Source organism: Marinifilum sp. D714, assembly GCF_030851345.1.
GTDB lineage: Bacteria > Bacteroidota > Bacteroidia > Bacteroidales > Marinifilaceae > Marinifilum.
Window position 1 is genome coordinate 1 of sequence record NZ_JALPNU010000027.1, and the last position, 51,155, is coordinate 51,155.

44 protein-coding genes are annotated in these 51,155 nt (G+C 34.4%); 20 read left to right on the forward strand and 24 right to left on the reverse strand.

The genetic code is table 11. The annotated features are described in order from the left end of the window. Window positions 1-98 precede the first annotated feature (98 nt). From M0051_RS17075 to map, 3 genes are all read right to left on the reverse strand, one after another. Window positions 99-896, reverse strand: coding sequence for a glycosyltransferase family 2 protein (locus M0051_RS17075; RefSeq protein ID WP_306742748.1), 798 nt, complete (start codon window positions 894-896; stop codon window positions 99-101). A 197-nt stretch (window positions 897-1,093) separates the two neighbouring features. After that, window positions 1,094-1,789: a 2-C-methyl-D-erythritol 4-phosphate cytidylyltransferase gene (gene ispD / locus M0051_RS17080; RefSeq protein WP_306742749.1), complete on the reverse strand. Its 696-nt coding sequence runs from the start codon at window positions 1,787-1,789 to the stop codon at window positions 1,094-1,096. Window positions 1,790-1,910: 121 nt separating this feature from the next. Beyond that, window positions 1,911-2,690 carry a type I methionyl aminopeptidase gene (map, locus tag M0051_RS17085; protein WP_306742750.1) on the reverse strand — a complete coding sequence of 260 codons (780 nt, stop codon included), beginning with the start codon at window positions 2,688-2,690 and terminating at the stop codon, window positions 1,911-1,913. 186 nt (window positions 2,691-2,876) lie between these two features. Here map and M0051_RS17090 point away from each other — a divergent pair, with 186 nt between their 5' ends. After that, complete coding sequence (locus tag M0051_RS17090; RefSeq protein ID WP_306742751.1) at window positions 2,877-5,891, forward strand: hypothetical protein; 3,015 nt, start codon at window positions 2,877-2,879, stop codon at window positions 5,889-5,891. A gap of 179 nt (window positions 5,892-6,070) precedes the next feature. Here the strand turns inward: M0051_RS17090 and M0051_RS17095 are convergent, their stop codons facing one another. The 7 genes from M0051_RS17095 to M0051_RS17125 form a co-directional block, all read right to left on the reverse strand. Further along, window positions 6,071-6,604, reverse strand: a complete 534-nt coding sequence (locus M0051_RS17095) for a lipocalin family protein (protein ID WP_306742752.1) — start codon at window positions 6,602-6,604, stop codon at window positions 6,071-6,073. Then, the gene (locus M0051_RS17100) at window positions 6,605-7,114 is read right to left on the reverse strand and encodes a ClbS/DfsB family four-helix bundle protein (protein ID WP_306742753.1); all 510 of its coding nucleotides are present in this window, start codon (window positions 7,112-7,114) and stop codon (window positions 6,605-6,607) included. It abuts the gene before it with no gap. Between the two features lie 21 nt (window positions 7,115-7,135). Further along, window positions 7,136-8,158: a hypothetical protein gene (locus M0051_RS17105; protein ID WP_306742754.1), complete on the reverse strand. Its 1,023-nt coding sequence runs from the start codon at window positions 8,156-8,158 to the stop codon at window positions 7,136-7,138. A gap of 97 nt (window positions 8,159-8,255) precedes the next feature. Continuing rightward, window positions 8,256-8,660, reverse strand: coding sequence for a hypothetical protein (locus tag M0051_RS17110; RefSeq protein WP_306742755.1), 405 nt, complete (start codon window positions 8,658-8,660; stop codon window positions 8,256-8,258). A gap of 65 nt (window positions 8,661-8,725) precedes the next feature. Next, window positions 8,726-9,322 carry a hypothetical protein gene (locus M0051_RS17115; RefSeq protein WP_306742756.1) on the reverse strand — a complete coding sequence of 199 codons (597 nt, stop codon included), beginning with the start codon at window positions 9,320-9,322 and terminating at the stop codon, window positions 8,726-8,728. An 83-nt stretch (window positions 9,323-9,405) separates the two neighbouring features. After that, the gene (locus M0051_RS17120) at window positions 9,406-10,329 is read right to left on the reverse strand and encodes a carboxypeptidase-like regulatory domain-containing protein (protein ID WP_306742757.1); all 924 of its coding nucleotides are present in this window, start codon (window positions 10,327-10,329) and stop codon (window positions 9,406-9,408) included. Window positions 10,330-10,376: 47 nt separating this feature from the next. Further along, window positions 10,377-10,904 (reverse strand): toxin-antitoxin system YwqK family antitoxin, encoded by a 528-nt coding sequence (locus tag M0051_RS17125; protein ID WP_306742758.1) that lies wholly within the window; start codon window positions 10,902-10,904, stop codon window positions 10,377-10,379. Window positions 10,905-11,537: 633 nt separating this feature from the next. Here M0051_RS17125 and M0051_RS17130 point away from each other — a divergent pair. From M0051_RS17130 to M0051_RS17140, 3 genes are all read left to right on the forward strand, one after another. Then, window positions 11,538-12,305, forward strand: a complete 768-nt coding sequence (locus M0051_RS17130; protein WP_306742759.1) for a DUF6261 family protein — start codon at window positions 11,538-11,540, stop codon at window positions 12,303-12,305. A gap of 272 nt (window positions 12,306-12,577) precedes the next feature. Next, the gene (locus M0051_RS17135; protein ID WP_306742760.1) at window positions 12,578-13,018 is read left to right on the forward strand and encodes a bacteriohemerythrin; all 441 of its coding nucleotides are present in this window, start codon (window positions 12,578-12,580) and stop codon (window positions 13,016-13,018) included. Window position 13,019: 1 nt separating this feature from the next. Continuing rightward, a complete protein-coding gene (locus M0051_RS17140) occupies window positions 13,020-14,120 on the forward strand; it encodes a hybrid sensor histidine kinase/response regulator (protein WP_306742761.1) in 1,101 nt (366 codons plus the stop codon). 33 nt (window positions 14,121-14,153) lie between these two features. Here M0051_RS17140 and M0051_RS17145 read toward each other — a convergent pair whose 3' ends face one another. After that, window positions 14,154-15,422 (reverse strand): metallophosphoesterase, encoded by a 1,269-nt coding sequence (locus M0051_RS17145; RefSeq protein WP_306742762.1) that lies wholly within the window; start codon window positions 15,420-15,422, stop codon window positions 14,154-14,156. Window positions 15,423-15,718: 296 nt separating this feature from the next. Between M0051_RS17145 and M0051_RS17150 the strand changes: the two genes are divergently transcribed. The 3 genes from M0051_RS17150 (at window position 15,719) to M0051_RS17160 (ending at window position 18,442) form a co-directional block, all read left to right on the forward strand. Continuing rightward, window positions 15,719-16,288 (forward strand): nitroreductase family protein, encoded by a 570-nt coding sequence (locus tag M0051_RS17150; RefSeq protein ID WP_306742763.1) that lies wholly within the window; start codon window positions 15,719-15,721, stop codon window positions 16,286-16,288. Between the two features lie 339 nt (window positions 16,289-16,627). Continuing rightward, window positions 16,628-17,341: an SIMPL domain-containing protein gene (locus tag M0051_RS17155; RefSeq protein ID WP_306742764.1), complete on the forward strand. Its 714-nt coding sequence runs from the start codon at window positions 16,628-16,630 to the stop codon at window positions 17,339-17,341. A 153-nt stretch (window positions 17,342-17,494) separates the two neighbouring features. Continuing rightward, a complete protein-coding gene (locus tag M0051_RS17160) occupies window positions 17,495-18,442 on the forward strand; it encodes an NAD(P)-dependent alcohol dehydrogenase (RefSeq protein ID WP_306742765.1) in 948 nt (315 codons plus the stop codon). 93 nt (window positions 18,443-18,535) lie between these two features. On the opposite strand, the gene M0051_RS17165 is transcribed toward M0051_RS17160, so the two are convergent. The 5 genes from M0051_RS17165 to M0051_RS17185 all read right to left on the reverse strand — a co-directional run bounded on the left by M0051_RS17165 (window position 18,536) and on the right by M0051_RS17185 (window position 26,612). Continuing rightward, complete coding sequence (locus tag M0051_RS17165) at window positions 18,536-19,135, reverse strand: thioredoxin family protein (protein WP_306742766.1); 600 nt, start codon at window positions 19,133-19,135, stop codon at window positions 18,536-18,538. Window positions 19,136-19,166: 31 nt separating this feature from the next. Further along, complete coding sequence (locus M0051_RS17170) at window positions 19,167-19,643, reverse strand: TlpA family protein disulfide reductase (protein WP_306742767.1); 477 nt, start codon at window positions 19,641-19,643, stop codon at window positions 19,167-19,169. 381 nt (window positions 19,644-20,024) lie between these two features. Then, on the reverse strand, window positions 20,025-23,138 hold the full coding sequence (locus tag M0051_RS17175) for an efflux RND transporter permease subunit (protein ID WP_306742769.1): 3,114 nt from the start codon (window positions 23,136-23,138) through the stop codon (window positions 20,025-20,027). Window positions 23,139-23,162: 24 nt separating this feature from the next. Then, window positions 23,163-24,248: an efflux RND transporter periplasmic adaptor subunit gene (locus M0051_RS17180; RefSeq protein ID WP_306742770.1), complete on the reverse strand. Its 1,086-nt coding sequence runs from the start codon at window positions 24,246-24,248 to the stop codon at window positions 23,163-23,165. Between the two features lie 12 nt (window positions 24,249-24,260). Continuing rightward, window positions 24,261-26,612, reverse strand: coding sequence for a TolC family protein (locus M0051_RS17185; protein ID WP_306742771.1), 2,352 nt, complete (start codon window positions 26,610-26,612; stop codon window positions 24,261-24,263). Window positions 26,613-27,070: 458 nt separating this feature from the next. Between M0051_RS17185 and M0051_RS17190 the strand changes: the two genes are divergently transcribed. Further along, window positions 27,071-27,910 (forward strand): prephenate dehydratase, encoded by an 840-nt coding sequence (locus tag M0051_RS17190; RefSeq protein WP_306742772.1) that lies wholly within the window; start codon window positions 27,071-27,073, stop codon window positions 27,908-27,910. Window positions 27,911-27,912: 2 nt separating this feature from the next. On the opposite strand, the gene M0051_RS17195 is transcribed toward M0051_RS17190, so the two are convergent. Together M0051_RS17195 and M0051_RS17200 are read right to left on the reverse strand one after the other, a co-directional pair. Continuing rightward, a complete protein-coding gene (locus tag M0051_RS17195; RefSeq protein ID WP_306742773.1) occupies window positions 27,913-28,176 on the reverse strand; it encodes a 4a-hydroxytetrahydrobiopterin dehydratase in 264 nt (87 codons plus the stop codon). 114 nt (window positions 28,177-28,290) lie between these two features. After that, window positions 28,291-29,256 (reverse strand): hypothetical protein, encoded by a 966-nt coding sequence (locus M0051_RS17200; RefSeq protein WP_306742774.1) that lies wholly within the window; start codon window positions 29,254-29,256, stop codon window positions 28,291-28,293. A gap of 291 nt (window positions 29,257-29,547) precedes the next feature. Between M0051_RS17200 and M0051_RS17205 the strand changes: the two genes are divergently transcribed. Beyond that, entirely contained in the window at window positions 29,548-31,566 is a 2,019-nt protein-coding gene (locus M0051_RS17205) for a monovalent cation:proton antiporter family protein (RefSeq protein ID WP_306742775.1), read from the forward strand. Here the strand turns inward: M0051_RS17205 and M0051_RS17210 are convergent. Both M0051_RS17210 and M0051_RS17215 read right to left on the reverse strand, forming a co-directional pair. Further along, on the reverse strand, window positions 31,555-32,130 hold the full coding sequence (locus M0051_RS17210) for a hypothetical protein (protein ID WP_306742776.1): 576 nt from the start codon (window positions 32,128-32,130) through the stop codon (window positions 31,555-31,557). The genes M0051_RS17205 and M0051_RS17210 overlap by 12 nt on opposite strands. 120 nt (window positions 32,131-32,250) lie before the next feature. Then, entirely contained in the window at window positions 32,251-32,628 is a 378-nt protein-coding gene (locus tag M0051_RS17215) for a hypothetical protein (RefSeq protein WP_306742778.1), read from the reverse strand. A 180-nt stretch (window positions 32,629-32,808) separates the two neighbouring features. Between M0051_RS17215 and M0051_RS17220 the strand changes: the two genes are divergently transcribed. From M0051_RS17220 to M0051_RS17235, 4 genes are all read left to right on the forward strand, one after another. Next, on the forward strand, window positions 32,809-34,077 hold the full coding sequence (locus M0051_RS17220; protein WP_306742780.1) for a sensor histidine kinase KdpD: 1,269 nt from the start codon (window positions 32,809-32,811) through the stop codon (window positions 34,075-34,077). A 6-nt stretch (window positions 34,078-34,083) separates the two neighbouring features. Further along, entirely contained in the window at window positions 34,084-34,782 is a 699-nt protein-coding gene (locus M0051_RS17225) for a response regulator transcription factor (protein WP_306742781.1), read from the forward strand. 72 nt (window positions 34,783-34,854) lie between these two features. Further along, complete coding sequence (locus M0051_RS17230) at window positions 34,855-35,532, forward strand: YggS family pyridoxal phosphate-dependent enzyme (protein WP_306742782.1); 678 nt, start codon at window positions 34,855-34,857, stop codon at window positions 35,530-35,532. Between the two features lie 97 nt (window positions 35,533-35,629). Next, window positions 35,630-36,634, forward strand: a complete 1,005-nt coding sequence (locus tag M0051_RS17235) for a dihydroorotate dehydrogenase-like protein (RefSeq protein ID WP_306742783.1) — start codon at window positions 35,630-35,632, stop codon at window positions 36,632-36,634. A gap of 37 nt (window positions 36,635-36,671) precedes the next feature. Here M0051_RS17235 and M0051_RS17240 read toward each other — a convergent pair whose 3' ends face one another. Together M0051_RS17240 and uvrA are read right to left on the reverse strand one after the other, a co-directional pair. Then, window positions 36,672-37,193: a hypothetical protein gene (locus M0051_RS17240; RefSeq protein WP_306742784.1), complete on the reverse strand. Its 522-nt coding sequence runs from the start codon at window positions 37,191-37,193 to the stop codon at window positions 36,672-36,674. Window positions 37,194-37,776: 583 nt separating this feature from the next. Beyond that, complete coding sequence (gene uvrA, locus M0051_RS17245; protein WP_306742785.1) at window positions 37,777-40,560, reverse strand: excinuclease ABC subunit UvrA; 2,784 nt, start codon at window positions 40,558-40,560, stop codon at window positions 37,777-37,779. 192 nt (window positions 40,561-40,752) lie between these two features. Between uvrA and M0051_RS17250 the strand changes: the two genes are divergently transcribed. The 5 genes from M0051_RS17250 (at window position 40,753) to M0051_RS17270 (ending at window position 43,830) form a co-directional block, all read left to right on the forward strand. Next, the gene (locus M0051_RS17250) at window positions 40,753-41,349 is read left to right on the forward strand and encodes an RNA polymerase sigma factor (RefSeq protein ID WP_306742786.1); all 597 of its coding nucleotides are present in this window, start codon (window positions 40,753-40,755) and stop codon (window positions 41,347-41,349) included. A gap of 106 nt (window positions 41,350-41,455) precedes the next feature. Beyond that, on the forward strand, window positions 41,456-41,701 hold the full coding sequence (locus tag M0051_RS17255) for a hypothetical protein (protein ID WP_306742787.1): 246 nt from the start codon (window positions 41,456-41,458) through the stop codon (window positions 41,699-41,701). Between the two features lie 106 nt (window positions 41,702-41,807). After that, window positions 41,808-42,662, forward strand: a complete 855-nt coding sequence (locus M0051_RS17260) for an SPFH domain-containing protein (protein WP_306742788.1) — start codon at window positions 41,808-41,810, stop codon at window positions 42,660-42,662. A gap of 10 nt (window positions 42,663-42,672) precedes the next feature. After that, on the forward strand, window positions 42,673-42,852 hold the full coding sequence (locus M0051_RS17265; protein ID WP_306742789.1) for an Arc family DNA-binding protein: 180 nt from the start codon (window positions 42,673-42,675) through the stop codon (window positions 42,850-42,852). A gap of 174 nt (window positions 42,853-43,026) precedes the next feature. Then, a complete protein-coding gene (locus M0051_RS17270) occupies window positions 43,027-43,830 on the forward strand; it encodes a CHAD domain-containing protein (RefSeq protein WP_306742790.1) in 804 nt (267 codons plus the stop codon). On the opposite strand, the gene M0051_RS17275 is transcribed toward M0051_RS17270, so the two are convergent. Beyond that, on the reverse strand, window positions 43,827-46,226 hold the full coding sequence (locus M0051_RS17275; RefSeq protein ID WP_306742791.1) for a penicillin-binding protein 1A: 2,400 nt from the start codon (window positions 46,224-46,226) through the stop codon (window positions 43,827-43,829). The genes M0051_RS17270 and M0051_RS17275 overlap by 4 nt on opposite strands. 219 nt (window positions 46,227-46,445) lie before the next feature. Here M0051_RS17275 and M0051_RS17280 point away from each other — a divergent pair, with 219 nt between their 5' ends. Both M0051_RS17280 and M0051_RS17285 read left to right on the forward strand, forming a co-directional pair. Beyond that, window positions 46,446-47,582: an FIST signal transduction protein gene (locus M0051_RS17280; protein ID WP_306742792.1), complete on the forward strand. Its 1,137-nt coding sequence runs from the start codon at window positions 46,446-46,448 to the stop codon at window positions 47,580-47,582. 4 nt (window positions 47,583-47,586) lie between these two features. Then, entirely contained in the window at window positions 47,587-49,725 is a 2,139-nt protein-coding gene (locus tag M0051_RS17285; protein ID WP_306742793.1) for a PAS domain S-box protein, read from the forward strand. A gap of 204 nt (window positions 49,726-49,929) precedes the next feature. Here the strand turns inward: M0051_RS17285 and truA are convergent, their stop codons facing one another. Then, the gene (gene truA / locus M0051_RS17290; RefSeq protein ID WP_306742794.1) at window positions 49,930-50,736 is read right to left on the reverse strand and encodes a tRNA pseudouridine(38-40) synthase TruA; all 807 of its coding nucleotides are present in this window, start codon (window positions 50,734-50,736) and stop codon (window positions 49,930-49,932) included. Between the last annotated feature and the right edge of the window lie 419 nt (window positions 50,737-51,155).

Genomic DNA, 51,155 nt, shown 5'->3' on the forward strand with positions numbered 1-51,155 from the left:
GATCTTAAATCAGTTTTTAACTATATTTGAAGAAAGGGTCAGACTAAACATCTAACCCTCTAAATTTCATTTACACACTTTGTGGGACAGTGTCCTTTTTATAAATATTTGTTTAAACCATTTTCACAATGGGCAATATCCTTTTCAACACATTCGTAATACATATTTTTGTTGTGTTGTGATCTGGCTCTATCACTTTTGGGATGCCATAAGTGATATTGAATTGCCATATAAAGCAATGTTGTTTTCTTTAGACCTGAATTCATTAGTCTTTCTACCATTTCAATATCTTCATAGCCCCAACCTGTAAAATCCTCATTGTAACCGTTTACTTTGATGGCATCTTGCCTCCAGTAGGCAAAATTACAACCAATAGAACCCTTTCTAGATGTATCGCTTCTTTTGTTTCGGAATAATTTGGACATAAAAGGGATTCTAAAAAACCTTTTACGTTTAAATATATTTAGTGGATGTAAAGATCGATTTTCTGGATTCTCGAGAAGCCTTTTTGTTCTCCCTTTTAGAACAAAACTTCGATTTCCACATACAATCTGTCCTTTACTTGCTGCAGAAAGGTGATCTTCAATAAACCTAGGGTGCACCATCACATCTCCATCAATCTGAATGATGTAGTCTGATTCCATTTTCGCGATAGCTTTATTCAGGATTTTACATTTCTGAAATCCATTATCCTCGTGCCAAATGTGCTTAATCTCACAGTTAAACTTGGCTCTGTAGGAGTCAATCAAATTTTTAGTTTCCTCTGTCGAACCATCATCTCCAATAACTATTTCATTCGGTAGAATGGTTTGATTTAAAACACTTCTAAATATTAGATCTAAAAATTTGGGGTTGTTATAGGTAGTTATTAATAAAGCTACACTTATGTTGCTCATATTTATATTTGTTTCAGTTTATTAAAATTGTTTTTCAAGCAAGTATATCCTATTTACTATTATCTCTTTCATCTATATGAATGAATTATCAGATAAGTTTTAATACCTGTTTGTTGATTAATAGCCGTAAAGGTACATTATTTTAGCAAAAATCAACTTTTGTAATTACACAGAATAACAGCTTCTTCAGTTAACAATTATTTTTTATCTGCAATTTGTGCTCCTTGTAGCAAATCTTGCTCAAAGGTGATTTTGATATTGGATTCATCACCATCAATAATGTGAATGGCTTCATTTGGAAGATATTTTAGAACAACACCACAATCATCGGTTGCCACAAAATTTGAATCGTTCATAGCAATATCATAGGCTTTTTTTATGGTTTTGTACGAGAATGCCTGAGGTGTTTGAGCTCTTCTTAGCAGGCTGCGATTGGGAACAGATGCTATGGTTTCATCCTGATTCAAGCAGAAAATGGTATCGGTAGTTGGAATTGCAACGGCTACCGATTTTCCTGCTTTCAATGCATCAATTACATCGCTAATGATACGCGCAGAAACGAAAGGACGGACAGCATCATGAAAAATCAGATATATATTTTGCTCACGCTCATAAGCTTTAATTGCTGCTAGGCTTGAATCGCTTCTTTCTTTACCACCACTTAATACGTATTTTACTTTACTGTATTTGTTATCAGCTACCAAATCGTTGATTTCCTTGTGGTAGTCAGCATTAATAACAATACAGATTTCATCGATGTTGGGATGATTTTCAAATGCTTCAATAGAATGTTGAATAATTGGTTTATCGGCAATCTTTAAAAATTGTTTAGGGAGTGAAGTCCCCATTCTTTTACCGCTTCCGCCAGCCAATAGAACTGCCACGTTCTTCATAGTTTAAAGTTTAGTGATGAGCTAAATTAATACAAATTCTTTCATTGCGAAAGTGAAAAAAAATAACCGTCCCAAATTTTATTTAAGACGGCTTATATTTCAATTGGTGTGGGAAATTTCTTTATCTGAAGATTTCGTAATCACCTACATCAGTTAAAATCTCGTATCCATCTTTTGTAACCAAAATGGTATGTTCGAATTGAGCAGATAATTTTTTGTCTATTGTTCTTGCAGTCCATCCATCATTTTCATCAACAACAGCTCTTGCCTTACCCAAGTTGATCATTGGCTCGATGGTGAAAACCATTCCTTCTTTCATTTTAGGACCTGAATTTCTAGGAGCAATATGTTCTACTTGAGGTTCTTCATGGAAATCTAATCCAATACCATGTCCGCAGAATTCATACACTACACTGTATTTTTTTGCTTGAGCATAACGTCCAATCATAAAACCGATATTACCAAAATAGTTACCAGGTCTTACTTGTTCAATTCCTAAATATAGAGCATGTTCCGTATCTTCAACCAATCTTGCAGCCTGGTCGGTAATATCACCAATGGTAAACATTGTACTGGTATCGCCATAATAGCCATCAAGAATGGTTGTAACATCAATATTAAGAATATCTCCAGGCTTTAAAATGGTTTTTTCATCAGGAATACCATGACAGATTACATCATTAAGTGAGATACAACATGATTTTGGAAAACCATGATAGTTTAAAGGAGCTGGAATGGCTCCGTTATCACGGATGTACTCTTCAATTAATTTATCAAGATAGTGAGTTGATACACCTTCTTCAACGTAATTGCTAATATATTTTAATGTATTGCCGGCCAATTGTGAACTTTTTCTAATTCCTTCAATTTGCTCTGGTGTTTTAATTACAATTTTACCCATAATTTCGATCTATTCAGATACTGTTTTTCAATCCATAATTAAGGAGGCAAAGGTCTGCATTGAAATCGACTTTTGCAAATTGAAAACGAGATATCATTTAATGTTAATTAAAAACATCTGTAAATTAATTTTGTTTACAGTGTATTAGTTTGGTATTTTAAGGCTTTCAAAATAAAAAGGCTATTTATGATTAGAAAGTTGGCATTTCTAGTGTGTTTGGTTCTGGTATCTGTATCAGGATATTCGCAATATTTTATTACAGGGCAAGATCCTGCTTCGATTAAATGGAAGCAGATTAGTACTAAGGAATTTCAGATTATTTTTCCGCAAGAATCAGAAGGTAGGGCTCGATATGTGGCAGCTTTGTTTGAGGATTTGTTGCACAAAGGAGGGAAGAGTTTAAACCGAGTGCCGAAGAAATTTTCGGTGGTATTGCATACACATTCGGCTAACTCAAATGGATTAGTGGCCTGGGCTCCTAAACGGATGGAGCTTTATACCACTTCGGCTCAAAATAATGATGCACAAATCTGGTTAGACCATTTGGCAACGCATGAGTTTCGACATGTAGTGCAAATGGATAAAATAGAACAAGGATTTACGAGAGTATTGAATTATGTATTCGGTCAGCAGGCTACTGCCGTTGTGGTAGGCTTGTATTTGCCACCATGGTTTATGGAAGGAGATGCAGTTTGCCTGGAAACCAGCATGAGTGAGTCAGGAAGAGGTAGATCGCCAAAGTTTGAGCAGGAATTAAGAGCTCAATTGCTTGAAAAAGGTGAGTTTTCTTACGATAAAGCGGTTAATGGTTCGTATAACGATTATGTGACAGACAGATACAAGTTGGGTTACTATTTGGTGGGAAAAGCAAGAACCAACTATGGAGATAACATTTGGGACAATGCTCTAACGAATGTAGCTCGCTACCCGTTAGGAGTAGTTAGTTTTTCAAATGGAATAAAGAAAAATTTATCCGCCAATAGAGAACAAGTTAAACTTGAGCTTCAGAAGAAGTATGGGAAAGCAGAAGATGTGGATTGGGAGAAAGTTCAGGGAGCGAAAAAGTATTCTGATGGGAAGCTATTGCTGTATTTCGATACCATGCAAGAGTTGCTTTGGGAGTGGAAGAAACAAGATGCTGAAACGGATAAATCAGCTTATCAGTTAGTGAGTGATAGAGAAAAATACTTTACCAGCAAAAGAATTCCACATGTAACAGAGCAGGGTGATTTAATCTATTTAAAGCATGGTCTATCGGATGCTTTGTGTTTTGAAAAGTTGGATGCTAACGGAAAATCAGCTAAGGTTTTGGTGCCGGGATTTTTGTCAAATATCGACTATGATTATAGAAAGGGTTACCTGTTGTGGGCAGAATCGAAACAGAACATTCGTTGGGAACATGCAGACAAAAGTATTTTGGTGACTTACAATACCAAATCAAAAGTGAAAAAGTCACATCGCTTCAAGAACTCGTTGTTTGCTCCATCATTTAATATGGATGCAAGTGAAATCGTTGCTGTTTCGTCAGATCAGAAGGGAGATAATGGTCTTGTAATAATTGATCATGAAACAGGATTAATCAAACAACGAATTGCTGCGAGTAAGAACGAGTATTTTCAGACGCCTCAATATATCGATGGTGAGAATGTAGTTCTAATTGTTTTGAATAACGAAGGGAAGCAGATTGTGAAATTGAATCTGAAGTCGCATGAAAGAGAAGAGCTTTTTAGTTCTGGATACGCCGACATGTCGCGTCCTGTGCTTTACGATGATTACCTGTATTTTAATGCTTCATTTACAGGCATCGATAATATTTTTGCTCTTGATTTAAATACTAAGAAAGTATACCAGGTAACTTCTTCACGATTTGGAGCCAGAGATGCTTTTGTTGATTCCAATAAGAATTTGTACTATTCTGATTATACCTCAGATGGCTACCTTCTTGTAAAAACAGCTGTTGACAAAAGAAAATGGAAGGAATGGAAGGGCGACTTTCATCAATACCCATTGGCTGAACAATTATCCAATCAATTGGGCGAAAAGTTAGATGCCGATACTACCAATCTCGATCGGTTTGAAGTAAGGAATTACTCGAAATTGGCCAATTTGTTCAACTTTCATTCCTGGGCACCGATGTTTGTTGATGGCATTGATGGCAAAGCAGATGTAGGAGTTTCAGTTGCCAGTCAGAATAAGTTGAGTACCTTGCTGACTACGGTAGGCTACAAAAAGGAGGAAGGCTTTGATAACGGTCAGTTTTATGCCAATCTTTCATATAGAGGATGGTTTCCAATATTAGATTCTAAATTTACAATAGGAGATAGAAATACTACTTATGCTACCATAGCACAGCGCCTGCAACCAGAGCAGATGGATACATTACTGGTGAATACCGAGTGGAAACAATGGGAGTGGGAAAACAGCATCAGCTTGCCTTTTAATTTGTCTTCGGGGCAATATACAAGGAAACTGATTCCAAAATTCACATATAGTATTGTAAAATTTGGCGATTTAAGTACTCAAGCGTTGGCAACAACTCAAAATAATACACTTGGTATAGGTGAGTACAATTTTGGCAATGAGTCCTTCACACAGGAAATTATGGAATACCAATTGTTTGGATACAATATTGCTAAAACAGCACCAAGGGATGTGCAATACCAATGGGCTCAAATATGGGAGTTGAACTACCGTGATACTCCTTGGGGTGATCGAGATCTGGGCAATACCTGGTCTGCTGAGGGACATTTGTATTTTCCTGGATTGGTAAAACATCATGGAATCAAATTGTATGGTGGGTATCAATATCGTTCGTTAAATCATTCGCGATTTTCGAATATGGTAAAGAGTCCAAGAGGGATGAGCGATTTATATGGAAAACACATTGCAAGTGTAGGTATAGATTATGCAATGCCTCTTTTTTATCCGGATTGGAACTTGGGGCCTTTGGCCTATTTTAAGCGCATTAAAATGAATGCCTTTGCAGATTATGGATACGAGAAAAAATACCTGGAAAATGAGGAAGGAGATGTTTTCCAGTTTGAAAATGATTATTTCTCAGGTGGTATTGAACTAAGGACCGATCTGCATGTATTAAGATTTTCGGCTCCTCTTGATTTAGGGGTTCGATTGGGTTACGAAAATCAAACCAATAGCATGTTTGCCGATTTCCTGATTTCTTTCAATTTGGCAGCATATTAAACTTACATCACATCATTAATAAAAAGAGGGTGTCCAAAGAGTTCAGTCATTCTGATCCCGAAGCCTCGGGAGAAGAATCTGTCCCTTTGATTAACAGATGTTTCACTTCATTCAACATGACATTGTATTCGATTGAACTTGCTTTTTGGACACCCTCTTTTTTAGACTTAATCTGATTTTTACTTCTTTCGCTGTTCCACTTTTATCAATTTGCTGGTGTCGTAACCTCTTGCTTTTAATTTGTTCAGTAGTTCGAGGTACAATTCATCATCCATTTGTGGATTTCGGGAAAGGATCCACAGGTATTTATCGGTATTGCTGCCAACAATGGCCCACTGGTAATCTTCATCCAATTCCAGAACAAAATAATCGCCATAAAAAATCCAGAAGAAGGAAACTTTCAATTTGGAAGGAAGGTTTGGGTTGGGAATTTTCGCTTTGCCAATGGCTTCCGATCTCTCTCCATCCAAACTCCCTTTGTAACCCGAGTTCACTACCTTTATTTTCCCATCCTCACGCATGGAATAGTGGGCTGTAACACCCACCAAACCTCTTTCAAAACTGTGATCGAAGCGAGCAATTTCATACCACTTCCCCAGATAAAGATCAATATTTAAATCCTTCACTACACTATTGTCAATTACCGACTCCTGTCCTTTGCACGAGCATAACAGAACAAGAGAGGTGAGCAGTATGTTGAGTTGTTTCTTCATTTATGATCTTATCAATTTCTTGTGTTTCTTTATTTTTTTAATGGCCCAATCGTAATGACTCGAAGTTGAAGAGACACAGTAACTGCCTAAACTGGTTGAACCAGTCCAGGGAAAATGTTTTTTTGTAAACAGTTCTTCTTCAGTAAATGAGTCAATCAAATCCATGCATTTTTCATGTGTTTGATTCAAAAGGGAAACGGCTTTTTCATAATCTGTTTCCTGATGCTTTTCCCATATTTTTACATTCATGTCAGGATAGGTTTTCCAATTGTAATTATCGGGTAAAAACTTTGCTGTTGTTCCTGATCGATTGGATTGAACCCAGTTTAGCAACAAAATTTGCCATTCATACAGGTGCACCAATACATCCCTAACATTACGGTCTCTATCCTCGAACACAAACTCTTTTTGTTGTTCTTCATGGGTTAATAAATCTATTAAAGTAAACAATTTTGAATAGTTTTCGCAACTGGCATTTAGCAGTTCTTCTTTTGTTTTTGGTCTGGGCATGAAATTACATTTTTGCTGATTTTACCAATCTGTATGTTCGTAGTCGATACCTACAAAATACAAATCAAATCCTCCTTTTCCACCGGTTCTGTTCGATGAAAATACCATCATGGTTTGGGTGTAGCTAACTCCTTCATCTATCAATATTGGTCGATATTCGTCGAATTCAGAATTAATGCCTTCTCCAAAGTTGATCGGCTGACTCCATTTCCCGTTTTCATAATTACAGTAGTACAAATCGTATCCGCCAAAGCCACCTTCTCGGTTCGAGGCAAAAACCATTTTGTTACCAAAAATAAATGGACACTTGTCATCCGCTGTACTCGAGAGTGCCTCTTCTTTATTGACTTCGTGTAATGTATCATCAGATAAAAGAGTTTCCAAATCCATATCAGAATCTACATTAACGGAATAGAAATCGAAATTGTCCTCCTCGCGGTTCGAACAGAAAAAAATCTTGGTATTGTCGGAATTGAAACAAGGATAAAGATCGTCAAATTCAGAGTTCAGAAATGATACTTCTTTGGGATTGGTAAAGTTCGCTTCGCTGAGGTTAGAGATAAAATAGATCTGAAAATCGCCCGAAACATTGCTTGCATACAAAAGTGAGAAATAAGTATCATTAAAATCGCGTGTAATAATTAGGTTAGGCCCAAACTCATTGCCAACGCTTTTAATTTTATCGATTCCCGCTTCTATAATGTCATATTCTTCCTTGTAAATACCCCAATTGGAATATTCATTGCTCACTGTAAATTCACCTGTGGTTTTGTCGAAATTCACATTCATTGGTTGATAAATCACGTCAAAATCATTTCCCTGGCTATTTCTATTGGTGGAAAAGCAGAATGGAATCAGATAACCCAATGTAGGAGCAGTAGAGTTGTAATCATCGTACTCGGTATTAAAATCTTCCAAATTAACGGGAGTTTCAGGAAGACTACCAGTATTGTACTTGTATCCGCCTCCTCCGTAGCGAGTTTCATCGCAGGCTACAGATAGAATCAATAAGATAAGTAGGAACGATAGGTTTAGTGTTTTCATTTTTGTGTGATTGTTGTTAGAATATATTGGTAAGATGTGGTTGTTATCAGATGGTTGCGTGGTTTTGTTAATTGGATGATAGTGTTTTGAACGCAGTTTAATTTTGTGGGATAATATAATCCCATGCTATCCCATATTCTTGAACAATGAAAGTATGTCTTGAAAAAACGGTGTCTATAGCATTATTGTTCGAATCTGCTTCTATATCAAAAATTCTATATCCACATGAGTAACCCGCATTCTGTTTTTCTTTAATATCAGAGATCAAACCATCAAGCTCAATTTTTGTTTGTTCACTGTCAGCTTCAGCAAGGTCATAATTGTTTAGTAGTTGTAGAATTTTGGCATTGTCGTTAATGATTTCTATTAATTCAGATTTCTCCTTTTTGATTAAGTCAATTTCTGAATTGAGTTGATTCACTCCCCAAAAATGTTTTGTAATGGTAATACCGATTACAATGCCTATTAGAAGAATGGCTATGTTGATTAAGTATTTCATCATTTCATAAGTTTTTGGCTTACTATGTTTACCAGAGTTAATTATCCTAAGGTTGTGTTAGCAGGAGCTTATCTATTTTCAGATATCATTCTACTAAAATAAAAAATCAGAAGACTTTTATACAATCCAGGTCTTTTCAAATCATTGGTTTCATAATTTTTGCTAAAATCAAGCGTTGACAAGTCGAAACTAATTCTAATTGAATCAGGGTTTAATGTACCAAAAGCAATCAGCATATCTCTTGGAGAATTCGAAAGTTGTTCGAATTCTTTATACTCCTTAAGAATTGGACTAATCAAATCATACAGGAACTCATTAGCTGATTCATCATCTTGTTTAAAACCAATTTTTTGTAGGTTATTAATCAATGTTACATTTTGTGGATTTTTTAAATCCACATAAAATTCATCTGGATATCCCGTTGTTGTTACATAAGTCATCAAGTTCTTAAGAGCCTGCAGGCTATCACTTTTCGAATTCATCAAATTTAAGTTTTCTAAGCGCTGATAAAATTCAGTTTCTAAATCATCCCAGAGTTTAGAATCATAACTCGAGAATTTATCGATTATCTTTTGGTTAACTGCAAGATCTATTTGTTGAAGTTCTTTTGGTTCAGAACATGAGAACATGAAAAGTAATAAAATTGTAAAAGTGAAATATTTCATATTTTCTTTTGTTTTGGAAACGTTACATACATACTGGTTTACTAAAATTAGAACTCTCGATTTACTTTTTTGGCAAGAGGTACTTATTGTGTTGTGTATTTAAGTGCATCTTTTTGATATTTAAAAAAGTAAGTTAATTCAAATCCAACACCAAGCATTATCTCTTCATAGTCACCAATTTTATTATAAGTCATAAAAGTCTTAACTCTTTTAAATCGTTTATCCATTTGAAAAAAATATACAAATTTATCTTTGTAAAATCCCATCTTGTAGGTTAAGCTTAAGAAATCCAATTTCGGAATTTCTTTCTTGTAACCTGCTATTAATCCATATTCTGAATGCTTATCCAAATTTTCAGGAGAATATGAAATCTTACCCAAACCAAGAATAATATTGTGGTTATATAATCTTGCATGGTTTTCTACGGAATACGAAAGCATATCAATACAGTTTTGAATACGCAGCTTTCGATAATTAAAATCAACATAACCATATAGCCAAGTATTTGGTCCAATCTGAAATCGATATTGTGACAAACTAAAATTTACATCAATTTTTTTATTACGGTCAAAATCTGTCAAATAGTTTAATTGAAATTTAATGGCAAAAGGGCTAACTATTGGAGTTCTAAATTCAAATCGTGCTCCCAATGGAGTTTTTCTAATGCCCGAAAGGGCATATAATCCAATTTTTTGATCCCATGCCTCATAAATAGTATATGTTTTTAAGGACGTGTTAATTACAGTTTGTCCATTAATAGGTACTTTCCTTGTCAAAAAACCTATAAAACTAAATTCCAAAAAACTTGTAGTATCACTGACAATAATTTTGTAATCTCCGTTTAAATCAGCTGTTACAGTATTTGTCGTTCCGACTTCATTAATCCATACACCTGGCAAACCTTTCCAGTCTTCCTCATTTAAAACAGTACCGGTAATGGTAATCTGCCCAAATGACAATTTAACTAGAATTAATAAAATGAATAGAATTGTTAGTTTAGTTTTCAATACTTATACTTTTATTTATATCTCTGCTAGTGTTGGTTTGTGGTTCGTTATTTAAGTTTCTTACCATGTTCATATTTTTCAATCAAAATTGTATCACCCTCAATTGAAAATTCATATTGTTTTCCATGCTTTTTGTCATTTTCGAACCGAACTAATTTATGAATTTTCCCATTTTCATAGTAAGATTTTCCAATTCCATCCTTATGTCCTAATTTATATTCAATTTCATATGCTATTTTCCCTTGATTCATGTACACTGTTACAATTCCATGTTCAGCGTTGCATTTTACAGGCATAACTATTTTAGGATCACCATTACCATGAAAACTTTCGTATTTTATTATTTCGCCATTTTTATAGTATAATTTCCATTCAATTTGCTTATCATTATTATCAAAATAGCTAATTACTTCTCCTGAATAGTTTTCGTCGTAAAAATCTTTATTGTAGTTTGCAAGTGCTTCTAGTTGTTCATCTATGAGTACATTTTTACAATCAAATTTGGATGAAAGGCTTTTATCACAATTACAGCTAAATAGAAATAAGATAGATATTAATGTTAAAAATATTTTCATTTTCACTTGGGGCTTATGTATCACAATGTCTGAATATAGTGCAATGCACCTTATAATACTTATCTGTTGTGTAAGAGGTTAAAAATCAATTTCTGTTAGCACACTAAATTTAATCATAAATCACAAACAGCATTGTCTTGTACACTAATTCATTATCAATAAAAATAAGAAAGTTAGTTTTTGTATAAGTTAACTACCTCTCTTTGTACTGTTAGGAATACTTCTCAAATTACAAATGGTACACAGCAACTATTAATACAGCCACACTTCAATCTTTAATATTTCTTCAATTCAAGAGGAAAAATATCAATGCTATGTTGTTATTTCTTTCCTCCCCTGGGGAGCACGAAAATAACGACCATTATTTTGCTCCTCCCGTGGGGAGGAAGAAAATAACATACCATTATTTTGCTCTCGCCCGTGGGAGGAGATAAATAACGGTCCTTTATCCACTCATGTTTATCTGCTTTAAAGGAGTATTTAATTATGAAATACATGGCGCCAATGGAATGATGGTTTTATGGAAGAGTTATTCGTATTTTATTTTACGATTTGAAAAAATTATGAAATTAATTGGTTGTTATCTATAAATTAAATAACTTCATTGGTGAAAATAATAAAAACTAACACATTATGAATTTTAAATCCATACAATTAAGACAACTAAGACACAATGAATTTATCCAGTATAATAAGAATTTTCTTGAAATACTTACTGGTTATGATTTGGAAACTTTGAAAGTGAAAATGCAATCAGATTCTTTATCATCCTTATTATCAGATATGACGGCATTGTATATGCCTGATAGGGGAAGTGAGATTACCAAATTGTTAGAAGAGGATGATGCACGTCGTGATAAAGCCATAAATGGTATTCAAGCAGTGGTTGAAGGATTTTGTAATCACTTCGATACTGAATATGTAATGGCAGCTACTGTATTACTTAATTCTTTAAGTAAATATGGTTCACGTATTGCAAAGCAAAATTACCAGGGCGAAACGGCAATACTTGATTCTATTTTACAAGAATGGAAAAGTGAAAGTGTTTTGATAAATGCTTTAAGTAAATTATCTCTTACAGATTGGGCCAACGAGTTAGAGGCAGCTAACGCTAAATTTAATACGGATTATCTAGATCGTGTTAAGGAGGATGCTGAGCAATCGGATGTGAAAATTATTGATATTCGTAATCAAATGATAGAATCGTACAGAGCGTTGACAACGCGAATTGAAGCATTTGCCACAATTAGCGATGATGAGACATATGCTACCATTATTAATCAGGTAAATAGTGTGATTCCAAAGTACAATGCAGTTGTAGATGCTCGTAAACCCAAAAAAGAAGAGGAAGAAACTACTGAAGAAGAAGTTGTTAGCGAAGCTTCAAGCAACGAGTCGTAATTTTTACTTACAATCTATTATATTTTACCCCATGCAGACTTGTTTTGTATGGGGTGTTTTATGACTGAATGTATGGGTTCTAATTCTGATAAAGAGTGTGTTATGATGTTATCTCTAATAAATGTTAGAATATATAAGTAATTCTTACACATAATTTCATATATTAGACATAACGCCAATACCCAATGTGCGAACTGGCTGATTTTTGGGAGTTACCACAAGTTGCAAGGTGTTTGTTAGGCAACATTATACTAACATTAAAACATAAGTATATGGGAAGTAGAGGATTAGATGGGATAATAGAATGGAAGTCTGATTTTGAAACAGGTATTGCGAGAATAGACTTCGAACATAAAATCTTTATAGAATTGTTGAATTCTTTTAAGTATGAAATCAATTTAAAGCGTTCTGATGAAGAGTTGTTTAGAATTATGAATGAAATAGAAAAGTATGCAGAATTTCATTTTATTAGTGAGGAAAATGCTATGCGTAGAATGAATTACCCTGCTTTTAAAGAGCATCAAATTGAACATTTTGAATTGTTGGAAAAATTTAACCTGGCAAAGTTTAAAAATTGTAATTTTGAAGGATTTCATACATTTTTAAAAGAATGGTTTCTTAGGCATACTGTTGAATCAGATATAAAACTGAAACTGTACATGTTGGAAAATAATATAAATTTGGAAGACTATTTCTACGAACTAAAGATCTAAAATGAATACACTAAATGTTATCAAGCTCCTGGTAGTTGATGATAAACCTGAAAACCTACATCTGATTTCAAGCTTTTTTGAAGATTCAAACTATTACGTAAGAACATCAAGTTCATACGAGGAAACTTATGAACTGTGCAATGAAATTGAGTTTGACCTATTGTTAATTGATATCAGAATGCCACGTGATGGTTTTGCTTTTGCCGAAAAAATAAGAGTGAGTGATTTAAACAGTAATACTCCCGTTATTTTTATGGCCGAGAAAACCGATCAGGAAAATATCTCAAAAGCATTTAAATTAGGATGTAGGGATGTAATCACAAAACCATTTCAGTTGGAAGAGTTACTTTCAAAAATTTCTACTCATTCCATATTGCAAATTCAGCATAAGCAAATACATGAATTGATGCTTGCTAAGGATAAGATTTTCTCTATCATTGGTCATGATTTAAGAAGTCCTTTCCATTCGTTGATTGGTTTTTCGAGATTATTACTGGAGAATTTAGAAGCGAGTAAAGATGAATCATCCAAAAAATACGCAGAATTGATTTGTAATATTTCTACAAAAAACCTGGAGCTTTTGGATAATTTACTAGTGTATGCACGTGATCTTGAAAAACAAGCTGAATCTACATTGGAGAAAATAGATGTACACAGGCTAATTTCAGAAGTATTACAAATTGTACAACCTACTGCTGCATTAAAAAAGATACAGTTGGTGCAAATATTTGGAGAGGCCAAATCAACATTTGGTACCAAAGATTTAATTGCTACAATGATTCGAAATATTTTGGGAAATGCAATTAAGTTTTCGCGCCAGCAAGGTATCGTTACCGTACAAACAAGGGTAATCGGTAATATGATCGAAATTGATATTACAGATACAGGAGTAGGAATGGATGAAAATCAACTGAACAATTTGTTTGATAAAGAGCATCCTCAATCGAGTATGGGTACTTCAGGTGAAATGGGATCGGGATATGGTTTACTCCTTTCTAAAGAAATTGCTGATAAGCACAATGGTGAAATTAAGGTTGAAAGCCACGTGGGCAATGGTACAAGTTTTAAAATAAGGCTTCCAATTTACGATGAGTCGAAATAAAAAAAAGCTCCAATTAGTATTGGAGCTTTTGTTTTATGCCAATTCCACTACGGTAATTTCGGGTGGCATACCAATTCTACCAGGGAAACCAATGAATCCAAACCCGCGATTCACATACAGGTACTGATCGCCTTCGCGATACAATCCTCCCCAGCGAGGGTACTTGTATTGCACCGGACTCCATTTTATGCCTGCACGCTCAATTCCAAATTGCATGCCGTGGGTGTGTCCTGCAAAAGTAAGGTCGATATTCGAGTTTTTAATCACCTCCTCGTCCCAGTGCGAAGGATCGTGGCTCAACAATATTTTAAATGGAAGATGTTCGGTGCCTTGGGTAGCTTTGTTTAAATCGCCATGCTGAGGGAATGGAGGTTTGCCCCAATTTTCAACCCCTACCAAAGCAATTTCTTCTCCTTTCACATTAATGGTTTCGGTTTCGTTCAATAACAATCGAAATCCCATTTGCTTGTGGAAATATTTAATTGCAGCAAGGTTTTTGGCCTTGTCTTCTTCCGATCGCCAATAGGAGTAATCGCCATAATCGTGGTTGCCCAGTATGGAGTATTTGCCAATTTTAGCTTTCATTTTAGCCAGAACAGGAGCCCAACCATCGGTCTCTTCGGCAAAGTTGTTTACCAAATCGCCAGTAAAAACAATCAAATCTGGTTCTTGCTCATTAATCAGTTCTACGGCTTTTTCTACCTTCTCGAAGTTTTTGTTGAAACTTCCCAGGTGCATATCCGATATCTGAACAATTTTTAATCCCTTAAATGCTTTCGGAAGATTGCTGAAACGAATGCTCTCGCGCATTACTCGGTAGTTGAATTTTCCTTTGGTTACTCCGTAAAGGATAGATGCAAACGGAATGGCTGCCAATACCAATCCCATTTGGTACAAAAACTCGGATCTCTCCATTTTTCTCTTCGAATTAAATTGTGGTACACTTCTATTCCTTCTCTCTCTGAACCATGCTATGGTTCTCCTAATCGCCCCTTGTATGTCCTTTATTAAGACGAAAAATATGAATACAAACTTTGGAAAATAAAATAACGCAAATCCGGCCACCAAATAGCCAGAATAGATGTAGGCATCGGCTTTTTGCACGTGCTTAATACCAAACATGAATGTGGTAAAAGCAGCAAAAATAAAAACTGAAATGCTCCAGAATAAATACGTTAATGTGTGTCGTGCAATAGAATTGTTAATTCTTGCAATCAGAGGTTTAATGCCACGGTAGGTGTAAATGTCTACCAAAAGCATAAATAGTAACAGAGGTATCAGTAAATAAACGCTCGCTCTCATTCTTATTTCAAAGATTCTAAATGATTAAATCCGATATCTTTTTAAACATTCATTGCTTACGAATTGTTTTAAAAATTAGATACAATTCATATCGGAACAATATCTCTACAATTGATGTAATGATATTAAAATCAGCTCCAAATATATAGAATTTAATACTACCAAGTCCTTAATAATTGTTAAAAAAGAGTTATATTCAGATTCAAGCTTCAAAATCCAAACCCCAAACCCCACATTATTATTTGGAGCTTGGGATTTGATTTTTGAGGCTTGTGAAAAACTTTAAACCAATTTATATGGCACAGATACACGAATTAATAGATAAAAGATGGAGTCCGAGAGCTTTCGCCGATCAGGATATAGAGGAGGACAAGATTGAAAAATTGTTTGAGGCGGCCTCTTTTGCTGCTTCATGTTTTAACGAACAACCTTGGCGATTTGTATATGCTACCAAGGACTATCCTGAACGATATGAACAGTTGTTTTCTTGTTTGGGGGAGTTTAATCAGATGTGGGTAAAAACGGCTCCGATGATTATTTTAACCGTGGTATCCAAAAAATTTGCACGCAATCAAAATCCCAATGCCCATGCACGTCATGATTTGGGATTGGCCATTGGAAACATGTCCATGCAAGCCATGAGCATGAATTTGTACATGCATCAAATGGCTGGTTTCTCGACCGAAAAGGCTCGTGAGGTTTTTGATATCCCGGAAGATTTTGAGCCGGTTACCATGATTGCTCTTGGCTACCTGGGAGATGCGGAACAGTTGCCCGAAAGTATGCGAGAAATGGAATCGCCTAAGCGCGAAAGAAAAAACTTGGCCCAATTGTTGTTTGATGGCGATTGGGATAAAATGAGATAAAATTATGCATGCTAAAAAGGCTCCCGTGAAGAGAGCCTTTTTTGTTGATAATTTACATTGATAACTTAGACCATTTAAATTTCAAAGTGAGCTTTTAGCGAAACTGTGAAATATTAAATAGAAATGCCGATATATAATTGGTTAGACATTTGGAGTTATTCGGACAAATGACTTATACGAATTAATAATCGGTATTATTGCAAGTAATCGTTCCTAAATCAAACGTGTTTTGAATTTAGTGGACGCAAGGTAGTTAAAAAAGACCAAACTGTCTTTTAATTGGGTGTGAATTTTTTCTTTAGAGAATATAAGAGGTAAAAAATCAATAAATTAAAAATTATGAAGAAGTTAATTCTATTAGTAGCGATCGTTATAACTAGCATAAGTGTAAATGCTCAAAATACTTATCCTACTCTAGATGTAAGAGGAGAGAGTAAAATATTTCAAGAGCCTGATATTGTTGAGATATCGGTAAATTTGAGCACTAAGGCAGACGAATATGAAGCTTGTTTGGACAAAAATTTTTCTGATGTTGATCGATTAAAGAAATCTTTGAAATTGGCAAAGATTGAGAGTTTGAAAATATTTGATGTTGGCCAGCGAATTAATGAAGAGAAAACCTATTCATCGGGCCGACAAATTCCTGATGGTTACCGTGCCAATTACAGTATCAAGCTAAAGTTGGAAGCTAAACCAAAATTAATTCACTCTTGTCTTGAAGTGTTAAAATCATCAGATGTTGAACTGAATTATAATGCCAACTATGGTTTGAGTCCTGAATTGATTAAATCTACCGAGGCCAAATTAATTGCTATGGCTGTTACAGATGCAAAAACCAAAGCAAAGGTATTGGCAGAGTCGGCAGAGGTTCAGCTTAAAAGCATTCAGAATATTAACTATGGAACAGTTAAAACCATATACGGACCAAAGCTACATATGGCCGAAATGAGAGTGAGTAAGGCTGGATATTCGGGGGCACAATCATTCACCAATCCAGATCCAATAGTATTGACTGATCATGTTGAGATTACTTTCCTTTTGGCTGATAGGTAGTCAGAAGAGGCTACCATCTAATGGCTTGAAATTGAGCTAAACTTGTCGTAAATTGATTAGTGAGTTTTGTACTCAGGACAATTAATGCCAAATTTATTAAAGATCAACCTTTAGTTAATTTGGCATAAGACCTTAACCGAAAAGAAAACAACGATGAAAGCTATTGTAATGAGAAAATATGGTTCTCCTGATGTGTTGGAAATTACCAACTTGGATCGACCGAAGATAAAAGATAATCAAGTATTGGTGGAGGTGTATGCCTCCTCTGTTAATCCAGTGGACTGGAAGATTAGAAAAGGTTTGCTAAAACTATTTATGCGAAAGAAATTGCCTTGTATTTTAGGTGGAGATATCGCTGGTCGTATATTGGAGGTAGGGAATAAGGTGCAGTTTTACCGTGCTGGTGATGAGGTGTTTGGCAAGGTGGATATTATCAAGAATGGAGCATATGCTGAATATGTGGCTACAACTCCCGATCATTTGGCTCTAAAGCCTCAGACCATGAGTTTTGAAGAGGCAGCTACTATTCCTTTGGCTGGATTAACTGCTTTGCAGGCTTTGCGCAATATGGGGGGAATAAAAACAGGAATGAGTGTGTTGATCAATGGTTGTTCAGGCGGCGTTGGTTCGTTTGCTTTACAATTGGCCAAGGCATTTAAATGTAAAGCAACAGGCGTTTGCAGTACACGAAATGTTGAATTTGCAAAAGAACTGGGAGCTGATCGAGTGATCGATTACCAAAATGAAAATTTATTGGAACTTCAGGAAGAGTACGATATCTTCTTTGATGTGGTTGGTAATCTGGAATATTCAAAAGTGAAACACTTGTTGCAGCGAGGTGGAGTTTATGTAACTACTTTACCTTCTTTCAATATACTTCTCTTGGGATCAATCCACAATTTGGTAAGCTCTAAGAAAATGAAAAAGATCTTTGTACAGGAAAGTAAAAAAGATCTTGAGTTGTTGGCCGACTTTGTTGATGCTGGATTACTTAAAACGCACATCGACAAGTCATACGAATTGGATGATATTGCAGAAGCACATCAATACAGCGAAACGGGAAGAGTTGTAGGAAAGTTGTCGTTAAAAATTACAGAATAATTTTTCAATTATGAATTAATAGAAACAGCTAATTAACTCAGTTAATTAGCTGTGTTCATTTATAATTTATCACTTATAATTCATAATTAAAATCTATCCTTTTGTTTTAATTGAGCAACCAATGGCTTTTGTATAAGTTACTGCTGGTTTTTTATTCATTAAAAGAGAATTAATGGCATCCTCAACATATTTGGTACTTACTTTCGAGGCATCTTTATAATTGTTGTCGATAGTACCAATATATTCTACTTTAAGATTTTTACCATTTTTGCTTAAAATGTAAACATGTGGCGTTTTGGTAGCCCCAAAATTCTTGTACACTTCTTGCTTTGCATCAAAAAGATAAGGGAAAGTAAAACCTTTTTCTTTTGCTCTTTTTTGCATTCCTTCAAAAGAATCGCCAGGAACCACCGCAGGATCGTTCGGATTAATAGCAATTACAGGAAAACCTTTCTTCTTGTATTTTTTATCGATATCAATGATTCTGTCTTCATAAGCCACGGCATATGGGCAATGGTTACAGGTAAAGATCACCACAAATCCTTTTGCATCTTTATAATCGGCCAATGAGATGTGTTTGCCATCAATATTTTTCAGCTTGAAATCTGTAGCTGAATCGCCTACCTTATAACCTTGAGCATGAATTGCTACCGCTGATAGTAGCAGGAAACTTAGGAATAATATTTTTTTCATCATCTAAATAAATTGGTTAATACTAGTACTTCTATCTATTCAAATTATCAATTGTCTCTGCTAGTTCAGAATAAGTTACTTTCCTGGCAAAGAATTTTCTTTTGTCCTTTTTATATACCACTGTTGCTGGCAATGCACCATCCCATTCGTCATCCACTTTACCAATCCAGGAGTTTGCATCCGGATCATCTAGAATTACAACTTCAGCATTTATATTTTTCTTCATAAGAAATCTGCTAAGGCGTTCCTCTACTTTGGATCCAAAGTCCAGGCTTACCAATAAGACCTTTACTTTTGTATTTTCATATGATTTTCGGATGTGTTCAAATTCCGGGAGTTCCTCAACACAGGGTTTGCACCACATGGCCCAGAAATTGATAACATATGTGGTATCATTCTGAAGGTGGAATATAGGTTTTAGTTCCTTAAAATTTAAGGTTTCAAAGTCCTGAGATTGAACTGTTGTATTGATTGCAAATAGTAAGGCAATCGAGAATAGAATCTTCATGATATAGCATAAATAAGACTTGTAAGTATTAAATATACCATTAATCATTGAAACAGAATAATCTGGCTTGTTATTGATTTGTTAATATGTACAAAAAAGCCTGTCAATGAAAATTGACAGGCTTGCTTGAGTTTTATTTGTTTGGTCCTATATGATTTTTGGTGGGTGAGTTACTAAATAGTACTTAAAATACTTAAAGTGCCTTAAGTACTTAAAATTAAAATGTATGGTATAAACATTACATTCACTCATTTAAACTTGTATTGAATAAACTGATTAAAAAAACATTATCGTACTAATACTTTAAGTACTCCAAGTATTCTAAGTACTTTAGTCACTTCTTTAGAGTTACTCATTATAAATCATACAGCACCATTTGTTTTAGTCTTGTAGCAGTGACTCGTTAAATTGATAATCTTTATAATTCACTTTATAGAATACACTATATAGTGCAGGCATAAAAATCAAGGTAATTACTGTACCAAAAAGTAATCCTATCATAATTGAAGCTGCCATTGGTTCCCACATTAATCCTCCTCCCAGATACAATGGAATTAATCCCAGGGAAGTTGTAAATGTGGTCAACAAAATCGGTCTGAATCTTTGCAGGCAGGCTGCAATTACGGCATCTTGTGGCGTTCGTTTCAATTCGGCGAGCTCAATTTCTATTCTGTCAATTAGAACAATGGCATTATTAATCACAATTCCAGCAAGTGATATTACACCCAGGAAGGCCATAAAACCAAAATAGGAGCGAAGTGCAATTAAACCTATTACTACTCCAATAACTCCCAATGGAATGGTACTTACCACCATTGCTGTTTTTCTAAATGAATTGAATTGAATAACCAGTAATAACAGAATTAGAAATGCTGATAATGGCAGATATGCAATTACAGCCCCCATATTTTCAGCAGTGTTTTTACTATCACCACCAAGTTCGTAATCGTAACCCATTGGCCAGGTTTTTATATCTTCATCCAACCACGGTAGTACCTCATTCATAATTTCAGATGCATTTCCGTCTTCTGTGATTTCGCTCGAAACATTAATGCTTCGAATCAAATCGAGGCGTTTAATTTTTGCATATTGCCATTGTGGAATAATGCTGGCTACCTGAGAAAGAGGAACACTTCTTCCTGAACTTTGCGAGAAAACATTCATGGTTTCTATCTTCTCATAGCTTTGATTTTGACTTGAGAACCCTCTTAATAGTATCGGAATATTTTTATCATCCTCGCGATATTCACCAGTTTGAAAACCATCCAATACAGTTTTTAACGAAGTAGCGATGTCCTGATTGGTAATGCCTGCAATTTGTGCATTGTTCTGATCGATATTGATCACAAATTTTTTGGTTTTTGGGCCCCAGTCATCCTTAACGTTTTTGGTTCCTTGTATTTGTGATAATTTTGATTTGATCTTTTCCGAAAGGTCAGCCAATATATCTGGGTTGTTTCCTTTTACTTTTATCTCAATAGGTGTACCACCACCTCCTGAACCCAAAGCTGAGACTTTCACATCGGCATTTGGAAAATGTTTAAAACTGAATTCATCTAATCGACGAATCATTTCTGCATTTTCTTCAAAGGAGCTGGTATTTACAAGGATGTGAGCATAGCTTGAGTTTGCTTCATCCTGAGAATATCCCAAGTCATATGATTCCGGTCCTTGTCCAATAAAGGATGACCAGTCTATGATTCCCTTTTCTCTCTCATCATTTACTTGTAATTCATCTGCAATGTGTTTTTCGATTGCTTTTACCACCTTTTCGGTTTGTTCAATTTTGGTTCCCAGTGGCAGGTTAATGTCAACGGTAATCATATTTCTATCACTATCAGGGAAGAAAATAAATGGCACCAAACTAAATCCTTTCAAGGATAGGAAGAATAGCAAAACAATTCCGCCAATTACAATGCCTTTGCGATTTAAAGCTGATAAAATGATGGATTTGTAATATACTTTTAATGTATCGAAAATTCGATCCATGAAGTTTGGTTTAGCTTCTTCTTTTGGTTTTACTTTTAAGAAGTAGAAACACAACATGGTAATAATGGTAAGAGATACGATCCAGGAAGATATTAAGGCCAATGTGATAACCACGAAAATTGGTCCCATAATATCGCCCATGGTTGATTCTGCCAAATAGAATGATAGGAAGGCAACAGAGGTGGTTAAGGTTGAAATTAACAAAGGAATAATTAACTCGGAGCAAGATGAAACTGCAGCATCCTTCACAGTCATTCCTTTCTCCATTTTAACCATTATCGATTCTGATACAACAATGGCGTTATCAACCATCATTCCCAGTGCCATGATTAAGGCAGCTAATGTAACCTGGTTCAATCCCATGTTTATAAGTCCCATTAACATTAGTGTCATGATGGTTACAATAGGAATCAAGCTGGAAATAATCAAACCTGTTCTCAATCCCAGGAAGATTAGCATTACTATCAGTACAATTACGATAGATTGAACCAAATTGCCAATAAAATTATTGATACTTTTATCCACATAGTGATCTAAAGAAGTTAAACGTTGAACATTTAAACCAATTGGTAATCGTTCATTCCAATCGGCTAAAACCTTATCTACGTCTTCACCCAACTTAATAATATTAGCACCATCCATTAAAGAGATGGAAAGTGAAATTGCTGGTTTGCCATTTACATGAACAATGGTACTGGCAGGCTCAACATATGCTTTACGAATGCTGGTAATGTCTCTTAATTGTACCACTTGACTTCCATCACCTATTGGTATAAGTGTGTTTTCAATACTTTCCAAAGATTCATAGTTACCTGTTGGTTCAAGTACTATTCTTTCCGATTCAAGGTTAATTTCTCCTCCAGAATCCAAAATATTGGTAGATGCAATAATACTTTGAAGTTTAGAAGAGCTTAATCCATATTCTTTCAATTGTGATTCGTCAAACTCAATAAAAACTCTTTCATCTTGTACACCTCCCAGTTCAACTTTGGCTGCGTCTTCAAGCTTAATTAAGACATCTTTTAGATCATCGGCTGCCTCTTTCATTTCTACATAGGAGTACCCATCACTTATTAAACCTACCATAATACCATACACCACTCCAACGTCATCATCATTAAGGCTTGGATTTACATTCTGAGGTAATTCTTTAAGACTATTTATTTTTCTTCTAAGCTTATCCCAAATTGCCTGAAGTTCTTCGGGAGCAACTTCATCTTTAAGACTTACTGTTACTACAGATAATCCAGTTCTGGATGTACTTTTTATCTCTTTCACTTCAGGGATTTCTTGCGCTTTCTTTTCTATTTTGTCGGTAACCAAGAGTTCAACCCTTTCTGGTCCAGCTCCAGGAAATGAAGAAACAACAGTTGCCACTCTAACTGTGTATGGAGGCATACTATCTCTTGGTAAAGTTTCGTATAAGGCCAAGCCCAAAATCACCACCACGGCAAGCAGAGTAAAGGTTATTCGGCTTTTTTCAATAGCAAATTTTGTAAGATTCATAATTGCTTTGTTTGGAGGTGAATACTATTTTAAACTAACTTTCTGTCCGTCAAGAAGTGTTTGTAAACCAGCAGTAGCAACAATCTGACCTGCTTTTAACCCACTCTCTACTTCAAATCCAACGGGTGAAAGTACGCCTACTTTAAAATGTTGTTTTTTAATAACTCCAACACTCTCGCTTTCTTTCTCTATAACGAAAACAAAGTTGCCTTTGCTGTCTTCACCCACTGCCGAAATCGGAACAATTAAGCTTTCACCATTATTTGTTTCTGCAAATTTAAATTTGATATGTGCTGCCATTCCTGACTTTACTTTAGAAGTTTCGCCTAATAATTTTATTCTTACCGGATAGGTAGCTGATCCCTCGCTAATGGATGGAGATACCTCATTTACTACACCTTGATATTCTTTACCTTGTAGAGCAGGAAATGTTGCTGATACTTTCATGCCCTTTTGTACACTGTTGATTACGTTTTCAGGCAAACCAAGACTTACCTCCATAAAACTACCAGCGTTCAAAACTGCAATAATTTGTCCTGCACTTACATTCTCATTGTTCTCTACATTTTTAGCAGCAATAACCCCATTTGAAGGAGAGTAGATAATTCCATAACCAACTTGTTTCTGCTGAATTTCTACACTTCGTTTTGAGGATTCATAGTTTGCTTTAGCCGAAGCGTAAGAGGATTTTGCATTTTCATAATCACTTAATGAAGCACTTCCTTTCTCAAACAAGGTTCTTGTTCTATCCAATGTTGAGGTTGCTGTATTCAGATTAGCTTTAGAACTACTTAGTGCTGATATTGCTTGTTCCAAAGATAATTGAGCTTCTGAATTATCGATTCTTGCCAATAAATCATCTTTTTTTACCAATTGACCATTGGCAATGTTTAAAACCGTTAAAATGCCAGATGTTCTAAAACTTAAATTGATTTCTTTATCAGATCTTGCAGTTCCATTGAATGATCGTACTTGTCCAATTCCTGAATAACTAACTTCTTGATATTTTACTGGGCGATATCGTTCTTGTTTTTGCTTTTTGTTGCTATTGCCACAAGATCCAAATGTAAATAAGAATAAGCCTAACGCTAGAATGTATAATGGTTTCATAATTGTGCTGGTTTAATTATTGGTTAAAAGATAGGTTTGAAGATTTTGAATGAAGGTTTGATTTTCTTCATCTGGATTTAGGAAAAAATAATAGGATAGTATTCTTTCCATTTGTAACAGACTTAAATAAAAGTTGTAACCCGCACTTGCTTGTTGCTGTTGTGCTTGAAAGTATGCTTGTTGGGCATCAATTAAACTTGTAATTCCGATAGCTCCATTGGAGTAAGAAATTTGCATAAGTTCCAAACTCTCTTTTGCTGTTTTAGTGGTAAGTTTTGATAATTCGATATTGGTATATAAATTCAATATGGTATACACAATATCATTTACATTTTTCTTAATAAGTGTTTCTGTATTTTCTTTCTGAATATTTAATTGTTGCTGTTGAATTAAAAACTTTTGTCTGTTTAAACTTCTTTGATTTTGATTAAAAATAGGCAGGCTTAATTGTACACCAACATTATAATATCCATCGGGAGCTCCCACAATACCTGTTGGATATCTACTTCCTTTTCCATCTCTTGAAAAAGTATAATTGTATCCTCCTTGCAAGGCAATGCTTGGAATGAATTTACTTCTTTGATATAGTTTTGCACTTCTCTCTGATGCTTCAATATTAAACTGTAAAGATTTCAGTTCATGAGCATTTTCAATAGCAACTGTCTCCAAATATTTTAAAAGTTTACTTCTTAAAATTGGGTCATCAATCAGTGCGATTAAACCCTTGTAATTAAATTGATCTTCTGTATTCTCATCTACCAAAGAGTGTTTGATGTCAATTTTGTAGTTGATGGGATTATTTAGAAGTTGATTGATGGCATGCATTGCTTGAATAAAGTTGGTGTAAGCATTAACGATATTTTGAGTTGCGAGTGCCAATTCACTTTTCCAACGCAGAACATCACCTTTTCCGGTTTGTCCAGCCGAGTAATTTTGTTTTGCAATTTCAAAATTCTTTCTGGTTACCCTTAGGTTTTCATCATTAATTAGGTAATTGGCCTTTGCAATTAATGCATTGTAAAAAGTAATACCAGCATCTAATATTGCATCCTTTTCTACGGCGTTATAGTTCTCCTGGCTGGCAGCTGCTAGTGTTTTCTGAATTTTGATATTTCCGCTGGCTTGTTCCGAAAATAGCAGTTGTTCAATATTAACATTACCACTTGTGGTAAACTCGGGATTCGATCCGTTTGAAACCTTGGCTAAATCAGGATCAATGTGCGAACCAGTTACCGATGTTGTAAGGTTTGGCAGATATTGACTGTTTGCCAATTTTATCTCTTGTTTAGCCAAATTGATATCAAACTTACTAGCCTTTAAACTTAAATTCTTTTCAAGAAGCTGATAAACAAAATCATCTAGGTAATACTTCTTTTTGTAAGAGAGCTTATTGGCATTTCCAATAATATTTGTTTTAATTAAAAAACTGTATTTCAGTGGAAAATTAATTTTAAAAGATGTTTCGATGTTTAAAAGAAGTTTGGTTTCAACATCCAGGTAAATCGGTAAATCCGATAAATCACTTCCCAATACTGCAGCTTCAATGTTTAGAGCAATTCTCCTAAAAAATTGATCTAACTCATTTATAGGTTGTGTATTAAGGAGTACTCCTAGTGAAGAAAATTCTTCATCTAATGAAGTGAAGGATGGCAAGTTTCGATTGTTAATCATATCAATCATTCTTTGTCTTTCCTCCTTAGAGAAATATAGGCCTCCGGAAATATATACAGCATCAATATCTTCAAGCTGGCTGTCTAACTCATCAGCAGATGATATTGAGATAAGTTTGTACTCCGATTTGATCTCGCCAAGAATTTTGTCTAATGTTTCTTTTACAGGGTAGATTTCGGTTAAATACTCATCTAAAATAATCCCAACTTTCTTGTAGGGATACATTTCTTTGAATTCGGATAAATCTTCTTTGTAAGATTTTGGAGTTAAAATATAGGTCAAATTCTTAACCTGAGAAGTGTTTTGTCCTTCAGGAAACTCTATAAAATCATCATTAATAACACCAAATAAAATAACTGGTTTCGGAAATGTTTTGTTTTGAGCAATCACAAAATTGTTAAGGGAACCAAAGGATAATATCAAATCAACATCATCGGAGTTTACTACAGTTTGATAGTTTTCTTTTGCCTTTTCCTGGCTTAGTTGGTTCATTAAAAAATATTTCTCCTTAAATACAATTGTAGCTTCCTGAGATACAACAGATTTAATTTCAGCTTTCAACCGATTTAAGATGGAGTCTGTTTCGTGAATATAATCATCACCCAAAATGGCAACCGAGTATTCCTTGGTATTTTGAGCATTTATCCACGATGCATTCAATAAAATAAATGATAGCAGGATGAGTTGTTTCATGTGGTTTTCTCTTAAATAATAAAAATCAGATTAAAAGATATTAAAAAACATCGAGAAAACTTAGTTGTTTCTCTTATTGTTGCATTAAATTATGTTGTTGAAATTGAATTGATTTAATGTAAAACCATTATTTTTTAAATTATTTTTTTACCTTTGAACTGTACAAATGATTTACAAACTATGAATAGAGTTCACACAAACCGATTTTTTTTCTTTTTTAGCATATAGTGCTGAAGAGGTTTTGTGTGATATAAAATATTAACTGAGCCTTTTTTGAAAGGCTCTTTTTTTTACGATATAATGAGAACCATATTTTCCTTTAGCTTCTTTTTTAGCTTTTTCTTTTTTGGAGACGAGAAGGACAGGATTCTTATGGTTTAAATTACAAATGCATTAAAAGAGAGTCCTGATTATTCAGGACTTTTTTTTTGAAAAATATCTAATAAAACCAAAATAAAATGGACAAGAGAAGAATTGTTATTCAAGGAGTGGAAGGTTGTTTCCATCACATTGCGGCAAATGCATATTATGGTGAGGATGTAGAAATTATTCCAGCTGAAAATTTTGCCAAGCTTGTTGACCTTGTTAATGATGAAAGTGTTTGCGATGCAGGAATAATGGCCATTGAGAATTCAATAGCTGGAAGTATTTTGCAAAATTATGGATTGTTACAAGATTCAGGTCTTGTTGTGGAGGGAGAGATCTTTTTACGAGTTAAGCAAAACTTGATGGCATTGCCGGGACAGAAAATTGAGGATTTAAAAGAGGTTCATTCTCATCCAATGGCTATCAATCAGTGTAGAGCATTTTTTCGTCAATATCCACACATCAGATTGGTAGAGATGGAAGATACAGCATTAAGTGCTAAAAATATTCGTGATAAAGAACTACATGGGGTAGGTGCAATTGCTGGTGATTTACCTGCTAAGCTTTACGATTTAGAGATCTTGGAAGAGGAAATTGAAAGTATCAAGAATAACCAAACTCGATTTTTCTTGCTAAAACGACAAAATGATGTTGGTGTTAATGGAGGATTTACAAAGGCTTCGTTATACTTTAGTACGAGTCATGAGCCTGGTAGTTTGTCGTATATTTTAGATTGTATTGCTCAAGAGGGTATTAACCTTTCTAAAATCCAATCTCATCCAATTCCTGGAGAGAATTGGCAGTATTTCTTTCATGTTGATTTAGAATTTAAAGCTCCTATGCAATTTAAAAATGCCATGAATATGATTTCACAGAAGGTAAGGGGTATGCAAATTTTAGGGACTTACAATAAGGGTATTGAGATTCGCTAAAATCAATTAATTGAATCAAATATCTTATCAATCTGCTTGGCAAGCAAAATGTCTTTTTCTGTAATCCTTCGCTTAGAATGAGTTGTTAATGTTACTCTGACATTTTTGTATTTATACAATTTAATGTCAGGGTGATGATCAACTTTTTCCGCATCTTCGGCAATAAGATTGATAAATTTAATGGCATGGGTAAAATTAGATAATACGTAATTTTTAATCAACTTACTATCTATTTCACTCCAACCTTGGTCCAATAAAATATTCATGATTTTCTGCTTTTGATATATAAAGTTAAGGAAAGAAAATCGTAATGTAAATAAAAAGGATTGCAGTAAGCAATCCTTTATTTAACTAATTAATTTCAGATGAGCAAAAAAGGCTTACAGAGCAATTTCTCTATCCAGTTCTTCTCCCATAATTTTTGCTCCACTATACAAAACAGATCTTTCTTCAGCTTCCATGTAAACATCAAATGGTAAAGAAATGTTGTAAGCTGTTTGTACAAGTATTGAAATATCATCTTTGGAACCTAATTGGTTTCTCCAATTAATTTCGGTTTCATCCAATAAATAGGCATAAACAGGCCCGGTGAAATAAGCAAAGCAATCAACATACGATTTATTTTCCCATAAGCATTCAAGTTTCGACTGTAAGAATGATTTAAACTCTGGTTTCGATCGGCAGATTTTTTGAGCGGTATATTCAGCCATACCTTCGTGAATTTCAAATCTGTTCTCACATCCATCACAATCAGAATATAAAGCCCTGCGATATTTTCTAAAGCAAATAGCATCGATGATAGCCTGCTTTCGATCTTCTCCTTCGCTATGCAATGCATAATCTAGAGCCTTCCATTCAAGTTTTAACCATACTCTTGCTTCCATTTCTTCCATATGACTGTTGTTATATGGCAAAGGTTTTAGGTCTATTTGTGGTTGTAAACAATGGAAGGCTTCATGTAAGATGATACACTGTTGTTCAACTTTGCTTTCAGGCAAAGGAAGAGGAATAACAGCCCAATTGCGTTTGTCTATCTTTTGTGGACCTTTTTTCACTTTTACAAAATCAGGAAGTTTTCCTATGTAAATGCTATTTTTTTCTTCCAGATTTAATTTTGAGCTATTCTTATTCGAGTACACTAGTTCATTCTCTTCATCAATAAAGAGAATTGGAACATCCAGGCTATGTCCCCATAGCAATCCATTATCTTTTGAGCAAAGTTCTTGGGTTTCATCAAGAACTGCTTTGATAATTTCAGGAGAATAATTTTGATTATTTGCTTTTGTATTCACAACGAAAATCATCAAAAAAATGACTCCAATGGTTAAAATTCTTTTGATCTTCATTTTAAGTTTGGTTAATAGGTTCGATAGAATAGCATCAGTATTTGTACCACTTTGGTTAATGATCAGTAAGTCAAGCTATAATGACTTCTTGAGGTGTGGATGGAAGTGGGGATGATGTTACATTTCGTACAGTAAGTGTTCGTATTTGTGCAGACTTTACAATCATTTAACCATGTTTGATCGAATTGGAACTAATAAGAGAATTCTGTATCTTAAATATTAATACCTATACAAATTGCTATGATATGATTTATAATCAATCATTTTGGGCAAACATTAAAATTGAATTGAATGAATGAGTATCTTGAAATATTAATGTTCTTAATTGGTTTTCTGATTATTGCAGTTGGAGCAAATAGAATATCACTGTATTTCCCAAAAATTAAGTTACCCATAATTACTGGTCTTTTATTTATAGGAATGTTATCTGGCCCTTATGTATTGAATCTTTTGCCTAAAACTTCAATTGAGAAACTGGGGTTCATAAATGAAATATCATTGGCGTTCATTGCTTTTGCCGCAGGAGCCGAATTATTTCTGAAAGAGTTAAAAGGAAGAATGAGAAGTATTAAATGGATGACCTTTGGACAACTCGTATTTACTTTTGGGATTAGTGTCTCTTTTGTTCTGTTAGTTTCTGAGAGAATTCAATTCTTATCGGAAATGTCATTTGAATATAAGTTGGCAGTTGCCTTGCTAATTGGGACTGTATTCGTTACTAGATCACCAGTTTCGGCCATTGCTGTAATTAATGAAATGCGTGCAAAAGGCCCTTTTACACAAATGGCAATTGGTGTAACAGTTATTAAGGATGTATTAGTAATTGTTCTTTTTACCATTTGTTTTGCTGTTGCAAACGCATTGATATCAAAAATACCATTCGATTTTTGGTTAGTGATCATTTTGTTTGGCGAGTTGTGTTTATCTGTATTTTTGGGTTTTGTATTAGGAAATTTATTAAATCTAATATTAGCCATTCGCATATACACGCAGCTTAAGGCTTTTGTTATTGTGCTTACCGGATACAGTGTGTATCTTTTCGCAAGTTTGGTTCACCATCAAAGTTTAGAATGGTTTGGATTCGAATTATATATTGAACCACTACTGATCTGTATTCTTGGAAGTTTTGTTGTCGTTAATTTTGGTAAAAACCGAAGAGAGTTTAATCGTATCATCGAATTGGTTGTTCCATCTATTTATGTATTGTTCTATACATTAACCGGGGCATCAGTAAAAATTGATATTTTACATGATGTGTGGTCCATTGCCTTGATATTTTTTGTTGTCCGGTTAATCAGTATGGCGATTGGAGCATTTATAGGTGGTACTTTGGGTGGTGATCCTGTGCGTTACAATAGAATTTCCTGGATGCCATTTGTAACTCAGGCTGGGGTTGCCATTGGTTTAGTTTCAGTAGTGTCGGCAAAATATCCAACTTGGGGACCAGAGTTTGCTACAATCCTTTTAGCTGTAATTGTATTAAACGAGATATTTGGACCTCCATTATTTAAATGGTCTATTCTTTTGGTTGGTGAAAGTCATAAACAAAGAGAACTACAGCATGAAAATAAAGTACAAAAAGCACTTATTTTTGGATTGGAAGGTCAATCGCTGGCATTGGCACGACAGTTAGCTGATAATGATTGGAAAGTAAAATTGATAACTCGAAATGAAGCTAAGGCAAAATTAGAATATCAAGGAGTAAATGTAGTGCACGTTCCTGAATATAATTTGAGAGAATTGAAGAAGATTAAAGCACATAAGGCAGATGCTTTGGTTCTTTTAAATAAAGATAATGACAATTTAACAGTTTGTGAATTGGCTTATGAGCACTTTGGCACCAGAGATATTGTGGTTAGAGTTCATGAGAGAAGTTTTATCAAGAAATTTCATGAATTAGGAGCTCTGATTGTTGAACCATCTACTGTGATGGTGAGCCTTATGGATCATTTGGTTCGTTCACCAATTGCTACCTCATTATTGCTTGGTATGGAAGAAAATCAGGATACTGTTGACATAGAAATGCAAAATCCAGAATTACATGGAATTGCAATTCGCGATCTGCAAATTCCAACGGATTTGATTATATTGGCTACCAAAAGAAATCAGAATACTCTAATTTCTACAGGATTCACAAGGTTACGTTTAGGAGATGTTTTGACAGTAGTTGGCTCAATTGATAGTATTGATAAATTGAGACTTAAGTTGGAGAATGCAGAAATGCCAGATTTTAAGAAAATAAGATTTGCAGGGAAAAAGATTTCTTTTAAACGGAAGCCAATACAACCAGATACAGATTTACCAGGTTAAAAATACAGTTGTCCAAAAGGCCAAAGGAACTACAGTATTCCAGATTACTTCCTCTCGATGTCGTGCTCTTTGAAGTCTTTCATTTTCAACTTGTAATCGTAAGTAATCTAATTGTTGCTGGTTATGAATATAAGCCCGTTCCTTTTCTTTTTGGATATTTTCGAGATAAATAATTGCCTCTCTGCTTTTGGAAGGGTTGGAGTTGATAACAGCAATTAGGTCTTGTTCTGATTCAATTAATCGGTTCAGATGGTAGTAAGCCATTCCTCTTTGCAGTTTCACTTGGTTCATATATGGTTTTTTAGCCAATACATGATCGAAATCCAATACTGCTTTTTTATAGTTTTTTAATTGCATGTATGCATATCCTCTATCTTGAAAAATAGTAGGATAATAAGGCATAATATTAATGGCAGTGTCGAGGTAGGGGATTGCCTTATCATACTTGCCTTCCAGGATGAGCATTCTACCTTTGTCATGATATTGCATGTAGCGTTCTACATTTTGCGATTGGGCAAAAAATGAGAATAGTATGCTTAAGGTTAAAATTATTGATGTTTTCATGAACGTTTTATTGTTTAATTGATTTTATATTTTAACGTTAAACATGCAACATAAATTGTACCAAAATGCATAAAAAACCCTTCGGTTTTTCGAAGGGTTTATCTGTTACTAAATAATTAATTATGACTTTTTACAACACTCTTTTTTACAATTAGCATCGCATTTTTTATTTGCGTTTGCTTCTTTAGTACATGATTTTTTACATTTTGAGTCACATTTTTTTGCACTAGCTTCTTTTTTAGAACACTCTTTTTTGTCTTTGCAACATGCTTTCTTCTTAGAGCATTCTTTTTTAGAACAGTCTTTTTTCTTTGAACAGCAAGCTTTTTTATCAGCTTTAGCTTCTTTCTTTACTTTCTTTTTATCTTGTTCCTGATCCTGATCTACATCTTGAGTAAGTACAACTTCGTTATCAGTAGAAATGCTAATTGGTTGAACTGCGATACTTACCGCGCTAATTGCGAAAACAAATAATAGGCTCAATAATAATTTTTTCATTGTTTTAAATTTAAAATGTTAATTAATCCGTTTTGATTTTATTGAATTGTATTATAAAGAACGTAAAAGATCTTTTTGTCTGCTGTTAATGAATTGTTAAAGAAATTTAATTTTTTAAAAATTAAACTACCTTTGAATTGATTAATAGACCCATTATTAAAGGAATACAGAAGGTGTTAAATGATAAAAAAAGTTCAAAAATTAATAAACAGGTTAGGTAATTATAGAATTCAGATATTTCTCGGAATATCAGTAGTAGTTCTCATTACGCTTCTCTTGATACAAATAAGGTGGATAGGTAGAGCTCGCGATTTGAACGAAGAACAATTTAACCATAGGGTAGGTATGGCTTTGCATGAATCAGTTGACGAGTTTATGAAGGACCGAGAGAGATGTGAAGCTATGAGTGCTTGTATGAGTAAATCGAGATTTGATGCCAATGATAGTGCAAAATTAGAAAGCGAAGTAGAACGATTGGATTCGATCATTAAGCAACAATTTCAAAATTACCAAATTCAATCAGCATACACCATTGAGGTATTAACTTCCGCTGATGAGCAGCCAAGAAGTAAGTGTTTCTACTATAGTTTGCGTAAGGCATTAAGCCATGATAAGGCGGTTCTGAATGTTTACTTTAATAAAAGAGAGCAGAGTTTAATGGATAGTATGGGCAGCATGTTTGTATTATCAGTAATTCTGATATTAATACTATTTGTATTTTTTGGATTGACGGTTTTCTCATTTCTTAAAGACAAGAAAATTTTAGGCAGAACAACAGACCTTATAAATAATATTGCTCACGAATTTAAAACACCTATGGCAACCATTGCCTTGGCTGGAAAAATGCTTGGGCGTGAGAAGGTCCATTCTCAACCAAATCAGGTAATTCATTATGCCAATATGATTACTTCTGAAAATGATAGGCTCAAGAAGCAAGTCGATCAGCTTTTAAAATTGTCATGTATTGATAGAGGTGAGTTACATTTAAATTCAAATCAATTTAATGTACATGAACTACTAAAAGAATGTGTCGATTCTATATCGGTTAGATTATCAGAACGAAAGGGAGAATTAATTATAAACAAATCTGCTGTAAATGATTTAATTATAGCAGATAGGGAGTTAATTCAAAATGTGTTTTTAAACCTTTTAGATAATGCTATCAAGTATTCTTCAGGTAAACCTGAATTGAAATTAGAAACCAAAAACAATAATGGAAGTTTACTTGTTTTGGTATCCGATAAAGGAGTCGGAATGAGTAAAGAGGAACAAAAACATGTATTCGATAGATATTATCGAGCTCCAACGGGTGACCGTCATGATGTTAAAGGCTTTGGAATTGGCTTGTCATATTCTCGAATGATAATTGATGCTCATAAAGGTTCGATAAATGTTTGGAGTAAGAAAAATTATGGTAGTACCTTTACTGTTTCAATACCACAATCTTAAAAATTTATGTCTACACTTACAACAAAAAATATATTACTGGTTGAAGATGATCCTAATCTTGGGGAGGTCTTAAACGCTTTTCTTGAAATGGAAGGTTTCACCGTTAGCTTGGCTCGAGATGGGGAAGAAGGCTATGAAAAGTTTTCCAAATCAAAATATAACATTTGCCTTTTGGATGTTATGCTGCCTAAAATGGATGGGTTTTCATTAGGCAAGATGATTAGAAAAAAAGATAAGGACATTCCTATTATTTTTCTCACGGCAAAATCTTTAAAGGAAGATAAATTGAAAGGATTTGATTTAGGAGGAGATGATTACATAACCAAACCATTTGATGAGGATGAATTGATTAGAAGAATCAATGCAATATTAAAAAGAACAGCTTCAGTTCAGGATATCTCTGAATTATCTTTTAAACTTGGTAAGTTTGAGTACAATCATGTAAATCTTACTCTAAGAATTGATGAGCATGAATCTCGAATAACGCAAAAAGAAGGAGAGGTTCTGTACATGTTGCTTCAATCAAAAAATAATGTTGTTCGACGTGAGGATATCCTTGTAAAGGTTTGGGGAGAAAATGATTACTTCATGGGAAGAAGTTTGGATGTGTTTATTACGAAACTGAGAAAGCATCTTAAACCAGATCCACAGGTGAAAATCGAAAATGTTCATGGCGTGGGATTTATCCTATCTGATGATAATTAATTTAACTTCTAGGGCAGACTTAAATCTGAAAAGTTGTAATTTTGAGTTTTAAAATTCAAAACTAGTATTGGTATGAGCATACCTGAAAAAATAGAAGAAATTAAAAAATCAATACCGGAGAATGTAACCTTAGTAGCGGTTTCTAAAACAAAGCCCAATGAAGCAATAATGGAAGCTTACAATGGTGGTTATAGAATTTTCGGAGAAAATAAACCTCAAGAGTTAACCAGAAAATTTAACGAATTGCCAAAAGATATAATTTGGCACATGATTGGTCATTTGCAAACCAATAAGGTTAAATATATTGCTCCATTTGTTAGCTTAATTCATGCAGTAGACAGTTTAAAGTTGTTGAAAGAGATTAACAAACAAGCCTTAAAAAACAATCGTGTGATTGATTGTTTATTGCAGTTTCATATAGCCGATGAGGATACAAAATTTGGGTTGGATTTGAGCGATGCAAGGCAAATTATTAATTCGGAAGAATATCAGAATATGCAAAATGTGCGCATTGTAGGTGTTATGGGAATGGCTACCTACACTGATGATGAAAATCAGGTTCGTTCGGAATTTAGCAACTTGAAATCTATTTACAGCGAACTTAAATCGAAGTTCTTTTCTGCAGAGGAGAGTTTTAAAGAAATTTCCATGGGAATGTCCGGAGATTATAAACTGGCTATTGAAGAGGGAAGCACAATGATTCGTGTTGGAAGCACTATTTTTGGAGCTAGAGATTATTCAAATAAATAACATTTGCCACAAAGTCCTTCGTTGATGAATCGAAATTATTTATTTAAATGATTATATTTGTTCGTTAACGATTGAAATTCAATAAAATCAAAATACTATGATAAATCTTGAAACCACTTATATGGGATTGCCTTTAAAGAATCCTGTAATTGTTAGTAGTTCTGGTTTAACCAATTCGGTAAGAAAGATTAAGATTATCGAAGAAAAGGGAGCTGGTGCTGTTGTATTAAAATCTTTATTTGAAGAGCAAATCACTAACGAAGCCCGCCATCTTATTAGTAAAGATCCTACAAATGTTGGATATCCTGAAGCTGAGGACTATATCCAAAATTACATCAAGGGTAACTCGGTTTCAAATTATTTGACATTAATTAAGGAGGCAAAAGAAGCAGTTTCGATTCCTATTATTGCTAGTATTAACTGTGTATCGTCATCGGATTGGACTCACTTTGCAAAAGAGATCGAAAAAGCTGGTGCTGATGCTATTGAGCTGAATGCGTTTATTGTTCCAAACGATAGAAACATGAGTGCTACCGCGTATGAACAACTTTATTACGATATTTTTAACGCTGTCAAGAAAGAAGTGAATATTCCTATTTCAATGAAATTGGGTATTTATTTTACAAACTTGTTTTCTGTAACAAACCGATTAAATGCTGATGGAGCTGATTCTGTTGTTTTGTTTAATAGATTCTACGAACCAGACATTGATATTGAAGATTTGAAGATTACTAGTGCTGAAGTGTTAAGTAATGCAAGTGATATTCGAAGATCTTTACGTTGGGTAGGAATGTTATCTGATAAAATAAAAGGTATTGATATTTCTGCTTCAACAGGTATTCACAGTGGTGAGGCTGCGATCAAGCAATTGTTGGCAGGAGCAAAAACAGTTCAAATTTGTTCTACAGTTTATGAACATGGATTTGATCAGGTAACCAAAATTTTGGAAGAAATTTCGGCTTGGATGACGAAAAAAGAATTCAAATCAATTGACGAATTCAGAGGTAAATTAAGCTATGGAAACATTCCTGATTCTGCACTTTACGAAAGAGCACAATTCATGAAATACTTTTCGAATAATGAAAAAGATGTAATGATCTAATATAAAAAGGCTGAATCATTTGATTCAGCCTTTCTTTTTAAAATTGATCGAGAATGTGAATACATTCATGAATCATTCCTTTAATTTCTTCAGGTGCACTTGGAATTGCATCCTTTAATTTATCTTGTTCTTCAACTCTTTTATCCGCTTCAATTTTTTCATTGAAGTTTTCGATTACTGTAAAGGCTTCAAATGCAGTTTCAAAATCAGATTTGATCAATAAATCGGTAAACACACTTACATGTTTGGTAAAATCAATGCTTGATTGCCAACATATACCAGTTAATTCCTTCTGAATTGATTTGTATTTTTCATTAAGAATTGCGTCAATTAAAATTAAATCCACTTTTTTGTCCTTAATGTCGGCTAAAAACTTCCAAATAGTACTTTTAACCTCTTCATCCTTATTTTTTACCAATAAATCAAACAGAATAACAATATCTTCTAATTGTCCTTCTTCTCTTAATTGATTAATCGATTTTGTAACAGTTTTAGAATCAGAAGACTGAAGTTCTGATACTAATTTATCGTGTAATGCTTTTTTTGCTTTATCCGTCATTTTGTTTCCATTTGTATTTTGCAAAATTAATAAAATAAGCGATGATTAGTAGAGTTTGATAAAAATTACCTTACTTAACAATAACTAAACTTATTTCTTGTATCAGTATGGTGTTTATTGGTTTTAAAAGTCATAGAGGTTCATTTTTACAAGAGAAAAAACTGTATTTAATTGAGACTATAAATTTAAACTCGTTATTGCATTTTTATAGAAAGTGTAAGTCTTTATTGGAATATTTTAAATATGATGGAATTGTTTTAAATCTAGAAAATGTTGAACTTCATGAGGTATTTTTTAGTGGGCAAAAATATAGAGTGGTAGTTAGTAAAGATGACTTTCTGCCACCAATTCAATTTCAGCTTCTAAATTCCAATTTTGAGGTGCTATTTGATAATAAGGTCGGTGGATACAATAAAGAAACAATTTTGAACTGGATGAGTTACAAGCCTTAATTGTCTCAATGAAGTTTGTACATGAAAATGAAGAATTCGAAAAAAATATAAATGGTTTTGTTGTCGTACTTTTTGGATTTGAAATGTAGTAATAAGATCCTAGAAAGGCTCCTTAATTAGGAGCCTTTCTTCTATAACTTTTCTTTTAAATATTTTCCTGTATAGGATTGTTTGCATTTAGCTGCATCTTCAGGAGTGCCCTCAAAAACAATTTTTCCTCCATTGTTTCCTCCTTCTGGACCAAGATCAATTAACCAATCAGCACTCTTAATAATCTCCATATTGTGCTCAATAATAATCAAAGTATGTCCTCTTGCAATTAGAGCATTAAATGCATCCATCAATTTATGGATATCATGAAAATGCAGTCCTGTTGTTGGTTCATCGAAAATGAAAAGACAAGGTTCTGCTTTTTCTTTGGCAAGGAATGAAGCCAATTTTACCCTTTGGCTTTCTCCGCCACTTAATGTGCTTGATGATTGACCTAATTTAACGTATCCTAGACCAACATCAACTAACGGCTTTAGACGTTGTGCTATTTTTTTCTCGATATTTCCTTTTGAAGCACTAAAAAATTCAGTAGCTTCATTTACGGTCATTTCCAACACATCGTGGATGTTCTTTCCATTGTATAGAATGTCTAAAATATCATCTTTAAACCTTCTACCTTTACAGCTTTCACATTGCAGATATATGTCAGCCATAAACTGCATCTCAACCTTTATAATACCTTCTCCCTGACACTCATCACATCTTCCACCATCAATGTTAAAAGAGAAGTGTGAAGCTTTAAAACCGGCATATTGCGAAGCTTTTTGGTCGGCAAATAGTTTTCTGATTTCATCATATGCCTTCAAATATGTAACAGGATTCGATCGTGAAGACTTACCAATTGGATTTTGATCGACAAACTCTATGTTTTTCACCAATTGCAAATCACCTTGAAGTAAATCAAAATGACCGCTCTTATCGGAGTAACCTCCGTAGTGTTTTTTAAGAGCCGGGTACAAAATTGTTTTCACCAATGATGATTTACCAGAACCACTTACCCCTGTAATCACAGACATTACATTAAGTGGAAATTTGATATTAAGGCCTTTTAAGTTATTTTCTCTCGCACCAATAATTTCAATGTAATTATTCCATTTTTTTCTGTTCGAAGGAACCGGAATATTTCTTTCTTGCGAGATGTATTGTGATGTTAAACTTTCGTTTGATTTTTTTAAGGCATTCAGGTCACCTTGGAAAACAACTTCACCGCCAAGTCTACCAGCATGTGGGCCAATATCAATCACATGATCTGCAGCCAGAATAATGTCTTCATCGTGTTCAACCACAATAACTGTATTTCCTAAATCGCGGAGTTGTTTTAGAACTTTAATCAATAAATCGGTATCTCGCGAGTGAAGACCAATGCTTGGCTCATCAAGAATGTAGAGCGATCCTACAAGACTACTTCCCAATGATGTTGCCAAATTGATTCTCTGTGACTCTCCACCGGATAAGCTACTGGAAAGACGATTTAGGGTAAGATATCCCAAACCTACATCGGAGAGAAATTGAAGTCGGTTTCTGATATCTACCAAAAGCCTTTTTGCAATTTTTTCATCGGTTTTGCTTAATTCTAAACTCTGAAAGAAGCTATTTAGTTCCGTGATTGGCATTAGCACCAAATCCTGAATATTTTTCCCATTAATTTTAATGTAGCCAGCTTCTTTTTTTAATCGAGTACCTCTACAATCGGGACAAGTGGTTTTACCTCTATATCTCGATAACATTACACGATATTGAATTTTATATTGCTTAGATTCCAGATATTTGAAAAATGCATTCAATCCTTTAAAGTGTTTGTTTCCGGTCCACAATAGAAGCTTTTGTTCCTCACTCAATTCAAAATATGGTCGGTGAATTGGGAAATCAAATTTATCAGCAGCATAAATCAATTGATTTTTCCATTCTTGCATTTTTTCTCCTTTCCAACAAACAACTGCATCATCGTAAATACTCACCGTTTTGTTAGGAATTACAAGGTCTTCATCAATCCCAATTACTTTTCCAAAACCTTCACATTTTGGACAAGCACCAACTGGGTTGTTAAAACTAAAAGTATGAACATTAGGATCTTCAAATTCTATTCCGTCAGCTTCAAATCGATTCGAAAAAGAGTAGGTTTTTCCTTCAATCATGACCAGGCATTCACCTTTTCCTTCGTAAAACGCAGTCTGTAACGAATCGGCTATTCTATTCTGTGTATCTTCATCAGAAGAGACACGAATTCTATCGATGACAATATGAATTGGTTTGTCTGCAGGAATGATTTCAGGAGCTTCTAAGGCATCGAAAATTTTGTGAATTTTACCATCAATTTCAATGCGCGAAAATCCTTGCTTCGAAAGTACTTCCAGCTGTTCTTTTTTGCTTCTGTCACCATTTAGCATTTCTGCTAAAATCATAACTGGCAAATCCTCTTTTTGCTTCAGAATAAACTTTACAGCATCGCTAACTGTATGGCGTTTTACTAAAGTATTTGAAATTGGTGAATATGTTTTACCAATTCTTGCAAAAAGTAATTTTAAATAATCGTAAATTTCAGTAGATGTTCCAACCGTGGATCTAGGATTCCTAGTGTTCACTTTTTGCTCAATAGCAATTGCTGGTGGAATTCCTTTTATAAAATCTACCTCAGGTTTATCTATTCTCCCAAGAAACTGACGTGCGTAAGCTGATAAACTTTCCACATATCTTCTTTGGCCTTCGGCGTACAAAGTATCAAATGCAAGTGATGACTTTCCCGATCCTGAAAGTCCTGTAATCACAATCAATTGATTCCGAGGAATCTTTAAGTCAATGTTCTTTAGATTGTGAACTCTTGCACCTTTTATATGAATAAAATCTTCTGAAAATTTCTCTGCCATCTGTCTTTAATCTGCTTCTATGAGGAGTTGAATTTATATCATGAAAACGAATTTCCAAAGTTATTTAACTTCTAAAGATTTTCAAATCTCAGGAAAAATTAGTTTATTGCAAACTGTTACCAATTTATAAACCCCAAAAAAGGAGATACTGCTTATAGAAAAACTTTTACGCTGTTTAAAAAATAAATAGTTGTGAATTTGAGACAAAATAATCCTACCGATTATGATCTCGTGAAGCAGTATATGGATGGTAACCATGAATGCATTGATAAATTAATCAATCGTCATAAGGATAGAATTTATACCTATATCTATCTGATCGTAAAAAATCATCAGCTTACCGAGGACATTTTTCAGGACACTTTTATAAAAGTGATCCGATCGCTGCGTTTAGGCAAATATCAAGACAATGGTAAATTTCTAGCTTGGGTTTTGCGCATTGCGCACAATTTAATCATTGATCATTTCAGACGAGAGAAACAAAGTAATACCTTCTCGAAGGACGATTATGAATTGGATATATTTAATTCCAATAAGTATTGTGAAGGCAATTGCGAAGATGATTTAATTCGTGATCAAATACATGATGACATAAGAGAGTTGGTTCAAGAGCTGCCCGAGGATCAAAGAGAAGTTGTAATTCTTAGACACTATAAAGGATTAAGTTTTAAGGATATTGCTGAACAAACCGATGTTAGTATTAATACTGCATTGGGTAGAATGCGATATGCATTAATTAATATGAGAAAGATTATCGAAGAGAGAAATATGACTTTAACTTTTCATTAGTTTTTTATTTGATTTTAGTAGGCCGGAAATATTTTCCGGCTTTTTTCGTTTTTGGAATACTAAATGAAAATCATAGGCGTTTTAGAATAAAATAAATTAGCCAATTATGCCTATGAATGAAATTTACGCTTTGTTACAACATGATGTTTTATTTTCACCTGAAGAGATGCTTACTTTACTTGAAAGAATTTCAGATTTAAACCTGTTTGATTCATCAGATTTATACAATTTGCTCGATGAATTTAAAGTGAAAGCATCAGGAGAATTAGTAGAACGTATAAAAACATTTAATCGATCAACGGTTAATGTTGACCTTAAACTAACCGATATAAGGGAGTTGATGTTGAATTAAAAAAAATCGGAACGATAATCGTTCCGATTTTTTTTGTGGGTCTTGTTTTGGTAATTCTTAAAATAATTGTAAATTGATATCAAAACAATATCAAAAAGATTCAAATATGAAACAAGAACAAAGTTTTACGGCCATTTCGGGTTTTGCAATGTTATTTGTATGTCTTCTTCTTCTGGCAGGAGGAATTTTGGGTACTGTATTTTTACGTAACCCCATTTTTATGTTACTCATCTTCGTATTGATGATCTGTCTGCCGGGATTTACTGTCGTTAATCCAAATCAATCTGCTGTGTTGGTTCTTTTTGGAGCTTATAAGGGAACGATTTTAAATAATGGATTTTTCTGGGTAAATCCATTGTTTGTAAAAAAGAAGATATCTTTGCGTGCAAGAAATCTCGATAGCGATCCGCTTAAGGTAAATGATAAAATAGGTAATCCTATTATGATCGGAGTTGTATTGGTCTGGAGAGTTAAGGATACTTATAAGGCTGCTTTTGATGTGAACAATTACGAAAATTTTGTTTCCATTCAATCTGAAGCGGCAATTCGACATATGGCAGGTGTATATCCTTACGATAACTTTGAAGATGAGAAGGCTGAAATAACTTTAAGATCTGGGGGAAATGAAGTAAGTGAATTGTTGGAGCAAGAGTTAACGGAACGATTGGCAATTGCTGGAATTGAGGTTATGGAGGCGAGAATCAATTATTTGGCTTATGCTTCCGAAATTGCAGGGGCCATGTTAAGAAGACAGCAAGCCACGGCAGTGGTAGCAGCACGATTTAAAATTGTTGAAGGAGCTGTAAGTATGGTGGAAATGGCATTGGAAGAACTTGCTGATAAAGATATAGTAGATTTGGATGAAGATAAAAAAGCTACCATGGTAAGTAATTTAATGGTTGTGCTTTGTTCAGATAAAGATGCAACGCCAGTATTAAACACTGGTAGCTTGTATCAATAATAAATAAAATATGACTAAAAAGAAATCATTTGTTCTGCGTTTGAGTCCGGAGATGTTTAAGAAGTTGGAGAAATGGGCCGTTGATGATTTTCGCAGCACTAACGGTCAAATAGAATGGATTTTAAATAAAGCTCTTAAAGAAGCAGGTCGGTTGAAAGATGAAAAAAAGAGTGATGACCACTCTGAGTAAATAGTTAATTCAGTTATGCAAAGACCATCTAATATTAGGTGGTCTTTTTGTATTTGTATCCATTTAAGAATATTATTTTAAATTAAACAAAAAGTGCTTGCTCAAATTTCATTTTACTAATTTTTTGATTTTGTGTATCTTGTATATAAATGATAGGGGACTTATACTATAGATATGAATAAATTAAGCACGTTTTACAAAAAAAGATTTGATGCATTTTTATTGCATCTGACAGAGGCTAAAAGTCTGAATGAGGATAATGTACACAGGTTACGTGTTGACATTAAATATATGAGAAGTTTGCTTTTGCTAGTAGAAGCTCTGCACTTGGATACGGTTATCATCGGAAAACTGTTAAAACAATTAAGACCTGTATTTAAATATTCAGGTCGTTTAAGGACTGTTCAGGTTTGTAAAAGTTTAGTCTTACAGCACAATGTGAAGAACCAGGAAAAAGTAGTTCAGATTTTAAAAGAAAATCAGTCGAATATATCGAATGATTTTATTAATGTGTTGGATAAGTTCAAGCTTGATAAATTTAAAAAACGAATGGAAAAGCTTTATCAAGTTTTGGATGGAATATCTGCTTCAGAATTAAGAGAAAAGGCTGATAAAATCATTCTTGATGAGTTAGATTTGATATACAAATTATGGGCCTCTTCGAGAGGAGAGGAGAATTATCACGAAATTCGTAAGTTTTTCAAAATCATTAAATCCTTACTACAATTATTAATTGCTGTAGAAAGTTCTGAAGATTTAGAAAGAGAATATAATATTGTGAATGAAACTGAGTCTACCCTTGGTAACTGGCACGACCGAGATGTTCTGGATAAGAAATTAGCTAAAATTCAAAGCTTTGCTCCAGATCCAGAATTCAAATCATTGGTTCGTGAAATAAAGAATAAAAACAGAAGCGAAAAGAATACTTATAATAAAGAATTCAAACAACAAATGCTGACCAATTTTTTAAAGCATTAGTCTTTGTTTTTCTTTTTAAAAATATTCTTTATTCTTTGGTAAATTGATTTTTTCTCTGCTTTTCTCTTTGCTCTTCGGGCTTTTCGTTCCATTAATTTATCGCGATCCTTCGCTTTAACGCCAAAAATATTCTTAAGAAACCCTGTATCTTTAGGCATATAGTGGGGGATGCTTAATTGTGCAAGAATATCATTATCAGGTTTGCGAATTGAGGCATAACTATAGTTCGAGAATTTCCGATCACGACTTAGTTTATGCATGAATTTGCCATAAATAGGCAAGGCCATACTTGCTCCTTGGCCTAAAGTTAAGGAGCGGAAATGTACACGCATATCATCGGCTCCAACCCAGGCGCCAGCTACCAAATTGGAATTGTAACCAATATACCATCCGTCGGCATGTGAATTTGTAGTTCCTGTTTTTCCAGCCAAATCGCCTTCCAATTTATATACATTTCGAAGTGATTTGCCGGTTCCACTGTTTACAACAGCTTGCAGCATGTGATTGATGATATCTGCATTCTGAGGAGATAACACAAATCTATTTTCATCTCTTTGTTTAGATAAATCAGCAATTAAATTTCCATTTTTATCCTCAATTTTTACCAGGTAATAAGGATCAACATGTACACCACGGTTGGCTAAGGTGGCATATACTTGAATCATTTCGAATAAGGAAATGTTTGCTGTACCCAATGCAAGCGAAGGAACTTTAGGCAAGTTGCTATCGACTCCCATTTCTTCGGCCAGAACAATCGCATCCCGAATGCCGGTTTGCAAAAGTACATCTACAGCAATGGTATTTACTGATTCAGCCAAAGCACCTTCCATACTGTAGCTGCCCTCGTATTTGTTGTCGGCATTTCTAGGCGACCAATTATCGTATTCTTCGTAAATCTTTCTTTCGTTAGGTAAATATTCAAAAGGAGATACTCCTTCTTCCAGAGCAGCAGAGAAAACTACAGGTTTAAATACAGACCCGACTTGTCTTTTTGCAGTAACATGATCGTATTTAAAATGATTAAAATCGATTCCTCCAACCCAGGCTTTTATTTTTCCTGAATGTGGCTCCATAGCCAAAAAACCTGTATTTAAAAGTTGAACGTAGTGTTTAATTGAATCGTTAGGCGACATGTTTACATCCTTTTCACCAGACCAGGTGAAAATTTTCATGTCTACTTTTTCATTGAAAATCTTGTTGATTTCCTTTTCCGTTTTTCCGGATTTTTTCAACTTCTTGTATCGATCCGATCGACGTTTTGCATCGGTAAGAATGTCCTTTTTATTGTCCCAAGGTTTAGAGCTTCTCCAATGCTTGTAAAACAAATTTTGAAGTCGCTTTAAATGTTCACCTACCGATTGTTCGGCATATGCCTGTAGTTTGGAATCTAGAGTTGTAGTAATCTTTAAACCATCTCTGTAGATGTCAAAATAACTTCCATCTTCCTTAGGGTAATCTGCTAAAATTTTATTCGCTTCAATTCTAATTTTTTCTCTTAAATAAGGAGCCAAGCCATTTTTCGAAGCCTGATTATTATATCTTAATCCCAATGGTAAAGCTTTCAGTTGCTTTGCTTTTGCTTCTGAAATGTATTCATATTTTGACATTTGATTCAATACAACATTTCGTCTTTGTTTTGATCTTTCAGGATGTAATCGTGGATTGTAATAGGTTGGTGCTTTAAGCATTCCGATTAATACTGCACATTCATGAGTTTTTAAAGCGGAAGCTGGTTTGCTAAAAAATTGTCTGGATGCACTTTCAATTCCAAATACATTTTCTCCAAAGGAAACTGTATTCAGGTATAGTTGTAAGATTTCTTTTTTGGAGTATATTTTTTCCAATCTCGATGCAGTTATGGCTTCTCTGATCTTATTGATAGGCATGCTTATGGCACCATAGTTTTTTCTAGGATATAGATTTTTTGCAAGCTGTTGACTCAAGGTACTTCCTCCACCTGAGCTACGATCTCCCATAATCAAAGATTTTACCAAAACCCGAAGCATACTTCTTTGATCAACACCTTGATGTTCGTAAAAACGAGCATCTTCGGTAGCAATTAATGAGTTAATCACATTGGGCGAAATATCCTTAAAACTAACATTGGTTCTGTTTTCAGCATAAACTCTACCCAAAATTGCACCATCTTCAGAGTAGATTTCGGAGGCATCTGCATTTTTAATGTTTCGCAATGTGTAATAATCTGGCAATTTCCCCCATAACCCAAGGTATACGGTTGAAAACAGTAATCCAAGCCCAACTACGGCACATGCTATTGCTAGTAAACCCAATCGAATGATGTGAGATTTAAAACTTCTTTTTTTTGTTTTTCTTTTAGAAGAAGTTCTTCTCTTGGAATTCGTTTTTCTGCTTGTCGTTTTTTTTGTTTTTGCCATACTTAAAATTCTTGATGCTACTATTATTCAACGAATATTCACAATAAAGATTATATCTCATTGTAAAACATTACTTACTGAAAGTTCAAAAATAGTGATAAAATCTAATTTTTTAATTAACTTATGTAACATACTTTGCTGTGAATCGTATTAAAATGTTGACGAATAATATAAAATTCACCATTAAGTGGAGTTCTACTACTTATTTACACCTATAGCATGAAAATTGACAAGCTGAGAATTAATTCAATTGATGAGTTGCCAAATATTAATAATTTGCGTGTTAAAGCAGATCTGATATTTGTTTTTGGATATCGAAAGTTAATGTTGGATGAGACACTCACATTAGCATTAAAGAACCATTATCCGGAAGCAGTTTTATTTGGTTGTTCTTCGGCTGGTGAAATCTCTGGAACCGAAGTGGTGGATGATTCAGTGGTAATTACTGCAATTGAATTTGAAAATTCGAAGGTAAAGTTGGAATCCATACAAATTGAAGAGGGGGTGGATAATAAACTGCTAGGAGCTAAATTACTGGACAAACTGGATAAGGACGGTTTAAAGCATGTTATGATTCTTTCTGATGGTTTGAATATTAATGGTGCCGAGTTGGTTAATGGGATAGAAAATAAGCTGCCTGCTAATGTTACGGTAACCGGTGGACTAGCGGGTGACGGTAATGATTTCAACGAAACGGTTGTGTATGATAAATCAGGTAATCCAGTGTCCAATTGTATTGCTGCTTTAGGTTTTTATGGCGAAAAGATTTCCGTAGGCTATGGTTCAAATGGAGGATGGGATAGTTTTGGGTTGGAAAGGTTGGTAACCAAATCGAAAGGAAATGTATTGTACGAATTGGATAGAAAACCAGCCTTACAGCTTTACAAACAGTTTTTGGGTGATAAAGCAGAAGGATTGCCAGCATCGGGTTTATTATTTCCTTTAAGTTTACGTGAGGATGGCATTCAGGAACCAGTGGTTCGCACCATTCTTGGGGTGAACGAACAAGATCAATCAATGACTTTTGCTGGCTGTTTACCCGAGGGTGCTTATGTGAGGTTGATGAAAGCCAATGTGGACAGATTAATAAATGGAGCAGAAAACTCTGCCATAACCACTACCGAAATATTACCAAAGGATAGAGCTGAAATAGCCATTTTGATTAGTTGTGTTGGCCGAAAATTAGTTTTAAAGCAGTTGATTGAAGAGGAGGTAGAAGCTGTGTCGGATGTGATTGGTAATGACGTGTGCATTACAGGATTTTACTCTTACGGAGAAATTTCTCCATTTCGCAAAAACACTCCGTGTAAGTTGCACAATCAAACCATGACTATTACTACAATTTCTGAAAAATAAAGCAATGCATCGACTACTTAAAAGACAAATCAGAAAATATTTATCAGAAGAGGAGCAAGAAAAATTCAAAGATTTTCTTGATGTGATTAATGATGCATATGTTGACTTTGATTCTGATATCAAACAAATTGAAAATATTCTGGAAAAAAGTTCGCAAGAATTGTTCAATGTCAATAGTGAGCTTAAGAAAAATCTGGAAACAAAATCTGCAGAGGTTAAAACAACAAGCTCAAGATTGGAGTCTATTGTTGAAAATATTAATGAGGTGATTTTCCAAGCTAATATCAAAGGAGAATGGGTGTATTTAAATCCAGCCTGGACGAAAATGACAGGTTTTGATTTGTGGTCGAGTATTGGTACAAATGTATTTGAGTTTGTTCACCCAGATGATATTGAATTGTGCAAACTAAAGCTTCGATTCTTACTAGAGAATAAGGAGAAAAATAATGATTTTGAGCTGCGTTTTGTTACCAAATCGGGAAGTTACAAGTGGTGCAAAATAGAAGAACGACTAATCATAGGAGAAGAAGGTAAAGTAACGGGGGTATCAGGATTTATAAAAGACATTTCGGAGCGCAAAATTTTAGAAGAGGAGAAAAACTTAACTACTGAAAAATTCAGAATGATATTTGAAAAATCATCAGTAGCATACTTGATTATTAAAGATTCGAGATTTTTAGATTGCAACCAGGCTTGTTTGGATCTTTTTGGAGTGAAAGAGCGAAGAAATTTCATCGGTAAATTTGTAAAAGATTTTTCTCCGGAATTCCAGCCCGATGGCATTAAATCATCTGATAAAGCAATAGATTCTATTCGTCAAGCCAGAGAAAAGGGCTTTAACAAGTTCGATTGGATTCATATTAAGGAGGATGGAATGGAATTTCCTGTGGAAGTAATTTTGAATCCCGTACAGTTGGCCGATGGTAATATTCATTTTGTTGTGCTTAACGACTTGTCGGAACGAAAAAGAGTAGAATCGGAATTGATTGCTGCCAAAGAAAAAGCAGAAGAAGCTACAAAAGCCAAGGCACAGTTTCTTTCTACCATGTCGCACGAAATACGCACCCCAATGAATGCTGTAATTGGCGTTACACATTTGTTATCTGAAAATGAGCCTAGAGAAGATCAGTTAACTAATCTGAACATTTTAAAATTATCGGCTGATAACTTAATGACATTGATAAATGACATTTTGGATTTTAGTAAAATTGAAGCAGGTAAGATTGAATTGGAGAATGTGGACTTTAATTTTAGAAATTTTATCAATAATATTACTGCTGGATTTTTTATAAAGGCAAAAGAAAAAGACTTGGATTTTCTTATTGAAATTGATCCAAAAATTCCCGCACATCTTAATGGCGATCCTACCAGGTTATCTCAAATTATTACCAATTTGTGCTGTAATGCCATAAAATTTACAGATGAGGGTAGAGTTCTTTTAAGGGTTGATTTTAAGGGAAGTTCGAAGGATAAAGTGAACATTCAGTTTGAAATTAACGATACTGGAATTGGTATTCCTGTGGATAAAAAAGATCAGATTTTCGAATCATTCTCGCAGGCAGATTCAAACACCACCCGATTGTATGGTGGAACCGGATTAGGCTTAGCCATTACTGGTAAGTTGGTGGAGCTGATGAATGGTAGTATTGATGTGGAAAGTGAAGCAGGAAAGGGAACCTCTTTCTTTGTGAATGTTGATTTAAAAATTAGTTTGAAATGCAAATCTAAACTTAGTTTTTCCGACGAACATTTTACAGGTGGTGAAAAGTTGAAAGGGATACATGTTTTGGTGGCAGAAGACAATCCAATGAATGTGCTAATTATTAAGCAATTCCTTAAAAAATGGGATGTTACATACGATGTTGCCAAGAATGGTAAAATAGCATTGGATAAAGTACAGGAAGCCGACTATGATATGGTACTTATGGACTTGCAAATGCCAGAAATGGATGGTTATGATGCTTCTGAAAACATTCGAAAACTGGAGGGTGAAAAGTATCAGAATTTACCAATTATTGCGGTCACAGCATCTGCTTTTAACGAAATAAGAGCCAAAGTAATGAGTGCAGGCATGACTGATTTTGTAACCAAGCCAATAAATCCTGAAGAATTGTATGTGAAGTTGGAGAAGTATGCGAATTGAGGTTACAGACTCTAGGCTTTTACCTTTTAGGGAAAAGGGTGAAGAAAGAAAAATATAATCAAAAACACACCCTTCTGGCTGTAGCCATCTTCCCTAAGAGGGAAGAATTCCTAAATTAAGCTAATTATACATCCAAAAGCTAAATCCAATTTGTCGAAATCCTTATTTCTTTGGTAATTTACCCTTTAAACTTGAAGCTTTCGGCTAAACAAGAATCCATTCCTTCAAATCCATCATGATACACTGATTGGATAAATTTTCCTGTTCTAAAAACGGATATTTAATTTCTGATAGGTACAAGCCCTGGGGATATGCCAAATTCAATGGGGAAGGAGTGATTTTATGATGCAATTGTTGCTCAAATTCCTCTAGGCTCAGTTTTCCTTGTCCAACTTCGAGCAACTGATGAACAATGATTCGAATCATTCCTTTTAAAAAGCGATTGGCAGTAATCTCGAATCTCAAAGAGCCAGAATCGGTACTTTTGTAAATTTGTGCTTTGCTTACCTTACAAATGGTATGATTGTGTCGGTCGGGTGTTTTGCAGAAGGCACGAAAATCCTTTTCGCCAATCAAGAGTTGGGCAGCCATCTGCATTTTGCTACTGTCCAAATCAAGAGAATAAAGCGAAGAGATATCGCTTAAATACGGATTCTTACTGGTGTGAATAAAATAATTGTAAGTGCGCTCATTGGCGCTATGTTGAGCATGATTTTGTGGTTCAACCTGCTGAAAATCGAAAACAGAAATGTCAGGCGGAAGCATTCGGTTGATGGCAAACAATAGATTCTCCTCAATTGGATGACTCACATCGATATGAAAGTAATATTGCGATGCATGAACCCCCGCATCGGTTCTGCCACAACCCATGCAGTGTACTTTTTCCTTCAGAAACCTACTTAATACATCTTCTATGCTTTCCTGCACACTGGTGGCATTAATTTGCTTTTGCCAGCCTCTGTAATTGCTGCCTTTATAGGCGATATGAAAAAAGTACCTGTATTTCGACATGAATTCTTGATTTATTCTATACTCTAACGATCTGCTAAACCTGAACGTGCACAAAGGTATGAATAATTACAATGATAGGGTGAGAAGCGTTGAATGTGTTGGATTATGGCTATAGCAAACTAATTGTAATTTCTATCAGCTTTAGCCGAGGACTGAATATTGCCAAAGAAAAATCCCGAACCTTATAAAAGTTCGGGATTTTCTCTAACCACTATTTACTAACCTAAATCTAATCTATGAAAAAACATCTCTGTTTTGTATGTTACAAATGTAGGGTAGAAGATTGCTAAATGCATTGAATAAAAGTTAATAAAACTTAAAAGTGATTAGAATATTGTGATTCATATCACGGTGCGCTGCACCTCATTAAATATAAAAATTTGTAGTTCTATAAATATTTCGCAGCTCTGCTGCTTTAT

What these genes read in the sequence shown, in the direction of transcription:
- M0051_RS17075 (WP_306742748.1), bottom strand. Translation starts at nt 896, where the DNA reads ATGAGCAACATAAGTGTAGCTTTATTAATAACTACCTATAACAACCCC.
- ispD (WP_306742749.1), bottom strand. Translation starts at nt 1,789, where the DNA reads ATGAAGAACGTGGCAGTTCTATTGGCTGGCGGAAGCGGTAAAAGAATG.
- map (WP_306742750.1), bottom strand. Translation starts at nt 2,690, where the DNA reads ATGGGTAAAATTGTAATTAAAACACCAGAGCAAATTGAAGGAATTAGA.
- M0051_RS17090 (WP_306742751.1), top strand. Translation starts at nt 2,877, where the DNA reads ATGATTAGAAAGTTGGCATTTCTAGTGTGTTTGGTTCTGGTATCTGTA.
- M0051_RS17095 (WP_306742752.1), bottom strand. Translation starts at nt 6,604, where the DNA reads ATGAAGAAACAACTCAACATACTGCTCACCTCTCTTGTTCTGTTATGC.
- M0051_RS17100 (WP_306742753.1), bottom strand. Translation starts at nt 7,114, where the DNA reads ATGCCCAGACCAAAAACAAAAGAAGAACTGCTAAATGCCAGTTGCGAA.
- M0051_RS17105 (WP_306742754.1), bottom strand. Translation starts at nt 8,158, where the DNA reads ATGAAAACACTAAACCTATCGTTCCTACTTATCTTATTGATTCTATCT.
- M0051_RS17110 (WP_306742755.1), bottom strand. Translation starts at nt 8,660, where the DNA reads ATGATGAAATACTTAATCAACATAGCCATTCTTCTAATAGGCATTGTA.
- M0051_RS17115 (WP_306742756.1), bottom strand. Translation starts at nt 9,322, where the DNA reads ATGAAATATTTCACTTTTACAATTTTATTACTTTTCATGTTCTCATGT.
- M0051_RS17125 (WP_306742758.1), bottom strand. Translation starts at nt 10,904, where the DNA reads ATGAAAATATTTTTAACATTAATATCTATCTTATTTCTATTTAGCTGT.
- M0051_RS17130 (WP_306742759.1), top strand. Translation starts at nt 11,538, where the DNA reads ATGAATTTTAAATCCATACAATTAAGACAACTAAGACACAATGAATTT.
- M0051_RS17135 (WP_306742760.1), top strand. Translation starts at nt 12,578, where the DNA reads ATGGGAAGTAGAGGATTAGATGGGATAATAGAATGGAAGTCTGATTTT.
- M0051_RS17140 (WP_306742761.1), top strand. Translation starts at nt 13,020, where the DNA reads ATGAATACACTAAATGTTATCAAGCTCCTGGTAGTTGATGATAAACCT.
- M0051_RS17145 (WP_306742762.1), bottom strand. Translation starts at nt 15,422, where the DNA reads ATGAGAGCGAGCGTTTATTTACTGATACCTCTGTTACTATTTATGCTT.
- M0051_RS17150 (WP_306742763.1), top strand. Translation starts at nt 15,719, where the DNA reads ATGGCACAGATACACGAATTAATAGATAAAAGATGGAGTCCGAGAGCT.
- M0051_RS17155 (WP_306742764.1), top strand. Translation starts at nt 16,628, where the DNA reads ATGAAGAAGTTAATTCTATTAGTAGCGATCGTTATAACTAGCATAAGT.
- M0051_RS17160 (WP_306742765.1), top strand. Translation starts at nt 17,495, where the DNA reads ATGAAAGCTATTGTAATGAGAAAATATGGTTCTCCTGATGTGTTGGAA.
- M0051_RS17165 (WP_306742766.1), bottom strand. Translation starts at nt 19,135, where the DNA reads ATGAAAAAAATATTATTCCTAAGTTTCCTGCTACTATCAGCGGTAGCA.
- M0051_RS17170 (WP_306742767.1), bottom strand. Translation starts at nt 19,643, where the DNA reads ATGAAGATTCTATTCTCGATTGCCTTACTATTTGCAATCAATACAACA.
- M0051_RS17175 (WP_306742769.1), bottom strand. Translation starts at nt 23,138, where the DNA reads ATGAATCTTACAAAATTTGCTATTGAAAAAAGCCGAATAACCTTTACT.
- M0051_RS17180 (WP_306742770.1), bottom strand. Translation starts at nt 24,248, where the DNA reads ATGAAACCATTATACATTCTAGCGTTAGGCTTATTCTTATTTACATTT.
- M0051_RS17185 (WP_306742771.1), bottom strand. Translation starts at nt 26,612, where the DNA reads ATGAAACAACTCATCCTGCTATCATTTATTTTATTGAATGCATCGTGG.
- M0051_RS17190 (WP_306742772.1), top strand. Translation starts at nt 27,071, where the DNA reads ATGGACAAGAGAAGAATTGTTATTCAAGGAGTGGAAGGTTGTTTCCAT.
- M0051_RS17195 (WP_306742773.1), bottom strand. Translation starts at nt 28,176, where the DNA reads ATGAATATTTTATTGGACCAAGGTTGGAGTGAAATAGATAGTAAGTTG.
- M0051_RS17200 (WP_306742774.1), bottom strand. Translation starts at nt 29,256, where the DNA reads ATGAAGATCAAAAGAATTTTAACCATTGGAGTCATTTTTTTGATGATT.
- M0051_RS17205 (WP_306742775.1), top strand. Translation starts at nt 29,548, where the DNA reads ATGAATGAGTATCTTGAAATATTAATGTTCTTAATTGGTTTTCTGATT.
- M0051_RS17210 (WP_306742776.1), bottom strand. Translation starts at nt 32,130, where the DNA reads ATGAAAACATCAATAATTTTAACCTTAAGCATACTATTCTCATTTTTT.
- M0051_RS17215 (WP_306742778.1), bottom strand. Translation starts at nt 32,628, where the DNA reads ATGAAAAAATTATTATTGAGCCTATTATTTGTTTTCGCAATTAGCGCG.
- M0051_RS17220 (WP_306742780.1), top strand. Translation starts at nt 32,809, where the DNA reads ATGATAAAAAAAGTTCAAAAATTAATAAACAGGTTAGGTAATTATAGA.
- M0051_RS17225 (WP_306742781.1), top strand. Translation starts at nt 34,084, where the DNA reads ATGTCTACACTTACAACAAAAAATATATTACTGGTTGAAGATGATCCT.
- M0051_RS17230 (WP_306742782.1), top strand. Translation starts at nt 34,855, where the DNA reads ATGAGCATACCTGAAAAAATAGAAGAAATTAAAAAATCAATACCGGAG.
- M0051_RS17235 (WP_306742783.1), top strand. Translation starts at nt 35,630, where the DNA reads ATGATAAATCTTGAAACCACTTATATGGGATTGCCTTTAAAGAATCCT.
- M0051_RS17240 (WP_306742784.1), bottom strand. Translation starts at nt 37,193, where the DNA reads ATGACGGATAAAGCAAAAAAAGCATTACACGATAAATTAGTATCAGAA.
- uvrA (WP_306742785.1), bottom strand. Translation starts at nt 40,560, where the DNA reads ATGGCAGAGAAATTTTCAGAAGATTTTATTCATATAAAAGGTGCAAGA.
- M0051_RS17255 (WP_306742787.1), top strand. Translation starts at nt 41,456, where the DNA reads ATGCCTATGAATGAAATTTACGCTTTGTTACAACATGATGTTTTATTT.
- M0051_RS17260 (WP_306742788.1), top strand. Translation starts at nt 41,808, where the DNA reads ATGAAACAAGAACAAAGTTTTACGGCCATTTCGGGTTTTGCAATGTTA.
- M0051_RS17265 (WP_306742789.1), top strand. Translation starts at nt 42,673, where the DNA reads ATGACTAAAAAGAAATCATTTGTTCTGCGTTTGAGTCCGGAGATGTTT.
- M0051_RS17270 (WP_306742790.1), top strand. Translation starts at nt 43,027, where the DNA reads ATGAATAAATTAAGCACGTTTTACAAAAAAAGATTTGATGCATTTTTA.
- M0051_RS17275 (WP_306742791.1), bottom strand. Translation starts at nt 46,226, where the DNA reads ATGGCAAAAACAAAAAAAACGACAAGCAGAAAAACGAATTCCAAGAGA.
- M0051_RS17280 (WP_306742792.1), top strand. Translation starts at nt 46,446, where the DNA reads ATGAAAATTGACAAGCTGAGAATTAATTCAATTGATGAGTTGCCAAAT.
- M0051_RS17285 (WP_306742793.1), top strand. Translation starts at nt 47,587, where the DNA reads ATGCATCGACTACTTAAAAGACAAATCAGAAAATATTTATCAGAAGAG.
- truA (WP_306742794.1), bottom strand. Translation starts at nt 50,736, where the DNA reads ATGTCGAAATACAGGTACTTTTTTCATATCGCCTATAAAGGCAGCAAT.